Origin of the sequence: Bradyrhizobium sp. LA2.1 (assembly GCF_040547725.1) — a bacterium.
Lineage (GTDB): Bacteria > Pseudomonadota > Alphaproteobacteria > Rhizobiales > Xanthobacteraceae > Bradyrhizobium > Bradyrhizobium barranii.
Window position 1 is genome coordinate 1 of record NZ_JBEPQI010000017.1, and the last position, 56,291, is coordinate 56,291.

51 protein-coding genes, 1 tRNA gene and 2 pseudogenes (1 of these 54 running past the window's edge) are annotated in these 56,291 nt (G+C 65.2%); 23 read left to right on the forward strand and 31 right to left on the reverse strand.

The features are described from left to right. Positions 1-307: 307 nt before the first annotated feature. From sorA to ABIB95_RS28805, 3 genes are all read left to right on the forward strand, one after another. Positions 308-1,507 carry a SorA family sulfite dehydrogenase catalytic subunit gene (gene sorA / locus ABIB95_RS28795; RefSeq protein ID WP_028151513.1) on the forward strand — a complete coding sequence of 400 codons (1,200 nt, stop codon included), beginning with the start codon at positions 308-310 and terminating at the stop codon, positions 1,505-1,507. Positions 1,508-1,519: 12 nt separating this feature from the next. Continuing rightward, complete coding sequence (gene sorB, locus ABIB95_RS28800) at positions 1,520-1,828, forward strand: SorB family sulfite dehydrogenase c-type cytochrome subunit (RefSeq protein ID WP_071917135.1); 309 nt, start codon at positions 1,520-1,522, stop codon at positions 1,826-1,828. 208 nt (positions 1,829-2,036) lie between these two features. Beyond that, positions 2,037-2,237, forward strand: coding sequence for a cold-shock protein (locus tag ABIB95_RS28805; RefSeq protein ID WP_008134691.1), 201 nt, complete (start codon positions 2,037-2,039; stop codon positions 2,235-2,237). 170 nt (positions 2,238-2,407) lie between these two features. Here the strand turns inward: ABIB95_RS28805 and ABIB95_RS28810 are convergent, their stop codons facing one another. Then, complete coding sequence (locus tag ABIB95_RS28810; protein WP_038954741.1) at positions 2,408-2,869, reverse strand: Lrp/AsnC ligand binding domain-containing protein; 462 nt, start codon at positions 2,867-2,869, stop codon at positions 2,408-2,410. 114 nt (positions 2,870-2,983) lie between these two features. Here ABIB95_RS28810 and putA point away from each other — a divergent pair, with 114 nt between their 5' ends. From putA to ABIB95_RS28825, 3 genes are all read left to right on the forward strand, one after another. Continuing rightward, positions 2,984-5,983, forward strand: coding sequence for a bifunctional proline dehydrogenase/L-glutamate gamma-semialdehyde dehydrogenase PutA (gene putA / locus ABIB95_RS28815; protein ID WP_354244266.1), 3,000 nt, complete (start codon positions 2,984-2,986; stop codon positions 5,981-5,983). A gap of 116 nt (positions 5,984-6,099) precedes the next feature. Then, complete coding sequence (locus ABIB95_RS28820; RefSeq protein ID WP_354244269.1) at positions 6,100-7,305, forward strand: CaiB/BaiF CoA transferase family protein; 1,206 nt, start codon at positions 6,100-6,102, stop codon at positions 7,303-7,305. Positions 7,306-7,481: 176 nt separating this feature from the next. Next, on the forward strand, positions 7,482-8,129 hold the full coding sequence (locus tag ABIB95_RS28825) for a glutathione S-transferase family protein (RefSeq protein WP_354244272.1): 648 nt from the start codon (positions 7,482-7,484) through the stop codon (positions 8,127-8,129). Between the two features lie 11 nt (positions 8,130-8,140). On the opposite strand, the gene ABIB95_RS28830 is transcribed toward ABIB95_RS28825, so the two are convergent. The 6 genes from ABIB95_RS28830 to ABIB95_RS28855 form a co-directional block, all read right to left on the reverse strand. After that, positions 8,141-8,308 (reverse strand): hypothetical protein, encoded by a 168-nt coding sequence (locus ABIB95_RS28830; protein ID WP_014492272.1) that lies wholly within the window; start codon positions 8,306-8,308, stop codon positions 8,141-8,143. Between the two features lie 81 nt (positions 8,309-8,389). Beyond that, the gene (locus ABIB95_RS28835) at positions 8,390-9,940 is read right to left on the reverse strand and encodes a hypothetical protein (RefSeq protein WP_354244275.1); all 1,551 of its coding nucleotides are present in this window, start codon (positions 9,938-9,940) and stop codon (positions 8,390-8,392) included. Between the two features lie 93 nt (positions 9,941-10,033). Next, positions 10,034-10,990, reverse strand: coding sequence for a hypothetical protein (locus ABIB95_RS28840; RefSeq protein ID WP_354244278.1), 957 nt, complete (start codon positions 10,988-10,990; stop codon positions 10,034-10,036). 351 nt (positions 10,991-11,341) lie between these two features. Beyond that, a complete protein-coding gene (locus tag ABIB95_RS28845) occupies positions 11,342-11,839 on the reverse strand; it encodes a TPM domain-containing protein (protein ID WP_354244281.1) in 498 nt (165 codons plus the stop codon). Positions 11,840-11,844: 5 nt separating this feature from the next. Then, entirely contained in the window at positions 11,845-12,765 is a 921-nt protein-coding gene (locus ABIB95_RS28850; RefSeq protein ID WP_354244284.1) for a TPM domain-containing protein, read from the reverse strand. A gap of 132 nt (positions 12,766-12,897) precedes the next feature. Next, on the reverse strand, positions 12,898-13,506 hold the full coding sequence (locus ABIB95_RS28855) for a LemA family protein (RefSeq protein WP_071909659.1): 609 nt from the start codon (positions 13,504-13,506) through the stop codon (positions 12,898-12,900). A gap of 171 nt (positions 13,507-13,677) precedes the next feature. Between ABIB95_RS28855 and ABIB95_RS28860 the strand changes: the two genes are divergently transcribed. From ABIB95_RS28860 to ABIB95_RS28870, 3 genes are read left to right on the forward strand one after another with little or no spacing between them, the layout of a single operon-like run. After that, entirely contained in the window at positions 13,678-14,532 is an 855-nt protein-coding gene (locus tag ABIB95_RS28860) for an enoyl-CoA hydratase (RefSeq protein WP_354244287.1), read from the forward strand. 4 nt (positions 14,533-14,536) lie between these two features. Further along, the gene (locus ABIB95_RS28865) at positions 14,537-15,673 is read left to right on the forward strand and encodes an acyl-CoA dehydrogenase family protein (RefSeq protein WP_354244290.1); all 1,137 of its coding nucleotides are present in this window, start codon (positions 14,537-14,539) and stop codon (positions 15,671-15,673) included. 15 nt (positions 15,674-15,688) lie between these two features. Beyond that, complete coding sequence (locus tag ABIB95_RS28870) at positions 15,689-16,885, forward strand: acyl-CoA dehydrogenase family protein (RefSeq protein ID WP_354244293.1); 1,197 nt, start codon at positions 15,689-15,691, stop codon at positions 16,883-16,885. Positions 16,886-17,052: 167 nt separating this feature from the next. Here the strand turns inward: ABIB95_RS28870 and ABIB95_RS28875 are convergent, their stop codons facing one another. The 3 genes from ABIB95_RS28875 to ABIB95_RS28885 form a co-directional block, all read right to left on the reverse strand. Beyond that, positions 17,053-19,377, reverse strand: a complete 2,325-nt coding sequence (locus ABIB95_RS28875; RefSeq protein ID WP_354244295.1) for a xanthine dehydrogenase family protein molybdopterin-binding subunit — start codon at positions 19,375-19,377, stop codon at positions 17,053-17,055. A gap of 229 nt (positions 19,378-19,606) precedes the next feature. Then, positions 19,607-20,485, reverse strand: coding sequence for a dihydrodipicolinate synthase family protein (locus tag ABIB95_RS28880; RefSeq protein ID WP_354244298.1), 879 nt, complete (start codon positions 20,483-20,485; stop codon positions 19,607-19,609). A 64-nt stretch (positions 20,486-20,549) separates the two neighbouring features. Continuing rightward, complete coding sequence (locus ABIB95_RS28885; protein WP_354244300.1) at positions 20,550-21,515, reverse strand: VOC family protein; 966 nt, start codon at positions 21,513-21,515, stop codon at positions 20,550-20,552. Positions 21,516-21,715: 200 nt separating this feature from the next. On the opposite strand from ABIB95_RS28885, the gene ABIB95_RS28890 reads away from it, so the two are divergent. Further along, entirely contained in the window at positions 21,716-22,582 is an 867-nt protein-coding gene (locus ABIB95_RS28890; RefSeq protein ID WP_354244303.1) for a S1C family serine protease, read from the forward strand. After that, complete coding sequence (locus ABIB95_RS28895; RefSeq protein WP_354244306.1) at positions 22,579-22,950, forward strand: response regulator transcription factor; 372 nt, start codon at positions 22,579-22,581, stop codon at positions 22,948-22,950. Before ABIB95_RS28890 ends, ABIB95_RS28895 begins: the two co-directional genes overlap by 4 nt. Before the next feature lie 12 nt (positions 22,951-22,962). Here the strand turns inward: ABIB95_RS28895 and ABIB95_RS28900 are convergent, their stop codons facing one another. From ABIB95_RS28900 to ABIB95_RS28915, 4 genes are all read right to left on the reverse strand, one after another. After that, complete coding sequence (locus tag ABIB95_RS28900; RefSeq protein WP_354244308.1) at positions 22,963-24,039, reverse strand: sensor histidine kinase; 1,077 nt, start codon at positions 24,037-24,039, stop codon at positions 22,963-22,965. Further along, positions 24,026-24,718 (reverse strand): response regulator transcription factor, encoded by a 693-nt coding sequence (locus ABIB95_RS28905; RefSeq protein WP_063985457.1) that lies wholly within the window; start codon positions 24,716-24,718, stop codon positions 24,026-24,028. Before ABIB95_RS28905 ends, ABIB95_RS28900 begins: the two co-directional genes overlap by 14 nt. Positions 24,719-24,818: 100 nt before the next feature. Beyond that, positions 24,819-25,388, reverse strand: a complete 570-nt coding sequence (locus tag ABIB95_RS28910; protein ID WP_354244311.1) for a hypothetical protein — start codon at positions 25,386-25,388, stop codon at positions 24,819-24,821. 343 nt (positions 25,389-25,731) lie between these two features. Next, positions 25,732-28,068, reverse strand: a complete 2,337-nt coding sequence (locus tag ABIB95_RS28915; protein ID WP_354244314.1) for a Tex family protein — start codon at positions 28,066-28,068, stop codon at positions 25,732-25,734. A 427-nt stretch (positions 28,069-28,495) separates the two neighbouring features. Between ABIB95_RS28915 and atzD the strand changes: the two genes are divergently transcribed. Together atzD and ABIB95_RS28925 are read left to right on the forward strand one after the other, a co-directional pair. After that, positions 28,496-29,602 (forward strand): cyanuric acid amidohydrolase, encoded by a 1,107-nt coding sequence (atzD, locus tag ABIB95_RS28920; protein WP_354244316.1) that lies wholly within the window; start codon positions 28,496-28,498, stop codon positions 29,600-29,602. Positions 29,603-29,714: 112 nt separating this feature from the next. Further along, a complete protein-coding gene (locus ABIB95_RS28925) occupies positions 29,715-31,184 on the forward strand; it encodes an amidase (RefSeq protein WP_208084796.1) in 1,470 nt (489 codons plus the stop codon). Positions 31,185-31,222: 38 nt separating this feature from the next. Here ABIB95_RS28925 and ABIB95_RS28930 read toward each other — a convergent pair whose 3' ends face one another. After that, positions 31,223-31,540 carry a hypothetical protein gene (locus ABIB95_RS28930; RefSeq protein ID WP_028151536.1) on the reverse strand — a complete coding sequence of 106 codons (318 nt, stop codon included), beginning with the start codon at positions 31,538-31,540 and terminating at the stop codon, positions 31,223-31,225. Between the two features lie 161 nt (positions 31,541-31,701). On the opposite strand from ABIB95_RS28930, the gene ABIB95_RS28935 reads away from it, so the two are divergent. Both ABIB95_RS28935 and ABIB95_RS28940 read left to right on the forward strand, forming a co-directional pair. Beyond that, positions 31,702-32,610 carry a PaaI family thioesterase gene (locus ABIB95_RS28935; protein WP_354244320.1) on the forward strand — a complete coding sequence of 303 codons (909 nt, stop codon included), beginning with the start codon at positions 31,702-31,704 and terminating at the stop codon, positions 32,608-32,610. 68 nt (positions 32,611-32,678) lie between these two features. Next, entirely contained in the window at positions 32,679-33,044 is a 366-nt protein-coding gene (locus ABIB95_RS28940; RefSeq protein ID WP_354244323.1) for a hypothetical protein, read from the forward strand. On the opposite strand, the gene poxB is transcribed toward ABIB95_RS28940, so the two are convergent. From poxB to ABIB95_RS28955, 3 genes are all read right to left on the reverse strand, one after another. Next, positions 33,041-34,777 (reverse strand): ubiquinone-dependent pyruvate dehydrogenase, encoded by a 1,737-nt coding sequence (poxB, locus tag ABIB95_RS28945; protein WP_354244326.1) that lies wholly within the window; start codon positions 34,775-34,777, stop codon positions 33,041-33,043. The genes ABIB95_RS28940 and poxB overlap by 4 nt on opposite strands. An 80-nt stretch (positions 34,778-34,857) precedes the next feature. Continuing rightward, complete coding sequence (locus ABIB95_RS28950; protein WP_354244329.1) at positions 34,858-35,490, reverse strand: 2-dehydro-3-deoxy-6-phosphogalactonate aldolase; 633 nt, start codon at positions 35,488-35,490, stop codon at positions 34,858-34,860. A 13-nt stretch (positions 35,491-35,503) separates the two neighbouring features. Next, entirely contained in the window at positions 35,504-36,418 is a 915-nt protein-coding gene (locus tag ABIB95_RS28955) for a 2-dehydro-3-deoxygalactonokinase (protein WP_354244332.1), read from the reverse strand. A gap of 240 nt (positions 36,419-36,658) precedes the next feature. Between ABIB95_RS28955 and ABIB95_RS28960 the strand changes: the two genes are divergently transcribed. Both ABIB95_RS28960 and ABIB95_RS28965 read left to right on the forward strand, forming a co-directional pair. Further along, positions 36,659-37,756, forward strand: coding sequence for an LLM class flavin-dependent oxidoreductase (locus ABIB95_RS28960; RefSeq protein WP_063985464.1), 1,098 nt, complete (start codon positions 36,659-36,661; stop codon positions 37,754-37,756). 57 nt (positions 37,757-37,813) lie between these two features. Continuing rightward, positions 37,814-38,368, forward strand: coding sequence for a flavin reductase family protein (locus ABIB95_RS28965; protein WP_354244335.1), 555 nt, complete (start codon positions 37,814-37,816; stop codon positions 38,366-38,368). A gap of 195 nt (positions 38,369-38,563) precedes the next feature. Here the strand turns inward: ABIB95_RS28965 and ABIB95_RS28970 are convergent, their stop codons facing one another. The 4 genes and pseudogenes from ABIB95_RS28970 to ABIB95_RS28985 all read right to left on the reverse strand — a co-directional run bounded on the left by ABIB95_RS28970 (position 38,564) and on the right by ABIB95_RS28985 (position 45,902). After that, entirely contained in the window at positions 38,564-40,420 is a 1,857-nt protein-coding gene (locus ABIB95_RS28970) for a sigma-54-dependent Fis family transcriptional regulator (protein WP_354244338.1), read from the reverse strand. A gap of 95 nt (positions 40,421-40,515) precedes the next feature. Then, complete coding sequence (locus ABIB95_RS28975) at positions 40,516-43,818, reverse strand: acetyl-CoA carboxylase family protein (RefSeq protein ID WP_354244341.1); 3,303 nt, start codon at positions 43,816-43,818, stop codon at positions 40,516-40,518. A 127-nt stretch (positions 43,819-43,945) separates the two neighbouring features. Next, positions 43,946-44,089 (reverse strand): annotated as a pseudogene (locus ABIB95_RS28980) (aspartate/glutamate racemase family protein); the annotation flags it as partial. A gap of 130 nt (positions 44,090-44,219) precedes the next feature. Beyond that, complete coding sequence (locus ABIB95_RS28985) at positions 44,220-45,902, reverse strand: methyl-accepting chemotaxis protein (RefSeq protein ID WP_354244344.1); 1,683 nt, start codon at positions 45,900-45,902, stop codon at positions 44,220-44,222. A 294-nt stretch (positions 45,903-46,196) separates the two neighbouring features. Between ABIB95_RS28985 and ABIB95_RS28990 the strand changes: the two genes are divergently transcribed. Beyond that, positions 46,197-46,697, forward strand: a complete 501-nt coding sequence (locus ABIB95_RS28990) for a hypothetical protein (RefSeq protein ID WP_354244347.1) — start codon at positions 46,197-46,199, stop codon at positions 46,695-46,697. An 11-nt stretch (positions 46,698-46,708) separates the two neighbouring features. Next, a complete protein-coding gene (locus ABIB95_RS28995; protein WP_354244350.1) occupies positions 46,709-47,182 on the forward strand; it encodes a hypothetical protein in 474 nt (157 codons plus the stop codon). Positions 47,183-47,324: 142 nt separating this feature from the next. On the opposite strand, the gene ABIB95_RS29000 is transcribed toward ABIB95_RS28995, so the two are convergent. Continuing rightward, on the reverse strand, positions 47,325-47,924 hold the full coding sequence (locus ABIB95_RS29000; protein WP_354244353.1) for a TetR/AcrR family transcriptional regulator: 600 nt from the start codon (positions 47,922-47,924) through the stop codon (positions 47,325-47,327). A gap of 171 nt (positions 47,925-48,095) precedes the next feature. Here ABIB95_RS29000 and ABIB95_RS29005 point away from each other — a divergent pair, with 171 nt between their 5' ends. Next, the gene (locus ABIB95_RS29005) at positions 48,096-48,473 is read left to right on the forward strand and encodes a tautomerase family protein (RefSeq protein ID WP_354244356.1); all 378 of its coding nucleotides are present in this window, start codon (positions 48,096-48,098) and stop codon (positions 48,471-48,473) included. A gap of 34 nt (positions 48,474-48,507) precedes the next feature. Here the strand turns inward: ABIB95_RS29005 and ABIB95_RS29010 are convergent, their stop codons facing one another. Further along, on the reverse strand, positions 48,508-49,437 hold the full coding sequence (locus tag ABIB95_RS29010) for a CobW family GTP-binding protein (protein WP_354244359.1): 930 nt from the start codon (positions 49,435-49,437) through the stop codon (positions 48,508-48,510). A 4-nt stretch (positions 49,438-49,441) separates the two neighbouring features. Next, positions 49,442-50,932, reverse strand: a complete 1,491-nt coding sequence (locus ABIB95_RS29015) for an amidohydrolase family protein (protein ID WP_354244362.1) — start codon at positions 50,930-50,932, stop codon at positions 49,442-49,444. 284 nt (positions 50,933-51,216) lie between these two features. Here ABIB95_RS29015 and ABIB95_RS29020 point away from each other — a divergent pair, with 284 nt between their 5' ends. Together ABIB95_RS29020 and ABIB95_RS29025 are read left to right on the forward strand one after the other, a co-directional pair. After that, a complete protein-coding gene (locus ABIB95_RS29020) occupies positions 51,217-52,212 on the forward strand; it encodes a tetratricopeptide repeat protein (RefSeq protein ID WP_354244365.1) in 996 nt (331 codons plus the stop codon). Further along, complete coding sequence (locus ABIB95_RS29025; protein WP_354244368.1) at positions 52,146-52,874, forward strand: HigA family addiction module antitoxin; 729 nt, start codon at positions 52,146-52,148, stop codon at positions 52,872-52,874. The genes ABIB95_RS29020 and ABIB95_RS29025 overlap by 67 nt, the downstream gene beginning before the upstream one ends. Here the strand turns inward: ABIB95_RS29025 and ABIB95_RS29030 are convergent. The 6 genes and pseudogenes from ABIB95_RS29030 to ABIB95_RS29060 all read right to left on the reverse strand — a co-directional run. Beyond that, positions 52,813-53,091: pseudogene (locus ABIB95_RS29030) on the reverse strand (2'-5' RNA ligase family protein); the annotation flags it as partial. The gene ABIB95_RS29025 and the pseudogene ABIB95_RS29030 overlap by 62 nt on opposite strands. A gap of 272 nt (positions 53,092-53,363) precedes the next feature. After that, a complete protein-coding gene (locus ABIB95_RS29035) occupies positions 53,364-54,083 on the reverse strand; it encodes an AAA family ATPase (RefSeq protein WP_354244371.1) in 720 nt (239 codons plus the stop codon). 316 nt (positions 54,084-54,399) lie between these two features. Further along, positions 54,400-54,843, reverse strand: a complete 444-nt coding sequence (locus tag ABIB95_RS29045; protein ID WP_354244374.1) for a DUF6538 domain-containing protein — start codon at positions 54,841-54,843, stop codon at positions 54,400-54,402. 89 nt (positions 54,844-54,932) lie between these two features. After that, a tRNA-Glu gene (locus ABIB95_RS29050) sits at positions 54,933-55,007 on the reverse strand. A 139-nt stretch (positions 55,008-55,146) separates the two neighbouring features. Then, complete coding sequence (locus ABIB95_RS29055) at positions 55,147-55,737, reverse strand: DUF2846 domain-containing protein (RefSeq protein WP_354244377.1); 591 nt, start codon at positions 55,735-55,737, stop codon at positions 55,147-55,149. A 97-nt stretch (positions 55,738-55,834) separates the two neighbouring features. Beyond that, on the reverse strand, positions 55,835-56,179 hold the full coding sequence (locus tag ABIB95_RS29060) for a hypothetical protein (RefSeq protein ID WP_259256241.1): 345 nt from the start codon (positions 56,177-56,179) through the stop codon (positions 55,835-55,837). Between ABIB95_RS29060 and ABIB95_RS29065 the strand changes: the two genes are divergently transcribed. Further along, positions 56,178-56,291, forward strand: the beginning of a protein-coding gene (locus ABIB95_RS29065; protein WP_354244380.1) for an RluA family pseudouridine synthase. Its footprint extends 894 nt past the window's final position; only the first 114 of its 1,008 coding nucleotides appear in the window; it begins with the start codon at positions 56,178-56,180; the stop codon falls past the right edge of the window. The two genes, ABIB95_RS29060 and ABIB95_RS29065, sit on opposite strands and share 2 nt — an antisense overlap.

The window sequence follows — 56,291 nt, forward strand, 5'->3', positions numbered from 1 at the left end:
GCCGTCGCCCGCAAGCTGCTGACCATCCTCAACGTCATGATCAGGACGAAAACACCATGGCAACCCGCTTGACAGCGAACACAGTCGCTCACCCCAACCCTCTCCCCGCTTGCGGGGAGAGGGAGTGCACTTTCACTGCGGCTACAGCTCGGCAATCTCGTTACGAACGTAACACCGCGTTGCTGCAACGCAGCGACATGGGCCTGCTGCGAAAGCACGAATTGACTTCATCTCAATCGTTGCGACAGATGAGCGCGGGATCGCGGTGATGACCGCTGTCCAACGAAAGCTCCGGGAGGAGACGAGAATGTTCGATCGACGCGACCTGCTCAAAGGAGCGGGCCTTGCCGCTATGGCGGCCACACTGAATTCCACCAAGGCGCTGGCACTCGACACCGTCACGCTTCCCTTCGCCAATGGCGAGCGGCCGCTGGTGAAATATCCGCAGAAGCGGCCGATGATCGGCCTGACCAGCCGGCCGCCGCAGCTCGAGACGCCGTTCGCGATCTTCAACGACGGTCCGATCACGCCGAATAACGCGTTCTTCGTGCGCTATCACCTCTCGGACCTGCCCTACAATCTGGATCCCGACAAGTTCACGCTCGAGGTCAAGGGCAAGGTCGACAAGCCGCTCAAGCTGTCGCTCAAGGACATCAGGAAAATGAAGGCGACCGAGATCGTCGCCGTCAACCAGTGCTCCGGCAACAGCCGCGGCTTCTCCGAGCCGCGTGTCGCCGGTGGCCAGCTCGCCAATGGGGCGATGGGCAATGCGCGCTGGCGTGGCGTGCCGCTGAAGGCCGTGCTGGAGATGGCGGGCGTGCAGAGCGGCGCCAAGCAGGTCACCTTCAACGGCATGGACGGCCCCGTCAGCGACAAGACGCCCGATTTCGTCAAGGCGCTCGATCTCGATCATGCCACCGACGGCGAGGTGATGCTGGCCTATGGCATGAACGGCGAGGACCTGCCGTTCCTCAACGGCTTTCCGCTGCGCCTGATCGTCCCCGGCTATTACGGCACCTACTGGGTCAAGCACCTCAACGAGATCACCGTCATCGACAATGTCTATGACGGCTTCTGGATGAAGTCGGCCTATCGCATTCCGGATACGCCGAATAATGCGGTCGAGCCAGGCACCGCGCCGAAGGCGACGATCCCGATCAACCGCTTCACCATCCGGTCCTTCATCACCAGCGTTCCCGATGGCGCCAAGCTGAAGGCCGGCGGCACGACGCTGCGCGGCATCGCCTTCGACGGCGGCAAGGGCATCAAGGACGTCCAGGTTTCCACCGACGGCGGCAAGACCTGGGTCAGCGCCAAGCTCGGCAAGGATCTCGGCAAATACTCATTCCGTGAATGGAAGCTGCCGGTGAAGCTCGCGGCGGGCGCCCACGAGCTCAAGGTGCGCGCCACCGGCAATGGCGGCGAGACCCAGCCGGATGCGCCACGCTGGAACCCTGCGGGTTATCTACGCAACGTCGTCGAAACCGTCCGCGTCACCGTGGCCTGAGGGAGAATGATCATGCAGCGCACCGTTCTCCTCGCCATCTCACTCGCCGTCGCCGCAATGGTCGGTTCGGCACTTGCAGCGCCGCTCAACTACAAGACGCCCGACGAGGTCGCGGCCTTCAAGCCGGGCCCCAATCTCGAGGTCGTGCAGGGCAATTGCAGCGCCTGCCACTCGGCCGATTACGTCAACACGCAGCCGCCGATGAAGGACAAGAAAGGTTTTTGGCAGGCCGAGGTGACCAAGATGATCAAGGTCTATGGCGCCCCGATCGACGATGCCGATGTCGGCAAGATCGTCGATTATCTGGCCGCGACTTATTGACGGATGGCGCGCGGCGTGCCGATCAATTGACCGCGAAACGGGCAAAATCGGCAAAAACGCTGCGAAGTTGAGCGGAATTCGGCGAAATGCCGATATGGTTTGAGCTACCAAGCCGGCCACATTCCGCGTATCCTGTTAGGACCGAACCGGCCGGTTGGCGGGGACTGGCGGTTCGAGATCTCGGAGGAAGACCCGCGGAGAAGACGTGATGGCTAAAGGTACGGTCAAGTGGTTCAACCCGACGAAGGGTTATGGATTTATCCAGCCTGCGTCGGGCGGCAAGGATGTGTTCGTGCATATCTCGGCAGTGCAGAAAGCCGGTCTGTCGTCCCTGAACGAAGGACAGACGGTGGAATACGAAGAGATCGCAAACCGGGGCAAGACCTCCGCAGAGAACCTCAAAGTATAAGCCCGGCAGCCTTTGCTGCCTCCCGGATCTGTCCGGGAGCCGGGCCAAAAAAATTTTAGAAGACGGCCAGTGCATTCGACGACAGGCGTTGCGATTGCACACGGAGAGCTATTTTCCCGCGAAGACCGCTCGTTCAACGCCACAGCAATGACAATCGCGACGGCCCTTCGTTAGTCCACCGGCAATGGTGCGTCGCGCTTGATCTCTTCCATCACCGCATAGGTTCGCGTCTCGCGCACGCCCGGCATTGACAGCAACGTCTCGCCGAGGAAGCGTCGATAGGCGGTCATGTCCGCAAGCCGCGCCTTCACAAGATAGTCGAAGCCTCCTGCAACCATGTGACACTCCAGCACCTCGGGTGCGAGTTTCACCGCGCGCGCGAACCGCTCGAAATTGTCCGGCGTGGTCTTGTCGAGCAGCACCTCGACGAACACCAGAAGACCCAGGCCGAGCCGGTGCGGATTGAGCCGCGCGCCGTAGCCCTCGACAAAGCCCTCCCGCTGCAACCGCTTCAGCCGCTCGCCGACCGAGGTCGGCGACAGCCCGATGCGCTCGGCGAGTTCGACATTGGCGATGCGCCCGTCCTGCTGCAGAATTGAGAGGATCTTCCGGTCGATTCGATCGAGTTCCATATTTTATGTGGCCAATATACCAATGATCTTTATTTCCTAAGGCAAAATGGCTAATTTGTCTATCGAACCACGGTCTAGCGGGCCTTATCCTGAATTTGAGCCACAGGACACGCCATGCCGAACATCCCGCCGCCCTTCACCGCCCCCTATGCGCCCGATGATGCCGAGATTGCCGCGCGACTCTTGCCCGCTTCGCATCTCGGCCCGCCGCAGGAGGCGCGGATCGACCGCACCGCGACGCGGCTGATCGAGGCGATCCGCAAGCGCGACGACCGGCTTGGCGGTGTCGAGGACATGCTGCGAGAGTTCGCGCTCTCGACCAAGGAGGGGCTCGCCCTGATGGTGCTGGCCGAGGCGCTGCTCCGCGTGCCCGACGCGCGCACCGCCGACCAGTTCATCGAGGACAAGCTCGGCGAGGGCGACTTCATCCACCACGAGACCAAGTCCACTGCCTTCCTCGTCAACGCCTCGGCCTGGGCGCTCGGCCTCTCGGCGCGGGTGATCCAGCCCGGCGAGACGCCCGACGGCACCATCGGCCGGCTGGTGAAGCGGCTGGGCGCGCCGGCGGTGCGCACCGCCACGCGCCAGGCGATGCGGCTGATGGGCAATCATTTCGTGCTGGGCGAGACCATCGAGCAGGCGCTGGAGCGGGGTAAGCCGCGCTCCGGTCAGAAGACGCGCTACTCCTTCGACATGCTCGGCGAAGGCGCGCGCACGGCGGGGGACGCCAGGCGTTATTTCGACGCCTATGCCAGTGCGATCGAGACCATCGGCAAGGCAGCGGGCAGCCATCCCCTGCCCGACCGTCCCGGCATCTCGGTCAAGCTCTCGGCGCTGCATCCGCGCTTCGAGGCGATCAGCCGCGCGCGCGTGATGGCCGAGCTGGTGCCGCAGCTGCTCGATCTGGCGCAGCGCGCCAAGGCCCATGATCTGAACTTCACCGTCGATGCCGAGGAAGCCGACCGGCTGGAGCTGTCGCTCGACGTGATCGCGGCAACGCTCGCCGATCCCTCGCTCAGCGGCTGGGACGGCTTTGGCCTGGCGATCCAGGCCTATCAGAAGCGCGCCAGCGCCGTGATCGACTATGTCGACGCGCTCGCCCGCGCGCATGACCGCAAGCTGATGGTGCGGCTGGTCAAGGGCGCCTATTGGGACACCGAGATCAAGCGCGCGCAGGAGCGCGGGCTGGACGGCTATCCCGTGTTCACGCGCAAGACGATGACGGATCTGAACTACGTCGCCTGCGCGCAGAAGCTGTTGGCCCTGCGGCCGCGCATCTTCCCGCAATTCGCCACCCACAACGCGCTGACGGTCGCGACCGTGCTGGAGCTTGCGCAAGATGGCGGCGGCTTCGAATTCCAGCGCCTGCACGGCATGGGCGAGGCGCTCTACGAGCAGCTCGCCAAGGATCATCCTGACATCGCCTACCGCACCTATGCCCCGGTCGGCAGCCATCGCGACCTGCTCGCCTACCTGGTGCGGCGGCTGCTGGAGAACGGCGCCAACTCGTCGTTCGTGGCGCAGGCGGCCGACTATCGTGTGCCGGTTGTGGCGCTGTTGCAGCGTCCGGCCGATGCCATCGTCCGGCCGCAAGCAGCGGCCCATCCTAAAATTCCGTTGCCGGGCGATCTGTTCGCGCCGGAGCGGCGCAATTCGCGCGGCGTCGAATTCGGCGCGCGCGCGGCGCTCGACCGGCTGCTGGCGGACGCGAAGGCCGAGGCAGCCGACCTCAAGCCCATAGCCGACACAACGCCGGACCGAGCCAATGCGTCGGTGACTGCTGCGCGCGCCGGCTTTGCCGCCTGGAGCCGAACGCCGGCGGCCACGCGCGCGGCCGCACTGGAGCAGGCCGCGCATCTGTTGGAGAGCCGGAGCGCCCATTTCATCGCGCTGCTGCAAGCCGAGGGCGGCAAGACGCTGGACGATGCGCTATCGGAGCTGCGCGAGGCCGCCGACTTCTGCCGCTACTATGCCGCACAGGGTCGAAAGCTGTTCGGCGTTGAGGCCGCCATGCCGGGCCCGACCGGCGAGAGCAATGCGCTCGCGATGCGCGGCCGCGGCGCCTTCGTCGCGATCTCGCCTTGGAATTTCCCGCTGGCGATCTTCATGGGCCAGGTCACGGCGGCGCTGATGGCCGGAAACAGCGTGATCGCAAAACCCGCCGAGCAGACGCCGCGCATCGCGCGTGAGGCCGTAGCGCTGCTGCACGAGGCCGGCATTCCCAGGAGCGCGCTGCATCTCGTCACCGGTGACGGCCGCATCGGCGCCGTGCTGACGGCGCATGCCGACATCGCCGGCGTCGTCTTCACCGGCTCGACCGAGGTCGCGCGCCTGATCAACCGGACGCTCGCCGCCAAGGAGGGGCCGATCGTGCCGCTGATCGCGGAGACCGGCGGCATCAACGCCATGATCGCGGATGCGACCGCGCTGCCCGAGCAGGTCGCCGACGACGTCGTGACCTCGGCCTTCCGCTCCGCCGGCCAGCGCTGCTCGGCGCTGCGGCTGCTGTTCGTGCAGGAGGATGTCGCCGACCGCATGATCGAGATGATCGCGGGCGCGGCGCGCGAACTCAGGATTGGTGATCCCGCAGATGTCGCAACCCATGTCGGTCCGGTGATCGACGCCGAGGCCAAGCAGCGCCTCGATGCGCATATCGCGCGGATGAAGAGCGAGGTGCGGCTGCACTTTGCCGGCACCGTGCCCGACGGCTGCTTCGTCGCCCCGCACATTTTCGAGCTCAAGGACGCCGGCCAGCTCACCGAGGAGGTGTTCGGCCCGATCCTGCACGTCGTGCGCTATCGCGCGGAAAACCTCGACCGCGTGCTGCAGGCGATCGAGCGCAGCGGATATGGACTCACGCTCGGCATTCACTCCCGGATCGACGACACCATCGAGGCGATCATCGATCGCGTCCAGGTCGGCAACATCTATGTCAACCGCAACATGATCGGCGCCGTGGTCGGCGTGCAGCCATTCGGCGGCAACGGGCTGTCCGGAACCGGCCCGAAAGCGGGCGGCCCGCATTATCTCGCACGCTTTGCGACCGAGCAGACCGTGACGATCAACACCGCGGCAGCCGGCGGCAATGCCGCGCTGCTTGCGGGAGAGGAGTGAAGCCCTGCGCCTGGCGCCGTTGCATCCCGGCAAAACATCGGTCTAATGCTGCCATGACTTGGCCCGCGCCAATTCCAGCGCGCGGGAAACAACAAGAGCGAGGGAGCTACGCCGCGATGGAAAAGGGCATTTTTGCAGGGCTCAAGGTTCTGGACTGCGCGAGCTTCATCGCAGCGCCCGCGGCCGCGACCGTGCTGTCGGATTTCGGCGCCGACGTCATCAAGATCGAGCCGCCCGGCGCCGGCGACCCCTACCGCAATCTGCCCAACATTCCGGGCTATCCGACCAGCGAGCACAATTTCGCCTGGCTGCTGGAGGCCCGCAACAAGAAGAGCATCGCGCTCGACCTCGCAAAGCCCGAGGCGCAGGCCGTGCTCTACAAGCTGTGCGAAGAGGCCGACGTCTTCATCACCAACATGCCGCCGCCGGTGCGCGCCAAGCTCGGTATCACCTATGACCACCTCGCCCATCTCAACGACCGGCTGATCTACGCCTCATTTACCGGCTATGGCGAGAAGGGCGAAGAAGCCAACAAGCCCGGCTTCGACAGCAACGCCTATTGGGCGCGCTCCGGCCTGATGGACTTGGTCCGCGCCGACACCCACACGACGCCGGCTCGCTCGGTCGCCGGCATGGGCGACCATCCCTGCGCCATGGCGTTCTATGGCGCCATCGTCACCGCGCTGTATCAGCGCGAGAAGACCGGCAAGGGCTCGCATGTCGCCTCCAATCTGATGGCGAACGGGGTGTGGGCCGCGGGCACGCTGGCGCAGGCCAAGCTCTGCGGCGCCAGGTTCGCCGAGCGGCGGCCGCGCGAGCGCGCGCTGAATGCGGTCGCCAACCACTACCAGTGCAAGGACGGCCGCTGGCTGATCCTGTCGCTGCTGAGCGAGGAGAAGCAGTTTCCGACGCTCGCCAAATGCCTGGGACGCGAAGACCTGATCACCGATCCGCGCTTTGCCACCAAGGCTGACCGCCACGCCCGCTCGGTCGAGCTGATCAAGATTTTTGACGAGACGTTTGCCACCAGGGATCTCGCCGAATGGCGCAAGATTCTCGACGGCAACGGCCTCGTGTTCGGCATCGTCGGCATTCTCGACGACATCCCCAACGACAAGCAGATGCTCGACAACGAGGTGCTGGTGCCGTTCGAGAACGACACCATGCTCACCATCTCCAGCCCGATCTGGATCGACGGCGCCAAGAAGGTCCAGCCGCGCAAGCCGCCGGCCGTCGGCGAGCACAGTGACGAGATTTTGCGCGGGGCGGGATACGACGAGAAGGCGATCAAGCAGTTGCGGGGTTCGGGCGCGGTGGGGTAAGGCGGCGCCACACACTCCCCTGTCGTCCCGGGGCGCGCAAGGCGCGAGCCCGGGGCGACGGTGGAGATAGCTCGTGTCTCCAGATGCATTGCTGGATTGCTTCGCTGCGCTCGCTATGACGGCGTGGGACGATCTCGTTATAGACTCACGACAACATCGCGTCTCGTGAGGCCCCCATGCCCAGCTACCGCCTGCACTACTTCCCGGAATCCGGCAACAGCTACAAGCTGGCGTTGATGCTGACGCTTTGCGGCGAGACGTTCGAGCCGGTGTGGACCGATTTTGGCGGCGGCGTCACGCGCACGGCGGAATGGCGCAAGGCCGTGAACGCGATGGGCGAGATTCCCGTGCTCGAGGTCGACGGCGTGAAGATGACGCAGACCGCACCGCTCCTGCTCAAGCTTGCCGAGCAGTACGGCCGTTTCGGCGCGGAGACCGAGGAGGAAAAGTTCGAGCTGCTGCGCTGGCTGTTCTGGGACAACCACAAGCTCACCGGCTACATGGCGACCTATCGCTTCATGCGGGCGTTCACTGAGAAAAACGACCCGCAGGTGCTGAAGCATTTTCGCCGGCGGCTCGAGGACTTCCTCGGCATTCTCGACGGACATCTCCAGCATAATGCCTTTGCGATCGGGGCGAAGCCGACGATCGCCGATATCTCGATGATGGCCTACCTGCACTATCCGAGCGACGAGCACGGCTTCGATTTCGCGGCGAGCCATCCTGCCATCAACGCCTGGCTCGGTCGCATGGCCGCGCTGCCTCACTGGAAACCGGCCTATGAGCTCTTGCCCGGCAAACGGATGACGAATTACGCGAAGTGAGAGCGCTGGTACTAACCCCTCAGCGCCAGCCAGCCGAGCGTGAACAAAATCCCGCCGACGATGACGACCACCGCGACCGCCCAGGTGCTGACGCGGATGCTGCCGGTGACCTGCTTGGCTTCCTCATTGCGCGCGATCTCGCGATTGCGCTCCTTGTCGGCGTCGCTGGTCTCAGTCATGGGTCATCCAAATCGGTTGCGGGCTTTATCTGGCGCGTGATCTTTTCGAAAAACCGCTACACACTTTTTTCGGATCACGCGCTAACGCGTCTTGATGAAGCACATGCCGATGCGGCTCGATGCCGCGGCAGCCTGACAGGTGAGACCTTTAGCACAGCTCCATGACGTAAAACTCTTATCCGGCGCTCCCGATCCCGCATTTTGCAGGGCACAATGGGCGCCCCAGCCATCCTGATATTCGGTACCGGCCAGCTCCCCACTGCCACGGGTCTGCGGCCGGCTGGCAAATCCGCGTGAGAAATCAGGGCGTTTGCCCGCGGCGAATGCGGTCAGGATGTCGCGGCGGCGGACCTGATCGCCGAAGAAATGCGGCGAAGCCGGCACGATGGTGGAGTTCGACGGCTTGTCCGCAAGCCAATCGACGCCCGGAAAATGGAAGCCGCCGATGCCGCGGGTCTGGTGGCAGCCGCCGCAGGTGACGTCGTTGAGACGGCGCTGGAAGCCCGCGATCGAGCGGATGTTCTGCATGTCGATGCCACGCGCCGCCGCCTGCTTCAGCGCGCCGACCACGTCGTTGTCGGTGAAGACCGGCTCGCCCTTGTTGCTGTCCCTGTCCTCCCCTTGCACCATGCCGAACTCCGGCTGCAACGGCGAAGCGTCAAGGCCCGCGGGCGTCGGCACCACCGCGGCCTTGGCCAGGAATGTCTCGGGGATCAGCACCGTGCCGCGATCGAACTCGCGGAGATTTTCCGGCGCAAGCAGCCAAGCCTTGAAGTCACGTCGAAGATCGTTGTCGGCGAGGATGCGGTCGCGATCGATCTGGTTCTCCAGCGTCGATTCCTCGAACGTCTTCGTCGCGGCGTTATACTTGAACACCTTGAGCAGATAGTCGGAGCGGAAATCGTGCAGTGCCGATTTCGGCGCGATCGATATCTGGATATTGGTCTCGATGCGGTCGAGCATGGCGTCGGAAGGGGAGATGCCGCTGCCTATCAGCCCCTGCCAGTCGCCATTGTCGAGCCAGCGCCGCGCGACCTCGGCGCAGGTAACAGGCTTACCGCTCGCATCGGTCTGGCGCGCATCGCGTGCCTTCATCACCAGATTGAACGTCATCGGCAGGCGCGTTGCGGTCTTGCCACCTTCCGGCTTATTCTCGAAACGCACCAGCCGATAGATCAGCCTGATCTCGCCGCACGACTCCTCCGAGACATAGGCGCGGTCCATGCGATTGACGATGCCCGCCAGCACGAAGCGGGTGTCGCGGGATTTGAGATTGGCCCGATCGAACAGCTGCACGTCAAAGCCTTCACCGACGCCAATGGTCTCGGTCGGGTACGCCGCCTTCTGCCTGATGATGTAGCGGTCGAACTCCGCGTCGATCGCCGGCGGAATCTCCTTGAGCTGGGACAGCGACGAGAACAGCAAATCGGTCGTCAGCGGAACGTTTGCGTTCCGCTCCGGCCATAGCAGGCGCGAGATCGTGAGCGAATCGTTCTGGTCGAGCTTGCGGAGCAGATCGGGATCGATGATCGCCGTGCCGCGCGTCAACGGCGCGTTCTCCGCTGCGAAAAGCGAAACAGTTCCGCCAAGCAAGACGGCGGCAGCAAAGAGAATTCGCAACGCGCGGCTCATGCCTTCAGTAACACCGCGTAAGCCGGCCTATTCAAGTAAAAAGGCGCCTCACATGGTGGTGAAGCGCCTCTTTGAAGATCGGATATCGAACGCTCAGCGTGCGACGATCAGGCCCTTGCTGGTGACGACGACCCAGCGGCCGTCCTGACGGCGGATCGCATCGACGCGGCCAATTCCGGGGATGGGGTCACCGGCATAGACCTCGTAGAGGCCGCCGCGGCCCTCGATCAGCGCGCCGCCATTGGCAACGTCCCGCAGAACCCAGCCGTCGATCGTCGGCAACCGGCCGACCTCGGTCTTGGGCGCGGCCGGGGCCGGAACCGGTGCCGCGGCGGCGGTCGCAACCTGGGTCGGCGCGATCGAGCCGGTGGTTTCCTTCGCGGCGGCGGCGGCCTGCGCGGGGGCCGCGGGCGGCGTGGCGCGGAGCTTGTCGACGGTCTCGGACAGCTTTGCGATTTTGGCCATCGGCTCGGCCTGGGCCTTCTCGAGCTTGTCGAGACGGTCATTGGCGCGATTGAACTGGCTGAGGCCAGTCTTGGAGGTGTGCTCGACATTCGCCTTCAGTGCGACGACATCGGCATCGATCCGGGCAACCGAGGATTCCAGCGCGCTGGTGTCGGCGACCTGCGCCGGCGCGGGGGCCGGGGCCGCGAAGTGCATCATGCCCGCAGTCGCGAGCGCGCCGCTGATGGCGCCGACGCTGGCGGCGATCGCCACCACCGCGGCCATCACCGACAGGCGGCGCTTGCTGCCGGTCTCGCGCGGCTCGTCCGCCTTCACATGCGGGGCAAACTCCTCGCGCTCCCAGGAGCGCTCCGACGGTGCCATGACGATGAGCTTGCCGGGCTTCGGCTCGGGCTTGGTCTCGAACTTCGGCACTTCGATCCGGGGCGGCTCGACCTTCGGGGCCTCTGCCTTGACTGGATCAGGCTTGGGCGGCGACTCATGGTCGGGGGCGATCGAGGGGGCCTCGATGCCGGCAGCCTCGACGGCCTGCGGCGCGGTCGCAGCTTCCACGACGCTCGTATCCTGGGCAGCCTGCTCAGCCATTGGTTCGCTCACAGTTCGAATACTCCACTCTGGATTGACCTTTTGGTAACTTTCATTGCTTGCGAAATCCTTACTTCGGGACCCGCTTACCGAAATTTTAGGAAGTCATCCGGGGCCGAATTTGGCCGGGAACGTGGAACCGGTGTGGCGGGCGTGAAACAAATTGTAAGCCGGGGAAGATGAACGGCCGCGGAATGGCTGCCTCCACACCGTCATTGCGAGCACAGCGAAGCAATCCAGAATCTTTCCAAGGCCGCAGTCTGGATTGCTTCGTCGCAAGAGCTCCTCGCAATGACGGAGTGGGCGGCGCCCACTCCGTTCACGTCACCGCTCCGCCCACATCACTATCCGTCACATCACGACCGGCGCATCCGGCAGTTCGTTCGCATGCGGGCCTTGCGGCGGAAAATACCGCGCCAGCTCGCGCGACACCGCCGCGATGCCGCCGATCACGCCGCGCTCGAACCGGCCGGAGGCGAACTCGGCCTCCATCGCGCGGCAGATGTTCTCCCAGCCCTCCGCACCAACCTTCGCATCGATGCCGCGATCGGCAACGATTTCGACATCGCGGTCGGCGAGCAGGAGATAGATGAGGACGCCGTTGTTGTGCGCGGTGTCCCAGATACGCAAGTGAGAGAACACATCGAGCGCACGCGCGCGGGCCGGCTGGTTGCGGAACAGCGGTCGCCCGTCGAGCGCGCCTTCGACGACGAAGCGGACCTGGCCAGAATGCGTGCTCTCACCCTGCCTGATCGCCTGCTCGATGCGGGCGAGCACCTTTGGCGGGAAGATTTGCTTCGCCCGCCAATGATGCTGCACGAGATGTCTGGCAATGCGCTTGATGCTCATGACCGCTACCAGCTCCCCGAGGCGCCGCCGCCGCCAAAACTGCCACCGCCGCCGCTGAAACCGCCGCTGTCGCTGGACGACGATCCGCTGCTCCAGCCGCCCCCCGAAGAGCCGCTCGACCACGAGCCGCCGCGCGACGACCCCGGGCTTGGCGCCATCGCCGCAAACAGATCGGCGATGAAGCCGATGACGAAGCCCAGCGCTCCGAGCGCGAGCGCGATTGCAAAGGACCCGAGAATGAGCCAGGTCAGCGCTGCGATGATACCGCCGGTCGCCAAGGAGCCAAGCAGCCGCCCCAGCATGGCCCGGAAGAAGCCGCCGACCCCGATCGAGGCGAACAGCGTCACAATGAACAGCGGCGCAATATCGTCCAGATTGCCGAAATTCACCGTCGGCGAAGGTACTGGCAGCGGCTCCCCATCGATCACGCGGATCATGCGATCGACGCCATCGGAGATGCCGCCGGCAAAATCGCCCGTCCTGAATTTCGGCGTGATGATCTCGTCGATGATGCGCCGGGAGGTGACGTCCGTGAGCGCTCCCTCGAGGCCGTAACCGACCTCGATTCGCAAATGCCGGTCGTTCTTGGCGACGACGAGGATCGCGCCGTCGTCCACCTTCTTGCGGCCGACCTTCCAGGCGTCTGCAACCCGGATGGAAAACTGCTCGATCGTCTCCGGCTGGGTCGTCGGCACGATCAGGACGGCGACCTGGCTGCCCTTGCGAGTCTCGAAGTCACGCAGCTTTTGCGACAGCGCGGCGACGTCGGCGCTCGACAGCGTGCCGGTCTGATCGACCACGCGGCCGGTGAGTTGCGGCACGGCGACATCGGCCAAGGCGGGGGAGGCAAAGGTAAGTGCAAGCGCGAGCAAGAGGGCAACGCACAGTGAAACAGCAGAACAAGCGCGCCACAACCTCGATGTCATCGCCCGGCTCGACCGGGCGATCCAGTATTCCAGAGACGCCGGCGGATCACGGAGAAGCTGCGGCGTACTGGATTCCCCGCTTTCGCGGGGAATGACAGCGGAGGATGTGGTGCGCATCGGGGCTGAGCGCGCTTATTTCGACGGCGCCGGCGCCGGATTGAAATCGACCTTCGGCGCGGTCGAGATTTCCTTCTCGTTGTCGACCGCGAAATTCGGCTTCTCCTTGTAGCCGAACATCATTGCGGTGAGGTTGCTCGGGAAGGAGCGAATGGTGACGTTATAGTCCTGCACCGCCTTGATGTAGCGGTTGCGCGCGACCGTGATGCGGTTCTCGGTGCCTTCGAGCTGCGACATCAAATCCTTGAACAGCGCATCGGACTTGAGCTGCGGATAGTTCTCGGTGACGACCAAGAGACGTGACAGCGCGCTGGAGAGCTCGCCCTGGGCGGCCTGGAACTTCTGGAAGGCGGCGGGGTCGTTCAGCACCTCAGGCGTCGCCTGGATGCTGCCGACCTTGGCGCGCGCATTAGTGACGCCGAGCAGCACGTCCTTTTCCTGCTGCGCAAAACCCTTTACCGAGTTGACGAGATTGGGCACGAGATCGGCTCGGCGCTGATACTGGTTCACGACCTCGGACCAGTTGCCCTTGATCTGCTCGTCCTCGCTCTGGATGGCGTTGTAGCCGCAATTGGTCAGGCTCAGCGAGGCCAGAGCCGCCAGCACGGTCAGGATCTTGCGCATCAAATTCCTCCCGGTGAAATCTGGCGTAAACTATCAGATTGAACGCGCGCGGTGCCAGACATCTTGTGCCGGCGGCGCGAAAAGCAGCCGACTGACGCAAGCCCCTTGCCTATCCCTGGCCGACATAGTCAACTTGAGCAAAACAAGAACGGAAACGCCAAGGGGAACGCGATGAGCTCGTTCGAGACCATCCTCGTGGAGCGGCCGGAGCCGGCGATTGCCCGGATCGTGATGAACCGGCCCGAGGCGCGCAACGCGCAGAACCTGCAGATGACCTACGACCTCAACGCCGCGTTCGACGAGGCGGTGCAGGACGACGCGGTCAAGGTGATCATCCTCGCCGGCAACGGGCCGCATTTCTCATCGGGCCACGATCTGCGCCCCGGCGACAAGAACGCCGCAGGCGTCGATTTTCCGCCGGTAGGAAATTGGGGTGGCTTCGCCGAACAAGGCGCGCATGGCCGCTTCGCGCGCGAGCAGGAAATCTATCTCCAGATCACGCGGCGCTGGCGCAACCTCGCCAAGCCGACCATTGCCGAGGTGCACGGCAAGTGCATCGCCGGCGGATTGATGCTGGCCTGGGCGTGCGACCTCATCGTCGCCAGCGACGATGCGCAGTTCTGCGATCCGGTGGTGACCATGGGCGTCTGTGGCGTTGAATGGTTCGTGCATCCCTGGGAGCTCGGCCCGCGCAAGGCCAAGGAATTCCTGTTCACGGCCGACGCATGGAGTGCGCAGGAGGCGCATCAGCTCGGCATGGTCAACCGGGTCGTGCCGCGCGCGGAGCTTTCAGCGTCGGTGCTGGAGCTGGCGCGCCGGATCGCATCAAAGCCGTCCTTCGCGCTGAAGCTGACCAAGGAAGCCGTGAACCGCTCGGTCGATGTGATGGGCCAGCCCGCCGCGATCGACCAGGCCTTTGCGCTGCATCAGCTCTGTCACGCCCATAACCTTCAGGAGTTCGGCATGGTGGTCGATCCATCCGGACTGCATCCCTCCGTGCGCAAGCCGCCGGCGGCCGCGGAGTAACGACATGGACCTCAATCTGAGTGACGAGCAACGGCTGCTGCGCGAAAGCGCGGAACGCTTCGTGGCCGAGAGCTACGATGCCGATCATCGCCGCAAAATGGCGAACGATCCGTCCGGCTTCAGCCCTGCGGTGTGGAAGCAGTTCGCCGAGCTTGGTTGGCTGGCACTGCCGATCGCGGAAGAGTTTGACGGGCTCGGTGGCGGCGCGGTCGAGATCGGCATTCTGATGGAAGCCTTCGGCCGCGGGTTGGTGTCGGAACCGTATGTTGCAACGGTGGTGCTTGGAGCCTCGCTCATCGACAAATGCGGCAGCACCGCGCAGAAGCAGGCGAGGCTGCCGAAGGTCGCGGATGGATCGCTGAAGCTCGCCTTTGCCCATTCCGAGCGCACGGCGCGGTTCGATCTCGCAAAAGTCGCGACCGTCGCCCACAAGACGGCGCAGGGCTGGCGTCTTGCCGGCAGCAAGATCGCGGTGCTCGAGGGCCACGCCGCCGACGAGATCATCGTATCCGCGCATGTCCACGACCATCAGGGACCGTCGGGGCGGATCGGCCTGTTCCTGGTGGCAAAGACACCGAGCCTCGCCATCAGCGACTACGAGCGTCTCGGCGGCGGACGGGCCTGCAATATCGAGCTGTCCGGCGTCGAGCTGCCGGAGGATGCCCTGCTCGGCGACGGACATGACGCCCTGCCCGCGATCGAATGGGCCATCGATCGCGCCATGGCTGCGTTAGGTGCCGAAGCCGTCGGCATCATGCAGACGCTGCTCGACACCACGCTGGAATACACCAAGATCCGAAAGCAGTTCGGCCGGCCGCTCTCAGCCAACCAGGTGATCCGCCACCGCCTCGCCGACATGGCAATGCAGGTCGACGAGGCGCGCTCGATGGCGCTGCGCGCCGCGCTGAAGGTGGACAGCCCGCCGATCGAGCGCGCGCGGGCCGCCTCCGGTGCGAAAGCGAAGATCGGCAAATGCGCGCGCTTCGTCGGCGAGCAGTCGATCCAGCTTCATGGCGGCATGGGCGTCACCGAGGAGCTCGAGGTCGGCGCCTATTTCAAGCGGCTGGTCGCCTTCGACACGCTGTTCGGCGGCAGCGCGCACCATTACAGCCGCCACGCCCAGCTTGGCCGCACGGCCTGACACAAGGAGCGCATCATGGACCTCTCGTTCAACACCGAGGAGCGCGCTTTCCAGGACGAGGTGCGCGGCTTCATCGCCAAGAATCTCACCGAGGAGATGAAGCGCGCAACCGCGCTGACGCCGTCGGTGTTCTCCGATCCTGATATCGGCATGGCCTGGCAGCGCGCGCTGCACCGGCAGGGCTGGGGCGCACCGGGCTGGCCGGTCGAATATGGCGGTCCGGACTGGACGCCGGCGCAGCGCTGGATTTTCGAGACCGAAAGCGCTCGGGCCGGCGTGCCCAATGTCAACGTGATGGGCGTCAAGATGGTGGGACCCGTCATCATCGGTTTCGGCTCGGCGGCGCAGAAGAATTTTTATCTGCCACGCATCCTCTCCGGCGAGGATTATTGGTGCCAGGGCTATTCCGAACCGGGCTCCGGCTCCGATCTCTCGTCGCTGAAGACGCGCGCGGCGCGCGACGGCGAGGACTACATTATCAACGGCACAAAAATCTGGACCACGCACGCCCACCACGCCAACCGCATGTTCGCGCTGGTGCGCACCAGCGACGGACCGCGGCAGCAGGACGGCATCAGTTTTATTCTGATCGACATGAAGACGCCCGGAATCACGACACGACCGATCCTAACCATCGGCGGTGACCACGAGGTCAACCAGGTGTTCTTCGACGATGTGCGCGTGCCCGTGGCCAACCGCGTCGGCGACGAAGGCAAAGGCTGGACCTACGGCAAATATCTGCTCGAGTTCGAGCGGGGCTCCGGCATTGCGTCAGCGAAGCTGCGCGAGGGACTAAAGGCGATCGCGGAGCTGGCCGAGTCGGACCTGACCGGCCGCGCGATCGACAGCCCCGATATCGCCGTGCGCATCTCCGAGGTCGAAATCGACATCGACGCGCTGGAGATGACCGAGCTGCGCGTGCTCTCCGCACTTCAGACCGGGCAAAATCCCGGCGCGGTGTCGTCGATCCTGAAGCTGCGCAACAGCGAGATCCGGCAGGCCGTGACCCGGCTGGGGGTCGACGTGATCGGTCACGACGCGCTCGCGGTCGAGCCGATGCGCCCGCTCTACAAGCTCAACCACGCGCCGGCGACGCCTGAGGAGATGCTGACGGTGGTGCCGGAATATCTCAACGGCCGCGCCTACACGATCTTCGGCGGCACCTCGGAGATCCAGCGTGACATCATCGCGAAGATGATGCTGGGGATTTGAGGGCCACAACTCTCTCTTCCGTCATTGCGAGGAGCCCTTGCGACGAAGCAATCCAGAATCCCTCGGTGGAGGGACTCTGGATTGCTTCGCTGCGCTCGCAATGACGTCGTGGCAATAGCGCCCCGGATTTCGCTGCGCTCCATCCGGGCTACGCACCACTGTAGATCCTAGCCCGCCACCTTCGCGTCCCGGATCGCCTTCCAGATCTTCTGCGGCGTCAGGGGCGTGTTCAGCTGGGTGATGCCGAGCTCGGCGAGTGCGTCCATCACGCCATTGGTGACGCAGGGCGGGCCGCCGATGGCGCCGGATTCGCCGCAGCCCTTGGCGCCGAGCGGATTGGTCCGGCAGGGCGCGGAGTCGTCGAGCGTGACCTCGATCGGCGGAACGTCGTCAGCACGGGGGATGCAATAGTCCTGGTAGCTCGCGGTGAGGAGCTGGCCGTCCTCATCGTAGGACACGCCCTCGTACAGCGCTTGTCCAATGCCCTGCGCGACGCCGCCATGGATCTGGCCGGTGACCAGCATCGGGTTCACGGCAACGCCGACGTCGTCGACCGTGGTGTAGCGCACGACCTTGGAGACGCCGGTCTCGGGGTCGATCTCGACCTCGCAGATATGCGTGCCGTTCGGCCAGCTCGGGCCATCGACCTCACCTTCGGAATCGACGCTGAGCTTGGCGCTGCCCTCCTTCTCGGCGAGATCGAACAGGCTGATGCGGCGGTCGGTGCCGACCACGGTGAGCATGCCGCCCTGATATTCGATATCCTCGACCGAGGTCTCCAGCACGTTGGCTGCCTTCTCACGCGCCTTCTGGATCAGATCGTTGGATGAGACCGCGACCGCCGTGCCGCCGACGAACAGCGAGCGCGAGCCGACGCTGCCGAAGCCCATCGCGAGATCCGTGTCGCCCTGGACGACGTCGATCTTGTCCATGGCGATGCCGAGCGTGTCGGAGATCATCTGGGTGTAGGTGGTCTGCAGCCCCTGCCCCATCGCCATGGTGCCGGAATGCAGCACGACGCGGCCCTGCGACGTCGCGTGCAGGCTGACCTTCTCGGTGTGGGCGCGGCCGCCGGTCCACTCGATGTAGGAGGTGAGCCCGCGGCCGTAGAGCAGGCCCTTCTTCTTCGCGGCTTTCTTGCGCGCGGCAAAGCCGTCCCAATCGGCCAACTTCACGGCGCGATCGAGCATGTGGGCGAAGGCGCCGGAATCGTAAACCTGGCCCGCGGCGTTGGTGTAGGGCAGCTGCGCCGGCTTGATGTAGTTCGCTTTACGGATCGCACGCGGATCCATGCCGATCTTTCGCGCGGCGGCGTCGAACAGACGCTCGACGATGAACACCGCTTCAGGCCGGCCCGCGCCGCGATAGGCACCGACCGGCGCGGTGTGGGTCATCACCGACTGCACCTCGAAATGCACCAGCGGCAAATCGTAGACGCCGGTCTGCACGAACGGCCCGAGCACCAGCGGAATGATGTTCGCCGCACCCGAGGAGTACGCGCCGGTGCAACCGATCGACTTGACGCGATAGGCCAACACCTTGCCCTTGTCGTCGAGCGCGAAGGAGGCCGTCGAGGTGAGATCGCGGCCATGGGTACCGCCGACGAATTCGTCGGTGCGGTCACCGCGCCAGCGGATCTTCCTGTTCAGCTTGGTCGCGGCATAGGCGACGATGCCGTCCTCGGGATAGAGGTTGGTCTTCTGGCCAAAGCCGCCGCCGATGTCGCCGACCAGCACGCGGACGCTGTCCTTGGGGCGCTTGAGCACGGCTTCGGCCAGCACGTCGCGGGTGGAGGCCGGGGTCTGCGACTGCACGTGCAGGAGAAGACGGCCGGTCTTCTTGTCGATCTCGGCAATGGTCGAGCGCGGCTCCATCGCGGAGGGCACCAGACGCTGGCTGACGATGTCGAGCTCGACCGTATGCGCGGCCTTGGCAAACGCCTCGTCCGCCTTGGCGGCATCGCCATAGCTCATCGCGCCGACGATGTTGTCGGGCGCCTCGGGCCACACCACGGGCGCGCCGGGTTTTACGGCCTCGACGGGATCGACCACCGCGGGCTGCACGTCATATTCGACCGCAATCGCTTCGGCCGCGCTTTGCGCTTCCGCGCGGGAGGAAGCAACCACCGCCGCAATCGCTTCGCCGGCGTAGCGGACGATCTCATGGGCGAGCAGGCGGCGCGGCGGCACCGTCATCGGCTTGCCGTCGGGGCGCTTGAAGATGCTCAGGGTCGGAATGGTGCCGATATCGTCCTTGACGAGGTCAGCGCCGGTGTAGATCGCGGTGACGCCGGGCATCGATGCCGCAGCGCTGGTGTCGATCGCGACGATCTTTGCGTGGGCATGCGGCGAGCGCAGCACATGCAACCACAGCGCGCCCTCCTCCGGCTTGTCGTCGATGAACTGACCCTTCCCGGTGAGCAGCCGCTGGTCTTCCAAACGCTTGACGGGCTGGCCCGCTCCGAAACGCAAATTGCCGGGAAGAATGTTCATTCCGTGGGGTCCTCAGGGTCTTTTCGAAACTGCGGGCAGCCTTTTAGCGGATCGATCGGAGGCATACCAGCCGCGGTTTTGGGCGGGATATCCACGATTTCGGCATGCCGTCCCGCAAATCCACGATTCCGTAGGGTGGGCAAAGGCGCGCTTGCGCCGTGCCCACCATCTCTCAACGGATGCGACCAGGATGGTGGGCACGCTACGCTTTGCCCACCCTACGGCACTGCTACGGAGAAAGCTCCCTCAACGCCGCTTCCACGACCTTGCGCGCCTCCACGGTCAGCGCGGCCTGCGGCGGGACGGGATCGCCGACGTCGTAGCCCTGGATCGCAAGGCCCGCCTTGATGCAGGCGGCGAGGTTGAAGCGGGCGAAAGCCTCGTTGATCCGCCACAGCCTGCGCTGGAGCGCCATGGCCTCGTCCCAGCGGCCGGCCTTGCAGAGGTCGTAGAGCGCGACGCTCTGGCGCGGAATGATGCAGGCCGGTCCCGCCATCCAGCCGAGGCCGCCGATCAGCATCACAGCGGCCGGGATATGGGCGGAGGCCGAGAACACCCGCAAGGCATCGCCGCAGCGGTTCATGATCGAGAGCAGCCGGCCGGTGTTGGTCGAGGCGTCCTTGATGTAGCCGATGCGCGGATGTTCAGCGAGGCGCGCGATGATGTCGAGCGTGAGGTCGGAGCGCTGGAATTGCGGATTGGTGTAGATGACGACGGGGATGTCCACGGCATCCGCGATGCTGCGGAAGTATGATTCGACCTGGGCATCGGCGAGCGGAAAGTACGCTTCCAGGATCGCCAGAATGCCGGTTGCGCCGAGCCTCTCGTAGGCCTTCGCCTGCGCCACTGCGTCCGCCGTCGAGGTGGAGGCGACGCCGGCCACGACCGGCACACGGTCCTTCGCCGCCTCGATGGTGGCCCGCACGATCGCGGTGCGTTGCGCGGCATTGAGATAGGCAAACTCGCCAGTCGAACCCAGCGGCGTCAACCCGTGCACGCCTGCGTCAATCAAATCGTCGCAGAGCTTGCCGAGGACTTCGGTGCGCACCGTGCCATCGGCGTCGACGGGCGAAACGAGATAGGGAAAGACGCCGTGAAAATCGGGCATGTCAGGCTGAACCCCGCAAAACTGGCTAGCGCCTGACCGGTCATAGCAATGCCCGCGCCAGCGATCAAACCCTGATCAGGCGCACCCGCGTGCCCCAGGGATCGACGGCCTCCACACCGTTGGCGAGCGCCGTGACATGCGCGCCGCCCTTGCGCAGGCGTTCCTCCTGCGCGGCGAGAATGTCCTGCTTCGCCATCACCAGCGAGAACCAGGCGAGCCCCGTGGTCTGATCGTCGCGTTGGCCGGCCCCCTGGCTCTGCCAGACGTTCATGCCGAGGTGATGGTGATAGCGGCCCGACGACAGGAACGCGGCGCCGCCACGGCGGCGGGTCGGATCGAGGCCGACCGTGCCGTGATAGAACCGTTCGGCCTCGGCGAGATCGCCGACACGCAGATGCATGTGGCCGACGCGCAGACCGTCCGGTGCCTTGGCGTAGTCTGCCACGCGCGTATTGGTCAGCGACAAGAGGTCGGGGATGTTGAGCTCGTCGCTCGCCATCTTCACGCTGCCCTCGCTCCACTGCCATTGCGAGGGATCGCGGTCGGCATAGACCTCGATGCCGTTGCCTTCGGGGTCGTCGAGATAGACGGATTCACTGACGAGATGATCGGCGAAGCCCGACAGCTTCACGCGATGCGAGGCTGCGTGCACCAGCCAGCGCGCGAGGTCTTTGCGCGACGGCATCAGGAAGGCGGTGTGGTAGAGGCCCGCGGCATTGCGCGGCTCGATCGCGGCCTCGGGACGGGCTTCCAGCACGAGCAGCGTGATACCGGCCGTGCCGAGCGTCGCGGCGCCGGCGGAGCGCTCCATCACGGTCAGCCCGAGCACGTCGCGGTAGTAGTCCGCGACCTTGTCGAGATTCTTGACCCGGAGCGTCACCATGCCCACCCGCATCGGCGTGCGGCTGGCATAGGTCGGCCCGCCGCCTTGCGGCATGCCCTCGGCCCGAGCGGCGGCGGCGGCCGCCATCGCGAGCGAGGTCGCACCGGCGAGTTGAAGCAGAGTGCGGCGGGTGAAGTCGACGGTCATCGGTCGGGGCTCGCTGGAAACGCTGGAGGTCGTACAGTGCAATTCCTGGATTGCTACACGTTCCCGTGAAGGCGTCCCAATCACATGTTCGTCGGCCGCGGTCCTGCGGAGGCCGGTCCGCCCCGCCTGTCCTGGCCACCCGGCCAGTTTCGCAATCGCCCGCGACATCCCAGATTAAGGACGAATTACAGGAGCCTTCCATGACCGCCCCAACTCCTCTGTCTTCCCTTTCGTCCGCGCTCGCGGATGTCGTGACGCGCACCGCGCCATCCGTCGTCGCCGTGCATTCGCATCGCTCCCGCGCCACCGGCTTCGTCTGGAAACTCGGCTTGATCGTCACCGCCGACGAAGCGCTGGCCGACGAGGGCGATATCCAGATCAGCCTCCCCGACGGCAGCACCGCGGCCGCCACAATCGTCGGCCGCGACCATACGACCGACATCGCGCTGTTGCGCACCGATGCCAGTCTTGCGCCGGTCAAGCTGGCCGCGACCGTTCCGCCCCTCGGCACGCTGTCGGTCGTCGTCGCCACCGATCGCGATGCGCCGAGCGCGGCGCTCGGCATGGTATCACTGTCCGGCAAGAGCTGGCGCTCTTTGCGCGGCGGCGACATCGATGCGCGGATCGAGCTCGACGTGCGCCTGCGCTTCGCGCAACAAGGCGGGCTCGCGCTCGATGCATCAGGCGTCGCCTTCGGCATGGCCGTGCTCGGGCCGCGGCGGGTCCTGGTGATCCCGACGGCGACAATCGAGCGGGTCGCGGCACAACTCGAGACGCGCGGCCGCATCGCCCGCGGATATCTCGGCGTCGGGCTCCAGCCGGTGCGGCTCGACGATGGCATCGGCGCGATGGTGATGAATGTTGACAAGGCCGGTCCTTCGGCTGCGGCCGGCATCCGCCAGGGCGACGTCATCGTGGCGGTCAACGACCAGAAGCTCTCCGGCGTGCGTGCGCTGTCGCGGACGCTGGGACCTGCGAGCGTCGGCACGGTGGTCGATGTCGCGGTGCGCCGCGGCGGCGAGCCAGTCAGCTTCAAGGTCACGATCGGCGAGAGGCCGGAGGCGTGAGCGAGGACAGCGCGCCCGAGATCGTGCTCGCCCTGGAGATCGACGATCCCGCCCTCGCCGATCGCCTGGCGGTCTTGCTCGGCAACATCGCCGGGCTTCGGCTCGCCGCGCCCGGCGAGGCCGCCACGGCGACGGTCATGGCCCGCGATCCGCGCATCATGCCGGACGACATCGCGCTGACGCAGCGCGAGCTCGATGTCCTGGCGCTGATGGCGGAAGGCGCGTCCAACAAGCTGATCGCGCGCCAGCTCGGCATTTCCGTGCACACGGTCAAATTCCACGTCGGTTCGCTGCTCGACAAACTGGATGCCACCGGCCGCACCGACGCGGTCGCGCATGCGGCACGCCGCGGCGTGATCGAGCTATGACGCCGTCAGCTCCTATCGCCCTGATGTCGCCGGGAAGCTGAGCCGGACCGTGAGGCCCGGCGCATTGTCGTGCAGTGCAATCTCGGCGCCATGGAGACCGGCAACGGCCGCGACCAGGCTCAAGCCCAGACCGTTGCCCGGCGTGTAACGGCTCTGTTCGAGCCGGTAGAAGCGCTTGAACACGTGATCGCGCTCTCCGGTGGGAATGCCCGGACCATCGTCGGCGATCGCGATCACCGCCCCACCACCGGCGCTGCGACAGGTCACGGTGACCTGCCCGCCCGCGCGGCCGTGCTTGATCGCGTTGTCGACGAGATTGGCGATGGCGTCGAACAGCAGGTCGCGGTCCCCCGTAATCGCCACCTCGCGGTCGCCGTCAAGGCTGAGGCGGGTCGCGACCTGCTCGGCCGCGGCGTCGTAGAGCTCGACGACCTCACCGGCGATTTCAGCGAGGTCGAGCGTGCGAAACGCACTGCGGCGGGCGCGAGTCTCGATCTCCGAGATCCGCGTGATGGAAGCGAACATCCCGAGCACCGAATCGAGATCGGCGATGGTGTCGCCGATCAGCACGGCATCGGCCTCGCCATTTCGCGGGGTGTGATAGGCCTTTTCCAGCCGGCCGCGCATGCGCGTCAGCGGCGTGCGCAGATCGTGGGCGACGTTGTCGCTGACCTGCTTGACCTCACCCATCAGCGTCTCGATGCGGTCGAGCATCTGGTTGAGGTTTTCGGCGACGCGGTCCCACTCGTCGTGACTGCCGCGCAAGGGAATGCGCCGGTCGAGCCCCGACAGCATGATGGCGCGGCTGGTCGCATTGATCTCCTCGATCCGTCCGACCGTGCGCCGCGTCACCAGCACGGCCGCGACCCCGGCCAGCACGGCCAGCAGCACGGCGACGGCGACCATCGCGAGCTCGATCATCGCGGTGAAGCCGCTGTGATCGCCGGCGTCGCCGACCCGGCCCTGCACATAGGCGATCGTGCCGAAATAGACATAGGCCATGATCGCCGCGACGATCAGGCCGAACGCCGCGATCGCGATCAGTGCCAGACGGAAGGTGGAGGAGCGGAGCGTCTTAGCCAGGAGCACGGATGCAATATCCGATGCCGCGGATCGTATGGATCAGCGGATAGGCCTGGGCATCGTCGACCTTGCGGCGGACCCGCCCGACATAGACGTCGATGATGTTGGTGGAGGGATCGAAATGCAGATCCCAGACATGCTGGAGCAGCATCGCCCGGGAGACGACGCGGCCCTCGTTGCGGACGAGATATTCGAGCAGCTGAAACTCGCGCGGCAGCAGCGGAATTTTCCGGCCGCGCCGGCTGGCGTTGCGCGCAATCAGGTCGATGGCGAGATCGCCGACCCGCAAAATCGTTTCCTTGGCGACGGTCTCGCTGCGCCGGCCGAGCGCCTCGAGGCGCGCCAGCAGCTCGACGAAGGAGAACGGCTTGACGAGATAGTCATCGCCCCCGGCGCGCAAACCGCGCACGCGGTCGTCAACCTCGCCGAGCGCGGAGATGATCAGGAAGGGTGCGGCGATGCCGTCGTCGCGCAACTGGCGCATCACGGCGATGCCGTCGATGTCGGGCAGCATGCGGTCGATGGTGATCACGGCATAGTCGCGGGCGACGCCGTGGCTCAGGGCTTCACGACCCGTCGCGGCAAGATCGACGTCGTAGCCCGAGGTGGTGAGTTCCTCGACGAGCTGGCCTGCGGTTTCCGGATCGTCCTCGACGACCAGAATGCGGCGGTGACCTCCGGTCATGCAAAACTCCGCGCGACGATCGCCACCAGACTATCCCGTTCCGGGGCTGAGCGGAACCGCCCGGTGGCGATCGCGACAATGGTGCGGTACCGCGATGCGACTACCAATAGTCTCCGCACACATTGACCCATTGCCATCCATAGGGCGTCAAGCTCCTGCGCCAGCAACCATCGTCGTAATAGTTGGCATAGTTGGCATAGAAGAACGGCGCGCCGACGAAAGCGAACCGGTTGAAGCGGTGACGGTGGAAGAAGGCATGGCGGCCAATGAACGGCCTGCCGTGCCAGCCCGGGCCAGCAAACCGCGGGCCGAAAGCGGCGCGGGTCGCTAATGGTGCACCGGCAAAGCGCGGCCCGATGGCGGCGCGGGCAGCCATTGGCGAGCCGACGAAGCGGGCTCCACCGAAGCCCGGGCCGCCAGCAAAGCGCGCGCCACCCATGCCGCCGAAACCACCCGCGCGCATGCCGCCGAAGCCACCCGCATGCATTCCGCCGCCACCGAAATGCCCGCCACCGCCAAAGCCGCCATGGCCACCACCGCCGAAGCCGCCACCGCCATGGCCTCCGCCACCGCCGCCGCCGCCGCCGCCACGGGCAAGCACAGGTGAAGCGAGCGCCATCATTGCGGCGAGCGTCACCGCAGTGACGCCTTTGAGAAGCCTGTTGTCCATCGAAGCATCCTCCGTGCTGCGCGGCGATCTTTCTGCCGCGCGAGGAGGATCAGATGAGAGGAACGGACAGGCACCTTCAACTTACAAACGCGCCAGATTCTGACGCAGGTGTTAGGGACGAACGCTCTTTCGCTCCCTCGCCCCGTTCTGACAGGGAGAGGGTGGGGTGAGGGGCTGCGTCCCGCCAATGCGATCTAAAAAGTGATCGCAACGCTTGTCCCGTGCACCATCAAGTTACGAGCCGGGGCGACCTTTGATCCGGTCAACCGCATGCCTTGCCCCTCACCCGGATCACTAGCGCGATCCGACCTCTCCCCGCAAGGAGCGGGGAGAGGTTCAAGTATCACGCCCGCTTGCCGCCGTTCTTCTCGGCCGCGCGGCGCATGGCTTCGGCCAGGGCACCGCCGCCGGAGGATTCCTGGTTGCGCGGCGCCGACGACGTCATGCGCGCGGGGTTTCGCGAGCTGTTGTCCCGCTGCATGCCGGGCGCGTCCTTCTTGGCGCCGACCTCGTCGTCGAGGCGCAATGTCAGCGAGATGCGTTTGCGGGCGACCTCGAAGTCCAGCACTTTCACCTTGACGATGTCGCCGGGCTTCACCACCTCGCGCGGATCCTTGATGTAGTTCCTGGACATTGCGGAGATGTGAACCAGGCCGTCCTGATGTACGCCGATATCGACGAAGGCGCCGAAGGCGGCAACGTTGGTCACGGTCCCCTCGAGGATCATGCCCTTCTGGAGATGCTTGATCTCCTCGACGCCCTCCTTGAACACCGCGGCCTTGAACGCCGGACGCGGGTCGCGGCCGGGCTTCTCGAGCTCGCGCAGGATGTCGGTGACGGTCGGCAGACCGAAGGTCTCGTCGACGAAATCCTTGGGCTTCAGCGTACGCACGATCTCGCTGCTGCCGATCAGTGCCTTGATGTCACTCTTGGTGGCGCTGAGAATCCGGCGCACCACGGGATAGGCTTCCGGATGCACGCCGGACGCATCGAGCGGGTCCTCGCCGCCGAGGATGCGCAGGAAGCCGGCACACTGCTCGAACGCCTTCGGCCCGAGCCGCGGCACGTCCTTGAGCGCCTTGCGCGACTTGAACGGGCCGTTGGCGTCGCGATGCGCCACGATGCTCGAGGCAAGGCCGGAGCCGACGCCCGACACGCGGGCAAGCAGCGGCGCCGAGGCGGTGTTGACGTCGACGCCGACCGCGTTCACGCAGTCTTCGACCACGGCATCGAGCGATTTGGCGAGCTTGGCCTGGCCGAGGTCGTGCTGGTACTGGCCGACGCCGATCGCCTTGGGCTCGATCTTGACGAGCTCGGCGAGCGGATCCTGGAGCCGCCGTGCGATCGAGACCGCGCCGCGTAGGGTGACGTCGAGACCCGGCAACTCCTCCGAGGCGAAGGCCGAGGCCGAATAGACCGACGCGCCGGCTTCCGACACCACGATCTTGGTCATCTTCAGCTCGGCCAGGCCCTTGACGAGATCGCCTGCGAGCTTGTCGGTTTCGCGCGAGGCGGTGCCGTTGCCGATCGCGATCAGCTCGACACGATGCTTGAGCGCAAGCTTGCCGAGGATCGCAAGCGCCTCGTTCCACTGCCGCTGCGGCTCGTGCGGATAGATCACGGCGGTATCGACCACCTTGCCGGTCGCGTCGGTGACGGCGACCTTGACGCCGGTGCGGTAGCCGGGATCGAGCCCCATGGTGACGCGGGTGCCGGCGGGTGCCGCGAGCAGCAGGTCGCGCAAATTGGAGGCGAACACGCGCACGGCCTCGGTCTCGGCGGCGTTCCACAACCGCATGCGCAGGTCGATGTTGAGATGCACCTGGATCTTGGTACGCCAGGCCCAGCGCACGGTATCGATCAGCCAGCGGTCGCCGGCGCGCTTGAGGTCGGCGATGCCGAACCGCTTCATGATCTTCAATTCATAAGCGCTCGGGACGCCCGGCGGCGGCGCTTCGGCCTCAGCCTGCATTTGAAGGTCGAGGATTTCCTCCTTCTCGCCGCGGAACATCGCGAGGATGCGGTGCGACGGCAGCTTGGTCAGCGGCTCGGAGAATTCAAAATAGTCGGCAAACTTTTCGCCCTCGGTCTTCTTGCCCTCGCGCACCTTGGAGGCCATGCGCGCGTTGGTCCACATCTCCTCGCGCAAAGCACCGATCAGGTCGGCGTCCTCGTCGAAGCGCTCGACCAGGATGGCGCGGGCGCCATCGAGCGCGGCAGCGGCATCGGCGACGCCCTTCTCGGCGTTGATGAAGGTTTCGGCCACGACCTTCGGATCGTTGCCCGGCTCCGCCATCAGCTGATTGGCGAGCGGCTCGAGCCCGGCTTCCTTGGCGATCTCGGCCTTGGTGCGGCGCTTCGGCTTGAACGGCAGGTAGATGTCTTCCAGACGCGCCTTGCTGTCGGCGGCGAGAATGGAGGCTTCGAGCGCGGCATCAAGCTTGCCCTGCTCGCGGACCGATTCGAGGATCGCCTTGCGGCGGTCTTCGAGCTCGCGCAGATAGCCCAGGCGCTCCTCCAGGGTGCGCAATTGCGCGTCGTCGAGCGCACCGGTCGCTTCCTTGCGGTAGCGGGCGATGAAGGGAACCGTGGCGCCGCCGTCGAGCAACGTCACCGTCGCCTCGACCTGCTCCGCCCGTACCCCAAGCTCCTGCGCAATTTTCTGGTTGATATTTGCCACGCGAGAATCCCTCTATCAAGCACGCGACGCGGGGGCGAACCACCGGCAGCGGGACGCCGCTTATGGACCAACCGAGGTTGATTCATCAAGGTGCGGCGCGCAACCGTCGACAGAGGATTTTTTTGTTGAACCGGATGCGATCTCGCCACATTCGTGGGGATGCGGGCGGGCGCTGTGTTGCGTCGATCAAGATATTGGCGCCGTCATCCTGAGGTGCGAACCATGGGGCGCAACGCGCCACATGGTGGATGAACGGCCAGGATGCAGCCGGGCCGTCGCCCTTCGAGGCTCCCCGTGCGGCGCTTCGCACCGCACGCCTCGCACCTCAGGGTGACGGGCGCGCGGCCATCGCCTGTGGCTTGACAGCCGCCCCGGTTCGACGGCTGGTTCATCCGCCGGACCACCGAACTCCACGTAAGGACCAGTCATGCGGACAGCATCGGTCGGCGTCATCAAGGTCGCCACCAAGGGCCCGGGCGACGTCTCCGGCCTCATGGCCATGATCGGCTCCGGCGCGATCGACCCGACCACGATTTTGGCCATCCTCGGCAAGACCGAAGGCAATGGCGGCGTCAACGATTTTACGCGGGAGTATGCCGTTGCTGCGTTGTGCACGGTACTGGCGCCAGAACTCGGCCTTTCGCCAGAGGCGGTCGAGCAGCGCATCGCCTTCGTGATGTCGGGCGGCACCGAAGGCGTGCTCAGCCCGCATATCACGGTGTTCACGCGGCGCCAGGCTGAGCGCCCGGCAGGCATGTCCGGCAAGCGCTTGAGCATCGGCATGGCGCACACGCGGGACTTCCTCCCCGAAGAGATCGGCCGCTCCGCACAGATCATGGAAACGGCCAAGGCGGTGACTGCCGCGATGGCGGATGCCGGCATCACCGATCCAGCCGACGTCCATTTCGTGCAGATCAAGTGCCCGCTGCTCACCAGCGACCGCGTCGAAGCAGCAAACGCGCGCGGCAACAAGACGGCCACGACCAGCGCCTACAGCTCGATGGCCTATTCGCGCGGCGCCTCTGCGCTAGGGGTCGCGGTCGCGCTCGGCGAGATCTCTTCCGATGTTGGCGACGACGACGTGCTGCGGCGCTACGATCTGTTCTCGTCGGTTGCGTCCACCTCGTCAGGGATCGAGCTGATGCACAACGTCATCATCGTGCTCGGCAACTCAGCGTCTTCAGCGAGCGAGTTCGAGATCGGCCACGCCGTGATGAACGATGCGATCGATGCCCCGGCGGTGGTTTCGGCGCTGAAAAGCGTTGGCCTTGGCGTCGCGCCGCTAGCCACCGAGGGCCGCGAGCTCGTCAATATCTTCGCCAAGGCCGAGGCCTCGCCTGATGGCAGCGTGCGCGGCTTCCGCCACACTATGCTCGAAGACACCGACATCAGCTCGACGCGCCACGCCCGCGCAGCCGTCGGCGGCCTGATCGCCGGCCTCGCCGGCACCGGTGCGGTCTATGTCTCCGGTGGTGCCGAGCATCAGGGGCCGGCGGGCGGCGGCCCGGTTGCGGTGATCGCACGGCTGTCTTAATGACGCTGCGACCTCTCCGCCCGGCGCAACCCTGCCCTTCGCGCCGGCTCAGTTGATTCACGCGGGCCCTTGCGAAAAAGGTGACGCCGCTACCCACGGGGATTTTGACTTCATGACTTTGCCGATGAGCTGGAACGAATGGGCGCAGCACGATGGCGTCGGACTGGCAGCGCGCGTCCGCAAGGGCGAGCTGACGGCGAAGGAGCTGGCGCGCCAGGCCGCCGCGGGCGTGGCCAAGGTCAATCCGGCACTGTCGGGCGTGGTCGAGCTGTTCGAGGACGTGATCGCCGATCCGGCCAAGGACGGCGCCAATCTTGCCGGCCCGTTCGCCGGCCTGCCCTTCCTGATGAAGGACCTCGGACCGACCATGAAGGGCCGGCTCCAGGAAATGGGCTCGCTGCTGATGCGCGGCAATCGCGCCGCGGCCGACACGTTCCTCACCGGTAAATTCCGTCAGGCCGGACTGAACCTGATCGGACGCACCACGACGCCGGAATTCGGCGTTTGCAGCTCGGCCGACAATCCCGCCGTCTACGTCACGCGCAATCCCTGGAATACCGACTACACCACCTGCGGCTCGTCGGCGGGCAGCGCGGCGATGGTCGCGGCCGGCGTCGTCCCGATCGCGCATGCGACCGACGGCGGCGGCTCGATCCGCATTCCCGCCGGCGTCAACGGCAATATCGGGCTGAAAGTGTCGCGCGGCGTGTTCTCGCTGGCCCCGCACATGTCCGACCTCACCGGTCTCGTCTCGATCCAGGGCTGTCAATCGCGCTCGGTGCGCGACACCGCTGCCTTCGTCGATCACGCGCGCGGGCCTGCGCCCGGCGAGTTCATGCCGTTCTGGACCACGGCGCAGCCGTATTCGGAGATGATCAAGCGCGACCCGTCAAAGCTTCGCATCGCGCTGTCGCACACCTGGGGCGACTACACCGCAACGCCAGAGATCGCCGCCGAGCTGGAGAAAACCGGCCGCTTCCTCGAAGGCCTCGGCCATCACGTCGAATACGCGCTGCCCGAGCTCGACTTCCGCGCCGCGTTCGCGGCACAGACCACCTGCTACATCAGCAATTTTGCCGTGGTAATCTCCAACATGCTCGCCGCACGCGGGCTGGAAAAGCCGCCGGAGGATCTGATCGAGCCCATGAACATCCGGATCTGGGAGGCCGGTCGCCACACGACCTTCGCGGAACGCGCGAAGATGCAAGGCGTGTTCAACACGACCTCGCGCGGCTTCGGCGCGTTCTTCGAGCAGTGGGACGTGATCCTGACGCCGATCACCGCGCTGCCGACGCCGAAAGTCGGCACCAGGGAATATCTCACCATCTCCGACAATCCTGACGTCCTCGACTGGTTCGGCAATCTCTGGCGCTTCTTCGCCTTCACGCCGCTGGCCAATCTCTGCGGCATGCCCGCGATCTCGATGCCGATGGCAGAGCAAGACCACGGCCTGCCGCTCGGCATCCAGGCTATCGCCAAGCAGGCCAATGACGGCCTGCTCCTGCAGCTCGCCGCCCAGATCGAGCGCGCGCTCGACGGCAAGTGGAACGGCGGCAAGAAGCCGAAGGTGCATGTGGGCTGAAGAGCGGCGATCGCATTCAAAAGCGATCGCCCGCGATCTCAATTCTTCACCGTCGGGATCACCTCCGCCGGCTGCTGCTGCCCCTGCCTGTACATCGCCAGCGCCTTGTCGAGCGCCTCGCGCAGCGCCAGCGCTGCGGCCACGCTGCAACGCAAGTGCGCGGTCTGGACCACGTCGACCCTGACGGCGGCACCGACCGGCATCAGCAGGTTCGCGGCGAGCTCGATCTGGATCGCGCCGTTGTGGTGTCCGAAGCAGGATGCGCCGTCGAAATAGATGATCGGTGCCCGTTCCGAGCTGGAGCTCGAAATGGTCACGGGCCCCTGATTGGTGGCGGGTGTTTCGGGGTCGGCCATGGGCACTCCTTGGGGCTAGTCGACGGACGAAGCGCCCACCATCGTTGCTTCGGCACGCCGTGTCGAGGCCAAACCGGCCGAGACAGACCTGCCTGCGGACCTGCCTGATGAGCCCCTTTCGGGGTTTTGCGCGGCGCCCGACACTGGTCTAGAACGTCGTCATGTCCACTTCACCCACTACGCTGCCGTTCGAGGAACTCGCCGAGGCGATCAAGGGCCGCCGCTCCGACTACGGCCATATCAGCGGGCTCCAGCTCGACCGCTTCGCGCCCGCCGAGGCCTGGTCCAGCCTGCCCTATCGTCCGGTCTTCGTCGGCGACACCGAGACCGGCGTGCTGCATGGCGGCGTCGTCACAGCGATGCTGGACGAGAGCTGCGGCATGGCCGTGCAACTTGCGCTCGACGGCACGCGCGCGATCGCAACCCTGGATCTGCGCATCGATTATCAGAAGCCGGCAACGCCGGGCCTCGACATCAAGGCGCATTCGGTCTGCTACCGCACCACGCGCTCGATCGCCTTCGTGCGCTCCACCGCCTATCAGGACTCCGAGGACGATCCGGTCGCAACCGCGACCGCCTGCTTCATGATCGGCGCCAACCGCACCAACATGCTCGCGGACCGCAGGATGGATTCGCGCAGCATCCCGACGCTGGAGGCGCCCGACGATCCGGACGGCCCGTTCGCCAACAGCCCGTTCGCGCGCTGCCTCGGCATTTGCGTCAATGACGATGGCACGCTGACGATGCCGTTCTCGCCGCAGATCATCGGCAACCCGATCCTGCCCGCGATCCATGGCGGCATGACCGGCGCCTTCCTCGAGACCACCGCGATCCTCGGCGTGAGGCGCGAGCTCGGCATCGCCGCGCTGCCCAAGCCGATCGGACTCACCGTCAACTATCTACGCTCCGGCCGCGCCCTCGATACCGTCGCCAATGTCTCGATCGTGAAACAGGGCCGGCGTATCGTCGCTTTCGAGGCGCGGGCCTGGCAGGACGATGCGAACAAGCCGATCGCCACCGCTTTCGGCCATTTCATGCTGCGGCCAACGCCCGGAAGTGACGAGGAATAGGCGTATTTTCCCTTGACGACCGGAGTTCCGGCCACAACGATAGCGCGTTTCCTGCGAGAGGTATTGGGTTGCGGCATCCGCTCGACATCATCGCCATGTTCGCCGCGCTCTGGCTGCTGGCATCGATGGTGCTCGACGCGCTGACGCCGAAGGAACTGACGGCGGTGCTGATCGGCATTGCGATCGGGCCCGCCATCGTCATCACCGCCGTGTTCTACTATTTGCGCTGCCCGCGCACCGATTTCGCGGTGATGTTCGCAGCACTCTGGCTGATCTCCGATATCGCCATTGCATTCATCTCGCCGACGCAGCTGCCGTATTTCCTGATCGCACTCGGCTTCGTGCCGGCCCTGCTGATCGGCATCGTGCTACACTGGCAGCGCTTCCAGCACCGCCACGAGCGGCTGCCCGCGCCTTCGGTGAAACGGGGCTAGCGCGGTAGCAGATTTGTTTTAGCGAGATCGAGCACCTCGTCACCGCGCCCGTTCATCACCGCGCGCAGCACCCAGAGGCTGAAGCCCTTGATCTGCTCGGGCGTGATGGTCGGCGGCATCGACAGCTCCTGCTTCGCCGTGACGACGTCGAGCAGCGCGGGTCCGTTATGCGCCAGCATCTCCTTCACGGCGCCCGGGAGCTCGCCGGGGTCCTCGACCCGTTTGGCGAAAATGCCCATCGCGCGCGCCATCGCGGCGAAATCGGGATTCTCAAGATCGACATTGGTGTCGACGAACCCGGCCGCCTTCATCTCCAGCGCAACGAAGCCGAGCACGCCGTTGTTGAAGACGACGATTTTCACCGGCAGCTTCATCTGGGTCAGCGTGATGAGGTCACCCATCAGCATGGTGAAGCCGCCGTCGCCGGAGAGCGAGATGATCTGGCGGCCGGGCTGCGAGGCCTGCGCGCCGATCGCCTGCGGCATCGCGTTTGCCATCGAGCCGTGCACGAACGAGCCGATCAGCCGGCGGCGGCCATTCATGTCGAGATAGCGCGCGGCCCACACCGTGGGCGTGCCGACATCGGCGGTGAAGACGGCGTCATCAGAGGCATGGTCGCTGATGACTTTTGCCAGATATTGCGGATGGATCGGCTTGCTGCCCGGTGTCCCCTTCGCAAGCGCGTCGAGCCCTTCGCGCGCCTTCTTGTAATGCGCGATGGCGTCGTCGAGATGCCTCCGCTGCGTCTTGGTCTTGAGCAGCGGCAGCAGTGCCTCGATGGTCAGCTTGACGTCGCCGACGAGGCCGAGATCGATCTTGCACCGCCGTCCCAGATTTTCAGGGCGGATGTCTATCTGCGCGACCTGCGCATCGGTGGGGAAGAACTGCTTGTAAGGGAAATCGGTGCCGAGCATCACCAGCGCGTCGCAGGCGTGCATGGCGGCATAGCCTGAGGAGAAACCGATGAAGCCGGTCATGCCGACGTCGTAGGGGTTATCGTACTCGACATGCTCCTTGCCGCCGAGAGCATGCACGATCGGGCTCTTCAGCGCTTCGGCCAGCTGCATCAGCGGCGCATGCGCGCCGGCGCAACCGCGACCACAGAACAGGGTGATGCGCTCGGCACCGTTCAAAAGGCCCGCGAGCGCCTTCAGCTCGTCGGCCTGCGGCACAACCTTCGGCGCCGACAGCGCGAGCCCGCGCGTCGTCGATAGCGCGCGCTTGGGCGGGCTGCGGAACGCGACATCGCCGGGCATGGCGATCACGGCAACGCCGCGCAGGCCCACGGCCGCGCGGATCGCGTTCTCCAGCACGAAAGGAAGTTGGCTCGGGTCCGAGACCAGCTCGCAATAATGGCTGCATTCCCGAAACAGGTTTTGCGGATGGGTTTCCTGGAAATAGCCGCCGCCGATCTCCGCCGAGGGGATCTGCGCGGCGATCGCGAGCACGGGAACACGGCTGCGATGCGCGTCGAACAGCCCGTTGATCAGATGCAGATTGCCCGGGCCGCAGGAGCCTGCGCACACCGCAAGGCTTCCGGTCATCTCGGCTTCGCCGGCAGCCGCGAAGGCCGCCACCTCCTCGTGGCGGACATGAATCCATTCGATGGTGCCGCGGCGGCGCAGCGCCTCGGTGAAAGCGTTCAGACTGTCGCCGACGATGCCGTAGATGCGCTTGACGCCGGCCTGTTCGAGTGTTGCCACGAACAGATCGGCCACGTTGTTGATCGCCATGTCAGTCTCCTGATCTCGCTGGTGCAGCAAGATAGGATAAAGCGCGGCTACGACGAGATCACGGCTTGTTTATTGCGGCGTCAGTCTTTCGCAATCGCCCGATCATAGGCCGCGATTGTCACCTTTGCGCGAGCGGCGACATCGGCGGCCGTCATGCCGGGCTTGTAGAGGCTGGAGCCGAGCCCGAACGCCGTCACGCCCCCCTTCATGTACTCGGCAAAATTCTGGTCGGAGACGCCGCCGACGGCGGCGATCATCACGCCCGCCGGCAGCACGGCGCGGATCGCGGCAATGCCGGACGCACCGAGCACGCTGGCCGGAAAGAATTTCAGGCCCGATGCTCCGGAGCGCGCCGCGAGCAGCGCCTCGGTCGGCGAGAACACGCCCGGCAACGTCACCATGGCGTACTGATGTGCACGCGTGAGCACCTGCGTATCCACATTCGGCGAGACCATCAACTTGCCGCCGACGTCATTGAGACGATCGACATCTGCGGCGGTCAAGACCGTGCCGGCGCCGATCAGGACGCTGGCCGGCGCGAGCTTCGCGGCAATCGCGATCGAGCGGAACGGCTCCGGTGAATTCAGGGGGATCTCAATCGCGGTCATGCCGGCCTCGATCAGCACGCCGACGATCGCCTCGGTCTCCTCGGGCTTCACACCACGCAGGATCGCGACCAGCGGACGCTGCATCGGAGGAAAGGGAACGCTCATCTCAAGATTCCTCTCATTTCGTCCAGATCGCGGCAGCGGCCATCGACAGGCCGCGGCGAACGGCTTCATCGGCATCGATCGGCTGCACGGTGACCGACAGCGCATCGAAGGCGAGCCGGTACAGCGCCGCGAGCCGCCCTGACGCAATGAGTGTGATGCCCGCTTTCGGCACAGTGCCGGAGAGCCCTGCTGCCAGCTCGACGCCGATCAACGTGCCCGACAGCGTCTCGCGCGCGGCGGCCGGCGTGCCGCCGAACAGGAGCTGCCGCGACCGCGCTGTGAACAAAAGGTTGGCCGCGAAGGCCGGCGCTTCATACGCGGCTTTCACGGCCGCCTTGAAGCTCGCGACATCCTCGGCGTCATCGGCACCGGCGACCGCGAGTGACAAGATCGTCTCGCGCGAGACGACGCTGAAGAGCTCGCCGGTCATGAAGGTGGAGAAATGCACGACCGTGCCGTCCTTCACGCGCACCCATTTCGAATGCGTGCCGGGCATGCAGACCAGCGCTTCGCCTGGGGCCCCGAGACCGAGCGCGCCGAGCAGCTGCGTCTCCTCGCCGCGCATCACGTCCGGCGCCCTGGCGTCGCGCTGCGCGATGCCGGGCAGGATGCGAATATCGCGCGTCTCGCCGGGCACAAGCGCGGCCTGCTTCAGCACGGCAGAGAGCGGCGCAGGCGTGTCAACATAGCCGGCCTCGACCCAGCCGGTCTTGGCGCCCGCCATACCGCAGACAAGCACCGGCAGCTGGGCCGGGGCCTCGACTGCCTTGAGATGCGACTGCAGCACACCGGCAAAGCCGGCCTTGGCCGCGGCCAGCATGCCCTCATCGCTGCGACGTTCAGCCAGCACCTTGCCGGCACGGTCGATCAGCCAGAGGCGAAAGCTACTGGTGCCCCAGTCCACCGCGACATAGGCGGGTTCGCTCATCTCAACAGGTATCCTTGGTCTCACCGGCAAGACGCCGTCTCGCGACAATGAGACGGACGCTCGCAAATCTGCCCCGGGATATCGGCTATTGCCGGCTCAAACCAGCGATTTTTCGCAGGTCTGAGCCGCTCGCCGCGCTGGCACACGGCTTGCGCTGCGGTGGCACACCGCTTGCTAAAGCTGTCCTGTTCAAGTCCGGGAACGCGCAACAAGACGCGTCAACATCAGATGAGGAAACCCATGGAGATCGGCTATTTCACGATGCCTTCGCATCCGCCGGAGTGCGGCCTGAAGGAAGGAAACGACTGGGACCTGCAAGTCATGCGCTGGCTCGACGAGCTCGGCTATCAGGAGGCCTGGGTCGGCGAGCACCACACCGCGCCCTGGGAACCCAATCCCACGCCGGACCTTCTGATCGCGCAGGCGCTGATGCAGACCAAGAATATCCGCATCGGGCCGGGCGGCTTCCTGCTGCCCTATCACCACCCGGCCGAGCTCGCCAACCGCGTCGCGATGCTCGACCATCTCTCCGAGGGCCGGCTCAATTTCGGCGTCGCCGCTAGCGGCCTGCCGAGCGACTGGGCGATGTTCAACGTCGACGGCATGAGCGGACAGAACCGCGACATGACCCGCGAGGCGCTGGAGATCATCCTGAAGCTGTGGTCCGATCCCGCGCCCTTCACCTACAAGGGCAAGTTCTGGACGGTGACCAAGCCGGACACGATGTTCGACTTCCTCAAGCCCCACATCAAGCCGCTCCAGGCCCCGCATCCGCCGATCGGCGTTGCCGGGCTCTCTAAGAACTCGGACACGCTGAAGCTCGCCGGCGAGCGCGGCTTCATTCCGATGAGCCTCAACCTCAATCCGGCCTATGTCGGCAGCCATTGGGATTCGGTCGAGATCGGCGCCGCCAAGACCGGCCGCAAGCCGAACCGCGCGGATTGGCGCCTCGTACGTGAGGTGTTCGTCGCCGACACCGACGAGGAGGCCTGGAAGCTCTCGACCGGCGACATGATGGGCCGGATGATGGGCGAGTACTTCCTGCCGCTGCTCGGCCATTTCGGCTTCAAGGACTATCTGAAGCACGCGCCCGACGTGCCCGATAGCGACGTCACCGTCGAATATTGCGCCAAGCGGAACTGGATCGTCGGCTCGCCCGCAACCGTCGCCGAAAAGATCGAGAAGATCTACGACGAGGTCGGCGGCTTCGGCGTGCTGCTGGTGTTCGGCTTCGACTACAAGCACAAGCCGGAGGCCTGGCGCCATTCGCTCTCGCTGCTCAGCAAAGAGGTGATGCCGCGCCTGAAGCATCTCGGCTCCGCGAAGAAGGCCGCTTGACGCGCGGCGGGTGCGGCGCAATCGTGTCGCACCCGCCCCCGTTTCGGAGATTTCGGCGTGAGCGTCGACGCAAAGGATTTCAAACTTGCAATGCGCCAATGCGCCGGCGCGGTTGCGCTGGTCACGGTTGGCGCCGAGCACGGCAAGCGCACCGGGCTGACGGTGACATCAGCCTGCTCGCTATCGGACAATCCGCCGTCCCTGATCGTCTGCGTCAACCGCAACGCCAGCGCACATGCGCGAATCCGCGAGGAAGGCGCCTTCGCTATCAACTTTTTGCACGAGGACCATGCCTTGCTCGCGCTCACCTTCAGCGGCCAGAAGGGCGTCAACGGCGACGACCGATTTGCGTTCGGGCAGTGGACGCGCGGGGTGACCGGCGCACCGGTGCTGACGGATGCGGTCGCCGCGTTCGACTGCGTGCTGGCGCAGGAATTCGAAACCAAGACGCATTCGATCTTCGTCGGCGAGGTGCGCGGCGTCACGCATTCCGACGAGGCCGCGCCGCTGGTGTATCTGCGCAGCAGCTTCCACGTCCCTCACGAAATCCGCAGCACCGTTTCAGTCGGCGACCTCGATTCCCGGCATCTGAGCTGGAGCGATTTTTCGTAAGCTTCTCGCTTGCTGCTTTCCCTTCTCCCCTTGTGGGAGAAGGTGGCGCGAAGCGCCGGATGAGGGGTATGTCTCCGCAAACTCGAAAATGAGTAATCGCGGAGGCAGCCCCCTCACCCGTCTCGCCGCTAGGCGGCGATCCGCCCTCTCCCACAAGGGGAGAGGGGAAGAGAGTTCGCCGTATGCGACTGGATGCTACTGCGCCGTCTCGATCTTCAACTGCTTGATCTTGCGATACAGCGTGGCACGACTGAGCTTCAGCGCCCGCGCCGCCTCGGTGACGCGGCCGCCATGCTTGCGTAGCGCCTCGACGATCGTCGCGCGCTCGGCCGCTGCGAGATCGGGCTCTGCCGTCCTCCCACCGAACGGAGGCAGATCGAGATCGGCATCCATGATGACGCCGTCCTCCGCGGTGCAGCCGGCGAGTCGCAGCACGTGACGGAGCTGGCGCATGTTGCCGGGATAGGGATAGGCCGAGAGCAACGCCCAGGCCTCGTCCGACAGGCGGCAATCCGGCGCCTCCTCGCGCACGATCTGGCGGATGATATCGTCTCTGTCGGCGCGCTCGCGCAACGCCGGCAGTCGCACCTCCATGCCGCGCAGGCGGAAGTAGAGATCGGCGCGGAAGGCGCCCTCCTCCGCCATGCGGCCGAGGTCGCGATGGGTCGCACTGATCAGGCGGATGTCGACCGGCACAGGCTTGAGCGCGCCGAGCGGCCAGACTTCGCGGTTTTCGAGCACGCGCAAGAGGCGCGTCTGCAGCGCGATCGGCATGTCGCCGATCTCGTCGAGGAACAGCGTGCCGCCGTCGGCCTGCACGATCAGACCCTTCGAGCCGTCGCGGCGCGCGCCGGTGAAGGCGCCGGCCTCGTAGCCGAACAACTCGGCGTCGATCAGGCTCTCCGGCATCGCCGCACAGTTCAGCGCGACATAATGGTTGCGGGCGCGGTTGCTCGCCGCGTGAATGGCGCGCGCGAACACGTCCTTGCCGACGCCGGTCTCGCCATGCAGCAGCACCGGCAGATTGTGGTCGCCGATGCTCCGCAGCCGTTTGACGCTTTTGATCAGGCCGGGATCGCGACCTGCGAGCCGATGCAGCGAATCGAAACGATCGACGGGAACGTCACGACGCTGAGTGGACGGCCTCGCCCGCAGCGGCGGCGCGACATGTCCCTGCCCGAGCGCGCTGCCGTCGGCGCGGCGCAGTTCGACGACCTCGTCCGCACGACGCGCAGCATGATGATCGAACTTGATATAGCGCGAGAGATCGATGCCCGATGCGATCAAGCCGTCGGTGAGGCCCAGCAGCGCGCGCGCCGAGCGGCAGGCGCCGACGATGCGGCGATCGTCGTCATAGGCGAGCAGGCCGCTGCCGCCGTCGCCCGGCACGGTGGCGATCCAGGCGTTGCGGAAATGGCCGCGGAAGATCGCGCCCTCCATCCGCCGCGTCGCCTCCATCGTCACCGCGAGCGCGAGCTGATGCGCGGCGCGTTCGAGATCCTCGCGGCACGAGGTGATGTTCACGGCACCGGCGAGCCGGCCGGCCTGATCGAACAACGGCGCCACGGCGCAGGAGAACATGTGCCACTGCGCGCGGAAATGCTCGTCGCGATGCACCAGGATGGGCTTCTCTTCGGCAAGCGCGGTGCCGAGCCCGTTGGTGCCCTCGAAGGTCTCGGCGAAATTCGAGCCGGTGTAGATCTTCCAGTCCAAGAACATCTTTGCGTCGGCTTCCCCCGGCAGGCGGCTGAACAGCATGGTCGCGTTCGTATCAGCCAGATTGACGCAGTAGCCGGCCTCGCGCAGCACCCGGGCGAGATCGTCGAGCTCGGGCATCGCGAGCCGGATCGTCTCCTCCATCGGTTCGGCGACGTGCCGGATCTCGGCCTCGGTCAGCGTCTGCGGCGGGCCCTGGCGCGCGGGATCGAGCTTGTGGCTGATTACGCAGCGCCGCCAGGAATTGGCGATCCGCGACGAGGCATCGACGTCGGCCACGTGGTTGGCGACGGACAAGACACGGGCGACATGGTTCGAGGCCGAAAGGCTGGCCATCGCGGACGTCTCCACCCTGCATTATTGTGCAAAGTCTGGCAGCACAGGCGGGGATGTCAATCGGGAACCGGGACGCAGCTATTGCTGCACTGCGCTCACCACGTATCGATGCAGGGTCGCTTCTTCTTCGTCCTCGCGGGCGGCTTCGGCACCGAGCGCACGCCCGCCATGATCCAGCGCCGCGTCTCGGCGGGGTCGATGACGTTGTCGATCTCGAACACCGAGGCGATCGAGACCGCCTTGCCGTTGGCATAGAGCTCGGCGACCTTGTTGCGATAATAGGTCTCGCGCTCCTCGGGGTCGGCGATCGCCTCCATCTCCTTGCGGAAGCCGAGGCGGACATACCCCTCTAGGCCCATGCCGCCGAATTCGCCGGTCGGCCAGGCCGCGGTGAAGAAGGAGGCGTGGAAGCCGCCGCCGATCATCGACTGCGCGCCGAGACCATAACCCTTGCGCAGCACGATGCCGAACAGCGGCACGGTGAGGCTGGCACCTGTCACGAACATGCGCGAGACGTGGCGCACGATCGCGGTCTTCTCGGCTTCCGGACCGACCATGAAGCCGGGCGTGTCGCAGAGCGAGACGATCGGCAGATCGAAGGCGTCGCAGAGCTGGAGGAAGCGCGCGGCCTTGTCGCCGGCGTCGGCATCGATCGCGCCGCCGAGATGGCGCGGATTGTTGGCGATCAGACCGAACGGCTTGCCCTCGATGCGGATCAGCGCGGTAATCATGCCGACGCCGTAGTCGCGGCGCAGCTCCAGCACGGAATCCTTGTCGGCGACGAGATCGATGACGCTGCGGATGTCGTAGACCCGCAAACGGTTCTCCGGGATCGCGCGGCGGAGCTGGCGCTGATCGGCGGCCTGCCACTCCGTCACCGCGCCCTGAAAATAGGACAGGTATTTTTGCGCCACCCGCGTCGCCTCCTCCTCGTCCTCGACGAGGATGTCGATCACGCCGTTCGGTGACTGGAACGTAACCGGGCCGACCTCGGCCGGGTGATAGACGCCGAGACCGCCGCCTTCGATCATCGCCGGACCGCCCATGCCGATCGAGGCGTTCCTGGTGGCAATGATGACGTCGCAGCAGCCGAGCATCGCGGCGTTGCCGGCGAAGCAATAGCCGGAGACCACGCCGACAACCGGCACGAGGCCGGAGAGCCGTGCGAACTGCACGAAGGACGGGCCGTCGAGGCCGGTCATGCCGAGCCGGTCGGTGTCGCCGGGCCGGCCGCCGCCGCCTTCGGCGTAAAACACCAAGGGCACACGCCAGTCTTCCGCCAGCGTCAGCATGCGGTCGATCTTCTTGTGGTTCATGTGGCCCTGCGTGCCCGCGAGCACGGTGTAGTCATAGGACACGACGATGCAGCGGCCGCCCTCGGCGCCGAATTTCTCGGCATTCACCGTCGCAACACCCATCACGAGGCCATCGGCCGGTGTGCTCTTGATGAGATCGTCGAGCTTGCGGCGGCGCCGCTGCGCTGCAATCGCAAGGCTGCCATATTCCATGAACGAGCCGTCGTCGACGAGCTGCGCGACGTTCTCGCGCGCGGTGCGCTGGTTGGTGTTGCGGCGGCGCTCGACCGAGGCCGGCCGGTTCGCATCGAGTGTATTGGCCTGGCGCGCGATCACCTCGGCAAGATCGGGACGAATATGGTCGAGATCGACATCGGCTTCCGCCGCCGACGCATCGGCCGCGACGTCGAGCGGCTCCAGATACATGATCGGTTCGCCATGCATCAGGGTAACGCCATCGCCGGCGACGAGCTTCATGACGCGGCCGCCCTGTTCGGCCATGACCAGATGCTCCATCTTCATGGATTCGATCACGGCGAGCTGCTGGCCCGGGCGCACGATCTCGCCTTCCTTCACCTGGATGGTGACGATGGTTCCCTGCAAGGGCGCAGCGACCATCACCGCGCCTTCGGGCACGATCTGCGCGACGTGCGTCTCCGCGCCATGGCCGCTTCGCTCGGTCGCGGAAAAATAGAGCGGCTTTGCCGCGCCATCGGCCGCCTCGACCAGCTTTGCGATGTTGCGATCGATGAAATCGGTCGCGATGCGGTTGGTCCTGAAATCGGGATGTGCGAGCACGGCCTGGAGGAAGGCGATGTTGGTGACGACACCGTCGATCCTGAACTCGCGCAGGGCGCGCGAGGCTTTTGCCACGACGTCGTGCCAGGCTTCGCCCGGCGTATGCACGATGACCTTGGCCAGCAGGGAGTCGAACGCCGCGCTGGTCTTGTAGCCGGCGTAACCAAAACTATCGACGCGGACGCCGGGCCCTGACGGCGGCTCGAACACGGCGAGCACGCCGCCGGTCGGATGCGTCGCCCCCAGCTCGTCCAGCGTCTCCATGTTGACGCGGAGCTGCATGGCGTAGCCGCGCGGCTTTGGGATGGAGCCCTGTGCCAGACCAAGGGAGGCCAATGTTGCGCCGGCGGCGACCGCGAGCTGGGCCCGGACGAGGTCGAGGCCGAGCACTTCCTCCGTCACGGTGTGCTCGACCTGAAGCCGCGGATTGGCCTCGATGAAGGCAAAGCTGTCCTCGGCCGTGCCGTCGACCAGGAACTCGAAGGTGCCGAGATTGTCGTAGGACGCCGCGGTCGCAAGCTGCCTCGCAGCTTCGATGATGCGGCCGCGCAAGGCGTCGCTGAGCGACGGGCTCGGCGCCACCTCGATCAGCTTCTGGTGCCGGCGCTGGATGGTGCATTCGCGCTCCCAGAGATGGGAGATCGCGCCATGGCGATCGCCGATGATCTGCACCTCGATGTGGCGGGCCTGGCGGATCAGGCGCTCGGCATAGACGCCGTCGAAGCCGAACGCCGCCTTGGCCTCGGACTGGCAGCGCGCATAGGCTTCCGCGAGATCGGCGGCGTTCTCCACGACGCGCATGCCGCGGCCGCCGCCACCGGCCATCGCCTTGATCACGATCGCCGCGCCCTTGCCGAGGGATTCGAAGAATGCCGTGATCTCCTCCAGCGACGAGGGCCCGCTGGTGCCGGCGATGATCGGCACGCCGCAACGCTTGGCCAGTTGCCGGGCCGCAACCTTGTCGCCGAACAGTTCAAGCGCGGCCGGCTTCGGCCCGACGAAGGCGATGCCTGCATCCGCGCAAGCCTTGGCGAACGCGGCGTTCTCGCTGAGGAAGCCATAACCGGGATGCACCGCGTCGCAGCGGGCGCTCTTCGTCGCCTTCACCACCGCTTCGATATCGAGATAGGCCCGCGCGCCGCGGCCGGGGATTTCGACCGCCTCGTCGGCAACGCGCACGTGCAGCGACAGCGCGTCATCGGCTGGATGGATCGCGACCGTCGCGATGCCGGCATCGGCCGCCGCGCGCGCGATGCGGATGGCGATCTCGCCACGGTTGGCGATCAGGAGTTTCTTGAACGACATGCGGCGTCTCCATGCCCGCGGGCCGAGGCGCGGGTCGGCAGGTTCGATGATCCTGCTTCTTCACTTTAACCGCAGCCGTCAAGGGCGGGAAAGCCGGTCGCGGTGACCGGTCCCGCGGGCCGGAATATCAATTGCCCGCGCGCGCCGCGACGAGGCGGATAATCCGCGTCACGGCAGACGGGATCGGTGCGATGACCGGCACCGCGAACATCGACTGAAGCTCGCGCGCGGCCTCGCCCTTAGGCCCGCCGCCGATGATGACGGCCGACGATGTCGAAGCCGTCGGCGGCGACCGACTTCGCAATGGCGACCATCATTGCGGTGGTCGCCCCGGAACTGTTCGGATTGATCAGGAGGATGCGCGCGCGCCGACGGGAATTCTGGCCCATCCTGCGGCTATACTAGGCGGCCCGCACGCCCGCAACAAAGGTGCTGACCTCGTTCTCCAGCGATTGCAGCTTCTGCGACAGCCGGCCGCTCGATTGCAGCACGAGGCCCGCGGCCTGGCCCGTTTCCGCCGTGGCGTCGGTGACACCGGAGATGTTCTGCGAGACCTGGTCGGTGCCGGACGCCGCCTCCTGCACGCTGTGGGCGATCGCCTGTGTCGCGGCGCCCTGCTCCTCGACCGCGGCCGCGATCGACGAGGAGATCTCGTTGACCTCCATGATGGTCTTGCGGATGCTCTCGATGTTGCCGACGACCTGGTTGGTCTCGGCCTGGATCGCGGTGATCTGCGCGCCGATCTCGTCGGTCGCCTTCGCGGTCTGGCTCGCCAGCGATTTCACCTCGCTCGCGACCACGGCAAATCCCCTGCCGGCCTCGCCGGCGCGCGCCGCCTCGATGGTGGCGTTGAGCGCAAGCAGATTGGTCTGCGAGGCGATCTGGTTGATGAGGTCGATGACCTCGCCGATCTTGTGCGCGGCGGCGGCCAGCCCCTGCACCGTGTCGTTGGTGCGCTGACCGTCCGCGGCCGCCTTGTCGGCCACGCTTGCAGCTTGCGCGACGCGCTGGCTGATCTCGGTGATCGAGGACGACAGCTGGCCGGCGGCGGACGCCACCGTCTGCACATTGCTCGACGCCTGCTGGCAGGCGGTCGCGACGAAGCTCGCGCGGTCTGTCGCCTTGTTCGCGGTCTCCGACATGCCTTGCGCGGCCTGCTGCATCGCGCGCGCCTCGGTGAAGACGTCACGGACAACGGCCTGAACGCTCGCCTCGAACCTGCCGGCGAGATCGGCCATCGTCTTACGTTTCTCGTCGTCGGCCCTCTGCTTGGTCTCCTGCTGCTCGGCATGCATGCGGCTCACCGCCGACGCATTGTCCTTGAACACGGCAAGCGCCTTGGCGAGCCCGCCGACCTCGTCGCTGCGGCCGGTGTAGGGCACCTCGAACGCGCTGTCGCCGGCGGCGAGCCGCTCGGTCAGCGCGGTGATGTTCGCGAGCGGCCGGGTCACGCTGCGGCCGATTACGAAGGAGCAGGCCAGCACCAGGACCAGGACGGCCAGACAAATGTAGGCGAATGTCGTCGCATTCTGGCGAAAAACGGCATCGACGTCGTCGAGATAAATGCCGGTACCGATGATCCATCCCCAGGGCGCAAAGCCCTTCACATAGGAGATTTTTCCGACCGGCTGCTCGAAGCCCGGCTTCGGCCAGAGATAGCTGTAGAAGCCCGCGCCCTGCTTGTTGACGACGTCAACGAAGCCCACGAACAGCGCGTTGCCGGCGGGGTCCTTCATGCCGGAGAGATCCTTGCCGTCGAGCTCGGGCTTGATCGGGTGCATGACCATCTTGGGGGCCATGTCGTTGATCCAGAAATACTCGACCTTGTCATAACGCAGGCTCTTGATCGTTGCGATCGCGGCGGCCTGCGCCTGCTCGCGCGGCAGCTTCCCCGCGCTCTCGAGCTTCTGATAGTGCGCCAGGATGCCGTAGCCGACATCGACCATGTGCTGCGTCTTGGCCTGGCGGTCGGCGATCATCTGCGCGCGCAGGGTCGAGAGCGCGATCGGCGCCAGAGCGATCATGCCGAGGAGGCTGATGCCGACAATCAGGACCAGCTTGAAACTGATGCGGGAAAAAAACATCGGTGCTCGCAAGAATTGGAAGGGCTGATATGCCAGTTTATCCCGCACCCCTTAGCGAAGCTTTAAGCATTCGGGTTCTCCAAATCCCCGCAAAATTGCGTTGGAGGCCGCCGGCGTAATGCGTGCGGCTTGGCAGGCTGGCGAGGCTTGGCTGCATCCGGGATCCCGGCTCTTTAGATCTAGAAGACCTCGATATCGCCACTACGAGCGTTGACTTGCGGTCGGCTCTGGCGGAACGATCGGCGCAGATCAACAGCGCCAGCTGTGGCGTGAGCTGCAAAGGCCAGAGGCTCAATGCATCAATCGACATATGGCAAGTCCCTCGACCTTCCCGCGCTGTGCGCGGCGGAGCGGCTCTTCATCTGGGGATTTCGGGCCAAGGCACGCAGCGGAAGCGCCGTTCCGACCGCGGCCGATATCCAGCAAGTGTACGACCACTTTCGCGTCGGCGACGCCGTGCCGTCGCTGGAATCCATCATCGAGATCTTCGCTTGCACGGCGCATACGGCCATCGAAGTTCATTGCCCGACCTGTCCGAAGATGTCGGACAGCGAGCACGGGATCTTGCGGGCGATCGCCGCGGCACAGCAGGAACGCATCGACGTCGCGCGCGAGCAGTTCGAGAGCTGGTTGCCGCCGGTCGGTGCCGATTGGGCTCTCGCGCCCGTGCGGGGGCTTGCAACGATCTTCCGCATGGCCGGCCTCATCCTGCCCGACCGACACGTTCCGTCTTTCGACCATGACCGGACGATGGCAATGAAGAGCTGGCTGGTCGGAAGTCCCACGCTGCACTGACGGGATCGTTCATGCTCCACGATACGTGCGGGTCTGCACCAGTCGAGAAAGCCGGCCAGCCGCGGCTCTGTCCGCTCCAGGCCGCGCTTGCGGCGCGTCCCTGCGTCGAGAGCTACGATGAATTTTCCCGCGTCGCGCTGTCGCTGTTCCGATTCATCGGAGCGGCCTATGCGACCGGCGCCTCCGATTGCTGGGAAGCGGCCTATCGCTTCGCCGACGAGGCGCCGGGCATCGCCGACAGTCCGCTGCTGGTGGCGCGCGCTGCTGCGCTCGTCAGGATCCTGCGCAGCGGCCGGCCGTGCGAACTGTGCTTCATGCCGCCCTCGTGCCGGCGTCTCTCGCAGGACGAGGCGGAATTGATGCGACTGCTGGCGGTCGCACGCCGCAACCAGCCGGGCGAACTCGAATCCATCGTTTGCCAGTACGTCGGGAACGAGAACGAGATCGCGACAACGCGGGCCGTCAACGCGCTTGCCTTATGCTGACGCTTTGATGGGTTCTAGTCGCATCTCAAGCGACCTTGCGCTATCAACATCCTCATGGAGACGCAGTGCTCGATGCCCTCCATAAAACCTCCAGACGGCCCCAGGGATCACCACCGCTGGGGTCGTCGTTTTGCGAGTTGACCTAACCGCCCTTCTTGCCGAGCACGAGATCGATGGTGTGAGCCGCGATCTTGCGCAGCTGCGGCTCGTCGCCGAAGGCACGTTCGAGCACGCCAAGGCCGCGCGTCACCGTGATGATGTGCAGCGCTGCGGCCGCGGGATTGCCATTGAACTCGCCGCGCTCTGCGCCTGCCGCCAACGCCTCTTGAACCAGCATGGTGATGCGCGAGATGAGGCCCGCAAAGGCTTGACGCGCGTCCTCGTCCAGGCCTTCCCCTTCGGCCGCGCCGAGCTCCATCAATCCGCGCGTAGTCGGACATCCCCGCGGCGGCGAGCCCGAGCGGAAGTTGGTGATGGTCAGGTCGAAGAACGCGGTAAGGCGTTTTCGCAATGAGCCCGCGCCGAGCGCCTTTTGCAGGGCGAGGAGATAATCGCCCGCATAACGCTCATAGGCCTGGAGGAACAGCGCCTCCTTGCTGCCGAAGGCATTGTAGAGGCTGCCGCGCTGAACACCGGCATCGCGCGCGATGTCCGACAGCGACGTGCCGCGCACGCCCTTGCGCCAGAACTGGTCGAACGCGATACGCAGGACGTCGTCGTGGTCGAATTCGCGCGGCCTCAAATCCTGCTCCTCGGCATGGCAAAAATATTTGACACGATGTCAAGAACGTGTTTTCTCGACATCGTGTCAAAAACTAATTGGGATTGATAGCCCGCTCCGTCAATGGGCCCAACGGCCGGCGCTTGCGTGCGCCCTGGCCGATCGGGCCCACATGCCAAAAGGGACCCGCCCATGCCTCTCCTTCACATCTCGATGCGCGCCGGCAAACCGGAAGCCTATCGGCAGGCGATCCTCGATGGTTTGTACCGCGCCATGCGCGAGGCGCTGAACGTGCCCGAGGGCGACGAGTTCATGACCATGAGCGAGCATGACGCCTCGAACTTCCGCTGCGGCAATGCCTATGGCGTCAAACGCAGCGACGACGCCGTGCTGATCCAGATCACCGTGTTCGCATCGCGCACTCCGGAGCAGAAAAAGGCGCTGTACCGCCGGATCGCGGAGCTGCTCGGCGAAAACCCGGGCATCCGCTCCGAGGACGTGTTCGTCAACGTGCTCGACGCCCCCGCGGAGAACTGGTCCGTCGGAAACGGCATCGCGCAATTCGCGTGAAGTGAGGGGCGTGCTTCTGGCGTGATCGCTTGCTTCACCCACCCGCAATACACGCCTCCATGATCCCGTCGAGCTCGGCCTTCGAGAGCACGCCGAGCTCGGTGATGAAGACGATCCGCGATCGCGGCACGCCTTCCGCCGGTGCATCGCCCGGCGCGAGCGTCGCGCGGCCGGCGGCGAACTGAAGCACCATCTGGCGCCCGGGTTGCTCGACGGTCTCGAACAGGCCTTTTGCGCGCGCAAGCTTTGGCGCCAGGCGGCCGATCGCCTGCTGCAGGCGCGGCAGCGACAGCGGCTGATCCGAGGTCCAGCTCAGCGTCTCGAAGCGCTCCTCGGACGGCCGTCGTGGTCCAGGGTCGCGCGGCGCGGGCGCGCGATCAACAGCCGCGGGAAACAGCAGCGCGGACGGAATCTCGCCGTGCCTGGCATCCACCACCACGGCGGGGACGCGCTGCGCGCGGATGGCTTCGCGCATGCGGGCGCCTGCGCTCTCGTCCGCCAGATCGAGCTTGCTCAGCGCCACGATATCGGCGACGCGCAATTGCGAACGATGGAGCGCATCATCCAGGGCCGCCGGTAGCGTCGCCGCATCCATCACGCAGAGCACGGTTTCCAGCGGCGCCTCGCGCAGGATCACGGGGTCCATCAGGTTGCGGACGATGTCGGCGGGATCGGCGACGCCGCTGGTCTCGATGACGATATATTCGGGCTTCGGATCGCGCCGCAGCAGCGTCGAGAGCGTGCGCAGGAGATCGCCTTCGAGCGAGCAGCAGATGCAGCCATTGGCGAGGCTGACCACGCCGTCGCTGGCGCCCGCGATCAGCTCCGCATCGATGTTGATCGCGCCGAAATCGTTGACGATTGCGGCGATCCGCCGCCCCTCCGCATTCGCCAGCAGATGGTTGACGACCGTGGTCTTGCCCGCCCCCAGAAAGCCCGTCACCAGGAGAATGGGGACCGGCATGGGATCAGCCCTCGATGACGGGCCGGCGCACGGGGCGGCCGGGCCGCGCCGCCACGTCCAGCACGCCATCGCTGATCAGCGGCTGGCCGCTGACGATCAGATGCCTCACGCCTTCCGAGGGGCGGTTCATCGCCGTGAAGGTCGCGCGGTCCGAGAGCTTCTCGTAGTCGAACACGACGATGTCGGCATCGGCGTCCTTTGCGAGCCGGCCCTTGGCGCGCATCGCCGGCGTGCTCTGCGACAGGATCTCCGCGGGGATCAGCGCGCATTTGCGCACGCCTTCCAGCAGCGACACGGCCTTGCGCTCGCGCACCCATTCGCGGATGAACTTCGTGAAACAGCCGGCCGAGCGCGGATGCGAGGTGGCGTCATCCGGCAGCGGCCAGGCGTCGCCGGTGTAGGTCTTGCCGTCCGACGTCGTCCACGGCATCGCATCGGACGCGATCGCGCCGCCGGGATACAGCACCGACATATCGAGCAGATCGCGATGATGCGCATTGTTGTCGGTATCGAGGATGTGCCAGAGCACCAGCGAGGACGGCTCTTCGGCCTGCGCCTTCAGCAGCTCCTCGCGATCGCGGAAGCGGTGACCGTCGGTCACGCGCTGCACTGAATCGTAACCGGTGCCGTTGCGCTCGACGAACTGGGGATCACTGAAGAAGGCCGCGGCCAGTACGGTCGAACCGGTGCCGTAGGGATAGGCCTCGACCGTAATTGGGAGGCCCTGCGCCTGCGCCTTTTCGACCAGCACGCGGCAGCGCTCGATGTCGGTCTTGCTCGACGAGTTGAAATGGCAGATGTGCATGTGCGCGCCGGTGGCGCCGGCATAGCCGATCAGGCGGATATAGGCTTCCGCCGCACTTTCGGGGTCGACGCGCGACATGTAGGCGACGTGGGTGAAGGTCGGCACGTCCTGTCTCGCCGCGAGCTGGCAGACCGCCGTCAGCTCCTGCACGCCGGCACCCGGCGCATAGGCGTTCAAAATGCCGATGCCGATGCCGCCCTCGTTCAGGCCGCGCGAAAGACGCTCGAGGATGCCGGCGACCTCCGCGTCGCTTGCCACGTTGTCCATCCAGCGGCGGTCGCGCATCGCGTTGCCGAACGCCTCCAGCGAGCTCTCCGCATTGGAGCCCGTCATCGCGCCGATGCGCGCAAAGGCCCAGTTGGTGGCGGCGCCGTAGTTCAGCACGCGTCCCTTCCGCGCCTGGCGCTCATACCAGGAGGCGACCGGCAGCACGCCGGCCTCGAGATCGAGCGTCGTCGTCACGCCGTCGAACGCCTGCATGCGGTCGGCCGGGATCGACTGGCCATGCGCGTGCAGATCGATGAAGCCCGGCGCGACCACGAGCCCTGTCGCGTCGATCACCTGCTCGGCGCCGCCGAGGCCCGTGCCGACCGCGGCGATCTTGCCATCCATCACCGCCACATCGCCAATGGCATCCATCCCGCTTGCGGGATCCACCACCCGGCCGCCAGAGATCACCAAGCCGCTCATGTCGTCACTCCGCATGCTATTGCCAGAACCTCCGAAGACCCGGCAGCAGCTCCGGAGGCGCGGAGCGCATAGTGCAGATTTTGGGGAGAACGACTACCGCCACTGATGCCGATGCTGCATGCGCTCGCGACCTCGCGGCATGTCTTGCCCGAAGGGCAACGGCCCAACAAGCCTCCGGTAGAACGATGGAAAAGATCGCTATAAGGTTGCCGTCGCGGCAAGTCGCGTTGCCTGCGTCGGGATCATCGGCCAAGTGTGTCGTGCAAGGGGGCGAAAGGTCTGCAATGTCAAATCAGGGCCTGCGCATCGGCTGCAGGGCAGCTTTGATCACCTCTATCGTCGCCTTGGCGGCAAGCGCGTTTGCGGCCACCCCACAAGACCTGAACGATTGTCAGGACAACAGCGATGTCCCGCGCATGATGGCAGCGTGCGGCAGCCTCTCCCAGGACGCCAGATTGCCTCCCGATGCAAGATCCATGGCGCTGCTCAAGCATGGCTTCGGAAATTTTGCACTCGGCAACATGGATGCGGCTCAAGCCGACTTCACCGAGGCGGTCAGGCTCAACCCGAAGAACAACTACGCTCATCACGAGCTGGGACTGACCTTGGCCAAAAAGGGCGACACCACACGCGCAATCGCTTCTCTCACCGAGGCCATCAATCTTGATCCCTCAGGTGCCGCAAGCCGGTTCATTCGCGGGCAGATTTATATGTCCGAGGACAGGCTGGACGAGGCGATCCGGGATTTCACCGATGCCATCAGGCTTGGACCCGACAAGAACACCACCTTTGCCAAAGACCAGGAGGTGAGTCGTCCGGAGGCCGATCGCGTCGCGGCTGACTACTACGCGGCCCGGGGAGATGCGTACTATCGGAGAGGCGATTTCAGGGATGCCGCTTCGGACTACGACCGGGAGGCGCGATTTTCCGATCCCGACGGCTACGGCGTCATCTGGGGATCGGTGGCGCGGATGCAGGGACGATCTGCCGATGCGGATATCGCGCTGTCAGCTGCACTCGACAAGGGCCAGCTCAGGGATTGGCCGAGAACCGTCGGCGAAGTGCTCGTCGGCCGGATCACTCCCGCCGCAGCCCTGGCTTCGGCCAGGAATTCAGATCAAACCTGCGAGGCGCACTATTACGCTGGGATCGCTCAGCTCAAGAGCAAAGATACAGTCGCGGCCCGGAACGAGTTTGCAGCCGCGCGAGACGGATGCCCGACCTCGTTTCGAGAGTATCGTGCCGCCATTGCCGACCTGAAGCGATTGCAGGCGCAGTGATCGCAGAGGCGGAGAAAGCGACCGGCAAAATCCTGCGCGAGGAATTTCTCGTTCCGCTCAAACTGACACCCTACGCGATCGCAGCCGCTCTGAACGTGCCGCGCACCCGGATCGAGCGCATTGCGCGCGAGGAAAAGCCCGTCACGGCCAATACTGCTCTGCAGCTCGGAAAATTCGTCAAGACTGGCGCTGCGTTCTGGATGAACATTCAGACGCGCTTCGATCTGGAAACGGCCGTCGGCGCGATTATCGACACCCACGAGCACACCGGCATGGCCGAGATCCTTATGAAGAGAGAACACCGAGTTCGATGGTATGCCCTGGGCGAGAAGATCACCTACAACTCCGCCGAGTTCGGCGAGATCGCCTTCGCCTGCAACATGTTTGCTAGCGACTTGGCGTCGAAGCTACCGACCTTGCCCACCGTGGCCGTGCCATCGACTACGGGGGCAATCGCTGCTCAGCGATTACCTGAACCGGCGGAAAGGCAACGCAATCTGCCACGTCGAACAGCACTTCCATGCTTCGATCAAACGATCGCGCAAAAGCAATCGCGTCATCACGCCGCTCATCGGCGATGCGCAAGCCGAGCGTACAATGCGGCGTCCATGCCCCGGGCCGGTAATGAGGGCGGCAATGCGCCGGGTCGATTGCGGCGCTGACGGAGCTGTGGATGCGGGTTAGCGCCTCATTGGAGCTCGGCTCCGCCCAGAGAACGAGAGGCGAGCCTGCGAACCAACGAATCCGTTTGAACTCGATGCGAAATTGCGCTTCGCCAGCGACGGCCGCCAGCATGGCCGCCCATGCTATCTTTTCGTCGATCGCAGGCGAGTCGTAGATCGCAAATGTAAAATGTGGCCGGTAGCCAAGGGTGCGCATCGAAGGCTCGACTTCGAACGCTACGACCTGATCCCACAGCCGCTCGATCTCACTTGCTGAATTGTTATCGGCTCGAACGTTGATCGCCAATGCCACAAGCGCTCACCCAGCGGGGGGAACAATCAAATCGAGATCAAGGGAAGGTAGCTTCAAGGCAATGGCGCTCCCTAGGGGAGACGAAGGGCATCGGAACAAACCACTGAAAAACAAGGACAAATCAGACCAGCTGCGCGCTGATTGCTACCACGGTCTGCTACCACCCGCAATATTCTTCAATACCTCCCGAGAATTGAAACTACTCGTCGGCATTGCGCGCGTAACGCATCTTGATCGGGGCGGGACGCTCCTCCGTGATGGTTTGCTCGGGTGTACTCATTGAGGGCCCGGAAGTCTCGGATAACGGCCCGGCTATGCGAAGCAATCTGCTCTTCAATATCTACGGGGATTTCGTACGAAAAATATGCTTCCACGCTTGTCACAACCGGCTGGGACGCCTTTATGAGACGCTCTAGTTCGCTAAGACGAGTGCTGGCCGTCCTAACATCAACGTCTAACTGAGCGATGTTTTGGGCCAGCTCGACACCGCGTTGGCCAACAATCACCTGTAGCAATTGTCGCTTATTATCGCGCGTCACGCTGCCGGCGACGTGCACGTTCCGCTCAACATAATCCTGATCAAATACGTGAAGGGCGCCGGGACAAGTACTCCATTGCCGTCCATCGAACTCGGCAGTGCCATCAGCCCACTCGAACTTGGCACCAGGTGCGTTCCTTGATGCCAGCCTTTTTCGGGCCAAAACCGCCGCGGCATCCCTCACAGATGCAGCGCGCAACAACGCGCAGACGGTACTTTTCCCATGCCCATTACGCGCGTAGATGAGCGACAAACGAGTGAAGCGGGGAGCCTTGTGCTTGAGCGCGCTAAACCGCCCCACCTCCACTAACGACTGCAACTTCAATAGCACCTCGCCTCCTAAGCGCCTAAGGCGCACTTATGTAAAGCGCGAGAACACGGGTGGCCTCCAACTTAGCTCTCCCCGCATGCGGCGGATTTCGAGCACACTGCCCCGCCTTCCTATGAAGTCCTAGTTGCTCCCCTTGAGCTTCCTTGACGCCGTGCGAAGATGAATGCCCACACAGCATCCACCTTTTCGTTCCAAATAGGTTCGGGGTAAGGATCCTCGGGAAGCTCGTTAAGAGTGAACCGGATGGTGCTCTGTACAGAAGCGCGGGTTTGCTGCTTCGTCTGCCATTGGTCAACGAACAGCTGATCTTGCAATTTCTCTAGCAGTTCTCGCGCAACCTTCTTTACCGCGACTTCTTGGGCCTTGGAGAGCTTGGGCTTCGGCTTCGTAAGTAGGTCAGCCGAATGTGCTCCGCTTCCATGCGTTTAAGTTCATCGCGGCCGTATCGTGTGCGCTCGTCCCATGCCAGAGCCTTCGCGTAGACGTACTCCGCCATTCGCTCGATTTCGGTATCGGTGAGGTTCGCGCGAAGTGCAGCCTTTGCAGTTGGCTGCTTTACGAGAGCCTCGGCTTCCCTAAGGGTGCGGTCTATGTCGGCAAGCGCGTGCGGGGCTCGTCGTGTAGCCTCGCGACGGTCCTTCGTTGCCAATGATTTCTTGAGATAGGCTTGGGTGGGCTTCTTGCTGCTTAGTATGCGCGCAACGGCGGCTTGGAGCCTTTCGGGAACCTTGCGCTGAACGCACCAAACCCCAGCGGAGTTCTTGATTAGATATGGCATCGCATGCATCAAAAGCTACCAAGATTTGCTACCAGTCAAGAGCAGCAAAGCCATTGATTTGTGCGATGTTTTTGAAATCTCAGCGCTTCTAGAGCCGCTGGCGCTCCCTAGGGGAATCGAACCCCTGTTTCAGCCTTGAGAGGGCCGCGTCCTAACCGCTAGACGAAGGGAGCGTGAGGGACAGGACATAGCCGCGAATTTTGTCGGCGGCAAGCCTCGATCGGGGGCGAAAACCCCGGATATGCACGGTCACTGCGGCTCAAGCTTAATTGCGGGGCGGGTTGCCGTGCCCCGCGAAACTGCCGGGAACGCTCACGGCTGCTTCAGTTTCTCGATCGCCGCAGCGCCGGCGGCCGGCTCCAGGCGGAACAGGCCCGCGCCCGCAAAGGCGGATTTGAACGGCGAAGAGGAGCGGATCTGCTGGCCGCTGCTGCCGGCGACGGCCTGGTTGAGCAGGTCCTGGCCGATGGCGCCCGTCCGCTGCGTCCCGACGCCAAAATAGTAGGTCTTGCCGGCCTCGACGGGGACCTCGACCTCATAGTCCGTCATGGACATCTTCATGTGGGAGGCGATCTTGTGGACGCCCGGCGGCCGGTCGACGAAGAAGAACGTCCCCATGTCGACCTTTCCGACGGACTTGCCGTCGATCAGGATTTCCGACGAGGCCGCCATTCCGCCCATCGCGCCGAAAATGCCCTTCTCGCGCAGGAAATAGAGCCGTGCGTTCCGCGAGCCCGTTGGCTTGGCCTGCGCCGCGGGTTGTTTGGCCGGCGCGGCAAGTCCAGCCTGCCTGGCTGGTGCTGTGGGCTGCTTGGCCGGCTCTGCGAGCGCCGCAGATCCAGCGCATCCGTACGACCCCACAACGAGTGCAATTGCGACGACGCGCGACTTGATACGTCCCATTCCCAGTCCCAGCCCAACTTCCCAAGCCAGGACCTAAATCAGAAGTTGCGCGGCAAGACAAACTGGACCGGAGAACGATCAACAGCCGCGGCCGGCCTTACGGCTCATTGGCAAATTTCAGCTTTCCGGCCGGCTTCAGGGTGTGGGCGTCGAAAGTGCGGATCTCGATGACCCCGCCCACGTCCAGCGTGACCACGAGGCGGTCGCCGGCGACCCCGGTCGAGACGATCTTGGCGCCCTTGGGCAGGGCGGCGGTGACGTCGCCGGCCATTTCGGACGCCCTTCCCTCCGACTTGAAAAGGCGGTAGCCCACCGCGATCAGGACGGCGCAGATTGCCAGCGCCGTGGTCAACCCCGCGATCAGCATCATCCGCCGCACCCGCGCGAACAGCGCGGCCTGCTCGGGGCTCGGTTCGGGAACAGCGGTATCAGACGTCGTCATGGATAGCTCAGGCTCTGCGCAAAGGTTGGAAGTTGTCGTCGCCGGCGACGAGGGCTCGGCCCGGCTCGACCGCGTGCTGGCGGCGCACCTCACCGACCTGTCGCGATCGAGG

Coding starts and splice junctions, on each gene's coding strand:
- sorA (WP_028151513.1), top strand. CDS start 308: ATGTTCGATCGACGCGACCTGCTCAAAGGAGCGGGCCTTGCCGCTATG.
- sorB (WP_071917135.1), top strand. CDS start 1,520: ATGCAGCGCACCGTTCTCCTCGCCATCTCACTCGCCGTCGCCGCAATG.
- ABIB95_RS28805 (WP_008134691.1), top strand. CDS start 2,037: ATGGCTAAAGGTACGGTCAAGTGGTTCAACCCGACGAAGGGTTATGGA.
- ABIB95_RS28810 (WP_038954741.1), bottom strand. CDS start 2,869: ATGGAACTCGATCGAATCGACCGGAAGATCCTCTCAATTCTGCAGCAG.
- putA (WP_354244266.1), top strand. CDS start 2,984: ATGCCGAACATCCCGCCGCCCTTCACCGCCCCCTATGCGCCCGATGAT.
- ABIB95_RS28820 (WP_354244269.1), top strand. CDS start 6,100: ATGGAAAAGGGCATTTTTGCAGGGCTCAAGGTTCTGGACTGCGCGAGC.
- ABIB95_RS28825 (WP_354244272.1), top strand. CDS start 7,482: ATGCCCAGCTACCGCCTGCACTACTTCCCGGAATCCGGCAACAGCTAC.
- ABIB95_RS28830 (WP_014492272.1), bottom strand. CDS start 8,308: ATGACTGAGACCAGCGACGCCGACAAGGAGCGCAATCGCGAGATCGCG.
- ABIB95_RS28835 (WP_354244275.1), bottom strand. CDS start 9,940: ATGAGCCGCGCGTTGCGAATTCTCTTTGCTGCCGCCGTCTTGCTTGGC.
- ABIB95_RS28840 (WP_354244278.1), bottom strand. CDS start 10,990: ATGGCTGAGCAGGCTGCCCAGGATACGAGCGTCGTGGAAGCTGCGACC.
- ABIB95_RS28845 (WP_354244281.1), bottom strand. CDS start 11,839: ATGAGCATCAAGCGCATTGCCAGACATCTCGTGCAGCATCATTGGCGG.
- ABIB95_RS28850 (WP_354244284.1), bottom strand. CDS start 12,765: ATGACATCGAGGTTGTGGCGCGCTTGTTCTGCTGTTTCACTGTGCGTT.
- ABIB95_RS28855 (WP_071909659.1), bottom strand. CDS start 13,506: ATGCGCAAGATCCTGACCGTGCTGGCGGCTCTGGCCTCGCTGAGCCTG.
- ABIB95_RS28860 (WP_354244287.1), top strand. CDS start 13,678: ATGAGCTCGTTCGAGACCATCCTCGTGGAGCGGCCGGAGCCGGCGATT.
- ABIB95_RS28865 (WP_354244290.1), top strand. CDS start 14,537: ATGGACCTCAATCTGAGTGACGAGCAACGGCTGCTGCGCGAAAGCGCG.
- ABIB95_RS28870 (WP_354244293.1), top strand. CDS start 15,689: ATGGACCTCTCGTTCAACACCGAGGAGCGCGCTTTCCAGGACGAGGTG.
- ABIB95_RS28875 (WP_354244295.1), bottom strand. CDS start 19,377: ATGAACATTCTTCCCGGCAATTTGCGTTTCGGAGCGGGCCAGCCCGTC.
- ABIB95_RS28880 (WP_354244298.1), bottom strand. CDS start 20,485: ATGCCCGATTTTCACGGCGTCTTTCCCTATCTCGTTTCGCCCGTCGAC.
- ABIB95_RS28885 (WP_354244300.1), bottom strand. CDS start 21,515: ATGACCGTCGACTTCACCCGCCGCACTCTGCTTCAACTCGCCGGTGCG.
- ABIB95_RS28890 (WP_354244303.1), top strand. CDS start 21,716: ATGACCGCCCCAACTCCTCTGTCTTCCCTTTCGTCCGCGCTCGCGGAT.
- ABIB95_RS28905 (WP_063985457.1), bottom strand. CDS start 24,718: ATGACCGGAGGTCACCGCCGCATTCTGGTCGTCGAGGACGATCCGGAA.
- ABIB95_RS28910 (WP_354244311.1), bottom strand. CDS start 25,388: ATGGACAACAGGCTTCTCAAAGGCGTCACTGCGGTGACGCTCGCCGCA.
- atzD (WP_354244316.1), top strand. CDS start 28,496: ATGCGGACAGCATCGGTCGGCGTCATCAAGGTCGCCACCAAGGGCCCG.
- ABIB95_RS28925 (WP_208084796.1), top strand. CDS start 29,715: ATGACTTTGCCGATGAGCTGGAACGAATGGGCGCAGCACGATGGCGTC.
- ABIB95_RS28930 (WP_028151536.1), bottom strand. CDS start 31,540: ATGGCCGACCCCGAAACACCCGCCACCAATCAGGGGCCCGTGACCATT.
- ABIB95_RS28935 (WP_354244320.1), top strand. CDS start 31,702: ATGTCCACTTCACCCACTACGCTGCCGTTCGAGGAACTCGCCGAGGCG.
- poxB (WP_354244326.1), bottom strand. CDS start 34,777: ATGGCGATCAACAACGTGGCCGATCTGTTCGTGGCAACACTCGAACAG.
- ABIB95_RS28950 (WP_354244329.1), bottom strand. CDS start 35,490: ATGAGCGTTCCCTTTCCTCCGATGCAGCGTCCGCTGGTCGCGATCCTG.
- ABIB95_RS28955 (WP_354244332.1), bottom strand. CDS start 36,418: ATGAGCGAACCCGCCTATGTCGCGGTGGACTGGGGCACCAGTAGCTTT.
- ABIB95_RS28960 (WP_063985464.1), top strand. CDS start 36,659: ATGGAGATCGGCTATTTCACGATGCCTTCGCATCCGCCGGAGTGCGGC.
- ABIB95_RS28970 (WP_354244338.1), bottom strand. CDS start 40,420: ATGGCCAGCCTTTCGGCCTCGAACCATGTCGCCCGTGTCTTGTCCGTC.
- ABIB95_RS28975 (WP_354244341.1), bottom strand. CDS start 43,818: ATGTCGTTCAAGAAACTCCTGATCGCCAACCGTGGCGAGATCGCCATC.
- ABIB95_RS28985 (WP_354244344.1), bottom strand. CDS start 45,902: ATGTTTTTTTCCCGCATCAGTTTCAAGCTGGTCCTGATTGTCGGCATC.
- ABIB95_RS28990 (WP_354244347.1), top strand. CDS start 46,197: ATGCATCAATCGACATATGGCAAGTCCCTCGACCTTCCCGCGCTGTGC.
- ABIB95_RS28995 (WP_354244350.1), top strand. CDS start 46,709: ATGCTCCACGATACGTGCGGGTCTGCACCAGTCGAGAAAGCCGGCCAG.
- ABIB95_RS29005 (WP_354244356.1), top strand. CDS start 48,096: ATGCCTCTCCTTCACATCTCGATGCGCGCCGGCAAACCGGAAGCCTAT.
- ABIB95_RS29010 (WP_354244359.1), bottom strand. CDS start 49,437: ATGCCGGTCCCCATTCTCCTGGTGACGGGCTTTCTGGGGGCGGGCAAG.
- ABIB95_RS29015 (WP_354244362.1), bottom strand. CDS start 50,932: ATGAGCGGCTTGGTGATCTCTGGCGGCCGGGTGGTGGATCCCGCAAGC.
- ABIB95_RS29020 (WP_354244365.1), top strand. CDS start 51,217: ATGTCAAATCAGGGCCTGCGCATCGGCTGCAGGGCAGCTTTGATCACC.
- ABIB95_RS29025 (WP_354244368.1), top strand. CDS start 52,146: ATGCCCGACCTCGTTTCGAGAGTATCGTGCCGCCATTGCCGACCTGAA.
- ABIB95_RS29045 (WP_354244374.1), bottom strand. CDS start 54,843: ATGCATGCGATGCCATATCTAATCAAGAACTCCGCTGGGGTTTGGTGC.
- ABIB95_RS29055 (WP_354244377.1), bottom strand. CDS start 55,737: ATGGGACGTATCAAGTCGCGCGTCGTCGCAATTGCACTCGTTGTGGGG.
- ABIB95_RS29060 (WP_259256241.1), bottom strand. CDS start 56,179: ATGACGACGTCTGATACCGCTGTTCCCGAACCGAGCCCCGAGCAGGCC.